Source organism: Janthinobacterium sp. BJB446 (assembly GCF_002735655.1).
Taxonomy (GTDB): Bacteria; Pseudomonadota; Gammaproteobacteria; order Burkholderiales; family Burkholderiaceae_D; genus Janthinobacterium; species Janthinobacterium lividum.
Genome location: NZ_PDZK01000001.1, coordinates 398967 through 455493, shown reverse-complemented (window position 1 = coordinate 455493; position 56527 = coordinate 398967). Strand labels below are relative to the sequence as shown.

The 56527-nt window shown below is 63.0% G+C and carries 52 protein-coding genes and 10 tRNA genes (2 of these 62 only partly in view); 24 read left to right on the top strand and 38 right to left on the bottom strand.

Annotation, left to right across the window (positions count from 1 at the left end; all coding sequences use genetic code 11):
• The 3 genes in view from CSQ92_RS02115 to CSQ92_RS02105 are tightly spaced (at most 54 nt apart) and all read left to right on the top strand, a layout consistent with a single transcriptional unit that may run on beyond the window.
• Positions 1–927, top strand: the 3' end of a protein-coding gene (locus tag CSQ92_RS02115; protein WP_257219103.1) for a PAS domain-containing protein. Its footprint begins 2094 nt before the window's first position; 927 of the gene's 3021 nt are visible here — the last part of the coding sequence; its start codon lies beyond the left edge, outside the window; its stop codon occupies positions 925–927.
• A 54-nt stretch (positions 928–981) separates the two neighbouring features.
• Entirely contained in the window at positions 982–2208 is a 1227-nt protein-coding gene (locus CSQ92_RS02110; RefSeq protein ID WP_099393104.1) for an exonuclease SbcCD subunit D C-terminal domain-containing protein, read from the top strand.
• 16 nt (positions 2209–2224) lie between these two features.
• Complete coding sequence (locus CSQ92_RS02105) at positions 2225–5983, top strand: AAA family ATPase (RefSeq protein ID WP_099393103.1); 3759 nt, start codon at positions 2225–2227, stop codon at positions 5981–5983.
• A gap of 4 nt (positions 5984–5987) precedes the next feature.
• Here CSQ92_RS02105 and CSQ92_RS28965 read toward each other — a convergent pair whose 3' ends face one another.
• A complete protein-coding gene (locus CSQ92_RS28965; RefSeq protein WP_162835746.1) occupies positions 5988–6155 on the bottom strand; it encodes a hypothetical protein in 168 nt (55 codons plus the stop codon).
• Between the two features lie 178 nt (positions 6156–6333).
• Between CSQ92_RS28965 and CSQ92_RS02100 the strand changes: the two genes are divergently transcribed.
• From CSQ92_RS02100 to CSQ92_RS02075, 6 genes are all read left to right on the top strand, one after another.
• Positions 6334–6543 (top strand): hypothetical protein, encoded by a 210-nt coding sequence (locus tag CSQ92_RS02100; protein ID WP_034755039.1) that lies wholly within the window; start codon positions 6334–6336, stop codon positions 6541–6543.
• A gap of 60 nt (positions 6544–6603) precedes the next feature.
• Positions 6604–7458: a hypothetical protein gene (locus CSQ92_RS02095; RefSeq protein ID WP_099393102.1), complete on the top strand. Its 855-nt coding sequence runs from the start codon at positions 6604–6606 to the stop codon at positions 7456–7458.
• Between the two features lie 58 nt (positions 7459–7516).
• A complete protein-coding gene (locus CSQ92_RS02090; RefSeq protein WP_143450262.1) occupies positions 7517–8695 on the top strand; it encodes a methyltransferase in 1179 nt (392 codons plus the stop codon).
• Between the two features lie 56 nt (positions 8696–8751).
• Positions 8752–8828 (top strand) — tRNA-Met (locus tag CSQ92_RS02085).
• An 89-nt stretch (positions 8829–8917) separates the two neighbouring features.
• Positions 8918–9271, top strand: coding sequence for a hypothetical protein (locus CSQ92_RS02080; protein WP_099393100.1), 354 nt, complete (start codon positions 8918–8920; stop codon positions 9269–9271).
• Positions 9272–9489: 218 nt separating this feature from the next.
• Positions 9490–9566, top strand: a tRNA-Met gene (locus CSQ92_RS02075).
• Positions 9567–9636: 70 nt separating this feature from the next.
• On the opposite strand, the gene CSQ92_RS02070 is transcribed toward CSQ92_RS02075, so the two are convergent.
• Entirely contained in the window at positions 9637–10203 is a 567-nt protein-coding gene (locus CSQ92_RS02070) for a hypothetical protein (RefSeq protein WP_070280460.1), read from the bottom strand.
• 325 nt (positions 10204–10528) lie between these two features.
• Here CSQ92_RS02070 and CSQ92_RS02065 point away from each other — a divergent pair, with 325 nt between their 5' ends.
• The 6 genes from CSQ92_RS02065 to dbpA all read left to right on the top strand — a co-directional run bounded on the left by CSQ92_RS02065 (position 10529) and on the right by dbpA (position 18438).
• The gene (locus CSQ92_RS02065) at positions 10529–11047 is read left to right on the top strand and encodes a sigma-70 family RNA polymerase sigma factor (RefSeq protein WP_099393099.1); all 519 of its coding nucleotides are present in this window, start codon (positions 10529–10531) and stop codon (positions 11045–11047) included.
• Position 11048: 1 nt separating this feature from the next.
• Complete coding sequence (locus CSQ92_RS02060) at positions 11049–12059, top strand: FecR domain-containing protein (protein ID WP_099393098.1); 1011 nt, start codon at positions 11049–11051, stop codon at positions 12057–12059.
• Between the two features lie 100 nt (positions 12060–12159).
• Positions 12160–14664, top strand: coding sequence for a TonB-dependent siderophore receptor (locus CSQ92_RS02055; protein ID WP_099393097.1), 2505 nt, complete (start codon positions 12160–12162; stop codon positions 14662–14664).
• A 116-nt stretch (positions 14665–14780) separates the two neighbouring features.
• Positions 14781–16445 carry an acid phosphatase gene (locus CSQ92_RS02050; RefSeq protein ID WP_092610182.1) on the top strand — a complete coding sequence of 555 codons (1665 nt, stop codon included), beginning with the start codon at positions 14781–14783 and terminating at the stop codon, positions 16443–16445.
• 217 nt (positions 16446–16662) lie between these two features.
• Positions 16663–16899, top strand: a complete 237-nt coding sequence (locus tag CSQ92_RS02045) for a hypothetical protein (RefSeq protein ID WP_034778081.1) — start codon at positions 16663–16665, stop codon at positions 16897–16899.
• Between the two features lie 111 nt (positions 16900–17010).
• Positions 17011–18438 carry an ATP-dependent RNA helicase DbpA gene (gene dbpA, locus CSQ92_RS02040; RefSeq protein WP_099393096.1) on the top strand — a complete coding sequence of 476 codons (1428 nt, stop codon included), beginning with the start codon at positions 17011–17013 and terminating at the stop codon, positions 18436–18438.
• Here dbpA and CSQ92_RS02035 read toward each other — a convergent pair.
• The 4 genes from CSQ92_RS02035 to CSQ92_RS02020 all read right to left on the bottom strand — a co-directional run bounded on the left by CSQ92_RS02035 (position 18425) and on the right by CSQ92_RS02020 (position 22440).
• The gene (locus CSQ92_RS02035) at positions 18425–18967 is read right to left on the bottom strand and encodes a hypothetical protein (protein WP_143450261.1); all 543 of its coding nucleotides are present in this window, start codon (positions 18965–18967) and stop codon (positions 18425–18427) included. The genes dbpA and CSQ92_RS02035 overlap by 14 nt on opposite strands.
• Positions 18960–19541 carry a hypothetical protein gene (locus CSQ92_RS02030; protein ID WP_143450260.1) on the bottom strand — a complete coding sequence of 194 codons (582 nt, stop codon included), beginning with the start codon at positions 19539–19541 and terminating at the stop codon, positions 18960–18962. Before CSQ92_RS02030 ends, CSQ92_RS02035 begins: the two co-directional genes overlap by 8 nt.
• A gap of 42 nt (positions 19542–19583) precedes the next feature.
• On the bottom strand, positions 19584–20960 hold the full coding sequence (gene cysS, locus CSQ92_RS02025) for a cysteine--tRNA ligase (protein WP_099393093.1): 1377 nt from the start codon (positions 20958–20960) through the stop codon (positions 19584–19586).
• A gap of 238 nt (positions 20961–21198) precedes the next feature.
• Positions 21199–22440, bottom strand: coding sequence for an MFS transporter (locus tag CSQ92_RS02020; protein WP_080753177.1), 1242 nt, complete (start codon positions 22438–22440; stop codon positions 21199–21201).
• Positions 22441–22578: 138 nt separating this feature from the next.
• On the opposite strand from CSQ92_RS02020, the gene CSQ92_RS02015 reads away from it, so the two are divergent.
• Positions 22579–23406: an AraC family transcriptional regulator gene (locus CSQ92_RS02015; protein ID WP_099393092.1), complete on the top strand. Its 828-nt coding sequence runs from the start codon at positions 22579–22581 to the stop codon at positions 23404–23406.
• An 85-nt stretch (positions 23407–23491) separates the two neighbouring features.
• Here CSQ92_RS02015 and aqpZ read toward each other — a convergent pair whose 3' ends face one another.
• The 18 genes from aqpZ to CSQ92_RS01925 form a co-directional block, all read right to left on the bottom strand.
• Positions 23492–24181: an aquaporin Z gene (aqpZ, locus tag CSQ92_RS02010; RefSeq protein WP_034778070.1), complete on the bottom strand. Its 690-nt coding sequence runs from the start codon at positions 24179–24181 to the stop codon at positions 23492–23494.
• Between the two features lie 224 nt (positions 24182–24405).
• Positions 24406–24816: a GNAT family N-acetyltransferase gene (locus tag CSQ92_RS02005; protein ID WP_070253439.1), complete on the bottom strand. Its 411-nt coding sequence runs from the start codon at positions 24814–24816 to the stop codon at positions 24406–24408.
• Positions 24816–25274, bottom strand: a complete 459-nt coding sequence (locus CSQ92_RS02000; protein WP_161789544.1) for an Ivy family c-type lysozyme inhibitor — start codon at positions 25272–25274, stop codon at positions 24816–24818. The genes CSQ92_RS02005 and CSQ92_RS02000 overlap by 1 nt, the downstream gene beginning before the upstream one ends.
• Before the next feature lie 64 nt (positions 25275–25338).
• Positions 25339–25749 carry a hypothetical protein gene (locus CSQ92_RS01995; RefSeq protein ID WP_034778064.1) on the bottom strand — a complete coding sequence of 137 codons (411 nt, stop codon included), beginning with the start codon at positions 25747–25749 and terminating at the stop codon, positions 25339–25341.
• A 29-nt stretch (positions 25750–25778) separates the two neighbouring features.
• Positions 25779–26927 (bottom strand): amidase family protein, encoded by a 1149-nt coding sequence (locus CSQ92_RS01990; protein ID WP_099393090.1) that lies wholly within the window; start codon positions 26925–26927, stop codon positions 25779–25781.
• 207 nt (positions 26928–27134) lie between these two features.
• Positions 27135–27710, bottom strand: coding sequence for an elongation factor P (locus tag CSQ92_RS01985; RefSeq protein WP_034758247.1), 576 nt, complete (start codon positions 27708–27710; stop codon positions 27135–27137).
• Positions 27711–27845: 135 nt separating this feature from the next.
• A complete protein-coding gene (gene earP, locus CSQ92_RS01980; RefSeq protein ID WP_099393089.1) occupies positions 27846–29015 on the bottom strand; it encodes an elongation factor P maturation arginine rhamnosyltransferase EarP in 1170 nt (389 codons plus the stop codon).
• A gap of 95 nt (positions 29016–29110) precedes the next feature.
• A tRNA-Glu gene (locus tag CSQ92_RS01975) sits at positions 29111–29186 on the bottom strand.
• 57 nt (positions 29187–29243) lie between these two features.
• A tRNA-Glu gene (locus tag CSQ92_RS01970) sits at positions 29244–29319 on the bottom strand.
• Between the two features lie 124 nt (positions 29320–29443).
• A tRNA-Glu gene (locus CSQ92_RS01965) sits at positions 29444–29519 on the bottom strand.
• Between the two features lie 242 nt (positions 29520–29761).
• Positions 29762–30838 carry a DUF5694 domain-containing protein gene (locus tag CSQ92_RS01960; RefSeq protein ID WP_099393088.1) on the bottom strand — a complete coding sequence of 359 codons (1077 nt, stop codon included), beginning with the start codon at positions 30836–30838 and terminating at the stop codon, positions 29762–29764.
• A 276-nt stretch (positions 30839–31114) separates the two neighbouring features.
• Positions 31115–31190 (bottom strand) — tRNA-Ala (locus tag CSQ92_RS01955).
• A gap of 50 nt (positions 31191–31240) precedes the next feature.
• A tRNA-Glu gene (locus CSQ92_RS01950) sits at positions 31241–31316 on the bottom strand.
• Positions 31317–31354: 38 nt separating this feature from the next.
• A tRNA-Ala gene (locus tag CSQ92_RS01945) sits at positions 31355–31430 on the bottom strand.
• Between the two features lie 134 nt (positions 31431–31564).
• Positions 31565–31640, bottom strand: a tRNA-Glu gene (locus CSQ92_RS01940).
• A gap of 67 nt (positions 31641–31707) precedes the next feature.
• Positions 31708–31783: transfer RNA gene (locus CSQ92_RS01935), tRNA-Ala, on the bottom strand.
• Positions 31784–31906: 123 nt separating this feature from the next.
• Positions 31907–33313, bottom strand: coding sequence for a glutamate--tRNA ligase (gltX, locus tag CSQ92_RS01930; RefSeq protein ID WP_099393087.1), 1407 nt, complete (start codon positions 33311–33313; stop codon positions 31907–31909).
• Between the two features lie 70 nt (positions 33314–33383).
• The gene (locus CSQ92_RS01925; protein WP_099394552.1) at positions 33384–34295 is read right to left on the bottom strand and encodes a LysR family transcriptional regulator; all 912 of its coding nucleotides are present in this window, start codon (positions 34293–34295) and stop codon (positions 33384–33386) included.
• A gap of 146 nt (positions 34296–34441) precedes the next feature.
• On the opposite strand from CSQ92_RS01925, the gene lysA reads away from it, so the two are divergent.
• Positions 34442–35680: a diaminopimelate decarboxylase gene (gene lysA, locus CSQ92_RS01920; RefSeq protein ID WP_099393086.1), complete on the top strand. Its 1239-nt coding sequence runs from the start codon at positions 34442–34444 to the stop codon at positions 35678–35680.
• Positions 35681–35742: 62 nt separating this feature from the next.
• Positions 35743–37308 carry a phospholipase D family protein gene (locus tag CSQ92_RS01915; RefSeq protein ID WP_099393085.1) on the top strand — a complete coding sequence of 522 codons (1566 nt, stop codon included), beginning with the start codon at positions 35743–35745 and terminating at the stop codon, positions 37306–37308.
• Positions 37309–37360: 52 nt separating this feature from the next.
• Here the strand turns inward: CSQ92_RS01915 and CSQ92_RS01910 are convergent, their stop codons facing one another.
• From CSQ92_RS01910 to apbC, 3 genes are all read right to left on the bottom strand, one after another.
• Entirely contained in the window at positions 37361–39037 is a 1677-nt protein-coding gene (locus tag CSQ92_RS01910; protein ID WP_099393084.1) for an alkaline phosphatase family protein, read from the bottom strand.
• Between the two features lie 139 nt (positions 39038–39176).
• Complete coding sequence (locus tag CSQ92_RS01905) at positions 39177–39584, bottom strand: DUF4399 domain-containing protein (protein ID WP_099393083.1); 408 nt, start codon at positions 39582–39584, stop codon at positions 39177–39179.
• A gap of 87 nt (positions 39585–39671) precedes the next feature.
• Positions 39672–40760 carry an iron-sulfur cluster carrier protein ApbC gene (gene apbC / locus CSQ92_RS01900; RefSeq protein WP_034758315.1) on the bottom strand — a complete coding sequence of 363 codons (1089 nt, stop codon included), beginning with the start codon at positions 40758–40760 and terminating at the stop codon, positions 39672–39674.
• Between the two features lie 160 nt (positions 40761–40920).
• Here apbC and metG point away from each other — a divergent pair, with 160 nt between their 5' ends.
• The 5 genes from metG to panC all read left to right on the top strand — a co-directional run bounded on the left by metG (position 40921) and on the right by panC (position 45733).
• Positions 40921–43080, top strand: a complete 2160-nt coding sequence (metG, locus tag CSQ92_RS01895) for a methionine--tRNA ligase (protein WP_099393082.1) — start codon at positions 40921–40923, stop codon at positions 43078–43080.
• Between the two features lie 19 nt (positions 43081–43099).
• Positions 43100–43579, top strand: coding sequence for a GNAT family N-acetyltransferase (locus CSQ92_RS01890; protein ID WP_034778216.1), 480 nt, complete (start codon positions 43100–43102; stop codon positions 43577–43579).
• Between the two features lie 108 nt (positions 43580–43687).
• Complete coding sequence (locus tag CSQ92_RS01885) at positions 43688–43897, top strand: DUF3460 family protein (RefSeq protein ID WP_034778041.1); 210 nt, start codon at positions 43688–43690, stop codon at positions 43895–43897.
• A gap of 17 nt (positions 43898–43914) precedes the next feature.
• Positions 43915–44838, top strand: coding sequence for a segregation and condensation protein A (locus tag CSQ92_RS01880; protein WP_070278820.1), 924 nt, complete (start codon positions 43915–43917; stop codon positions 44836–44838).
• Between the two features lie 55 nt (positions 44839–44893).
• Positions 44894–45733, top strand: a complete 840-nt coding sequence (panC, locus tag CSQ92_RS01875; RefSeq protein ID WP_099393081.1) for a pantoate--beta-alanine ligase — start codon at positions 44894–44896, stop codon at positions 45731–45733.
• Positions 45734–45786: 53 nt separating this feature from the next.
• On the opposite strand, the gene CSQ92_RS01870 is transcribed toward panC, so the two are convergent.
• Positions 45787–46239, bottom strand: a complete 453-nt coding sequence (locus CSQ92_RS01870) for a hypothetical protein (protein WP_143450259.1) — start codon at positions 46237–46239, stop codon at positions 45787–45789.
• A 294-nt stretch (positions 46240–46533) separates the two neighbouring features.
• Between CSQ92_RS01870 and CSQ92_RS01865 the strand changes: the two genes are divergently transcribed.
• On the top strand, positions 46534–47286 hold the full coding sequence (locus CSQ92_RS01865; protein ID WP_180276911.1) for an SDR family oxidoreductase: 753 nt from the start codon (positions 46534–46536) through the stop codon (positions 47284–47286).
• A gap of 72 nt (positions 47287–47358) precedes the next feature.
• Here the strand turns inward: CSQ92_RS01865 and cheY are convergent, their stop codons facing one another.
• The 10 genes from cheY to motB all read right to left on the bottom strand — a co-directional run.
• Complete coding sequence (gene cheY / locus CSQ92_RS01860; protein WP_010396677.1) at positions 47359–47757, bottom strand: chemotaxis response regulator CheY; 399 nt, start codon at positions 47755–47757, stop codon at positions 47359–47361.
• 147 nt (positions 47758–47904) lie between these two features.
• Entirely contained in the window at positions 47905–48975 is a 1071-nt protein-coding gene (locus tag CSQ92_RS01855; protein ID WP_034778028.1) for a protein-glutamate methylesterase/protein-glutamine glutaminase, read from the bottom strand.
• A 108-nt stretch (positions 48976–49083) separates the two neighbouring features.
• Entirely contained in the window at positions 49084–49692 is a 609-nt protein-coding gene (cheD, locus tag CSQ92_RS01850; RefSeq protein WP_034758343.1) for a chemoreceptor glutamine deamidase CheD, read from the bottom strand.
• 9 nt (positions 49693–49701) lie between these two features.
• Complete coding sequence (locus tag CSQ92_RS01845) at positions 49702–50574, bottom strand: CheR family methyltransferase (RefSeq protein WP_034778025.1); 873 nt, start codon at positions 50572–50574, stop codon at positions 49702–49704.
• A 71-nt stretch (positions 50575–50645) separates the two neighbouring features.
• Positions 50646–52367, bottom strand: coding sequence for a methyl-accepting chemotaxis protein (locus CSQ92_RS01840; RefSeq protein ID WP_099393079.1), 1722 nt, complete (start codon positions 52365–52367; stop codon positions 50646–50648).
• 188 nt (positions 52368–52555) lie between these two features.
• Positions 52556–53062 (bottom strand): chemotaxis protein CheW, encoded by a 507-nt coding sequence (locus CSQ92_RS01835; RefSeq protein ID WP_034758356.1) that lies wholly within the window; start codon positions 53060–53062, stop codon positions 52556–52558.
• Positions 53063–53092: 30 nt separating this feature from the next.
• Positions 53093–55294, bottom strand: coding sequence for a chemotaxis protein CheA (gene cheA / locus CSQ92_RS01830; protein WP_099393078.1), 2202 nt, complete (start codon positions 55292–55294; stop codon positions 53093–53095).
• Positions 55295–55337: 43 nt separating this feature from the next.
• Positions 55338–55703: a response regulator gene (locus CSQ92_RS01825; RefSeq protein ID WP_034758362.1), complete on the bottom strand. Its 366-nt coding sequence runs from the start codon at positions 55701–55703 to the stop codon at positions 55338–55340.
• An 83-nt stretch (positions 55704–55786) separates the two neighbouring features.
• Positions 55787–56335 (bottom strand): hypothetical protein, encoded by a 549-nt coding sequence (locus CSQ92_RS01820; protein ID WP_034758366.1) that lies wholly within the window; start codon positions 56333–56335, stop codon positions 55787–55789.
• A gap of 46 nt (positions 56336–56381) precedes the next feature.
• Positions 56382–56527: the 3' portion of a flagellar motor protein MotB gene (gene motB, locus CSQ92_RS01815; RefSeq protein ID WP_034778017.1), read on the bottom strand. 832 nt of this gene lie beyond the right edge of the window; the window shows 146 of its 978 coding nt (coding positions 833–978); the start codon falls outside the window, past its right edge; it ends in the stop codon at positions 56382–56384.

Below are 56527 nucleotides of genomic sequence, written 5' to 3'. Positions count from 1 at the left end.
CTGGACGACATCACCACCTTGCGCGAATCGGAAGTGGCGCTGCTGGAAAGCGAAGCGCGCCTGCGCACCATCGCCGACACCTTGCCGGCCATGATCGCGTACATCGACGCCGACCAGGTCTACCGCTTCCTGAATATCGCCTATGAACGCGAATTCGGCCTGACGGGCCGGCAGGCGCTGGGCAAAAGCGTGCGCGACACCGTGGGCGAGGCGCGCTACCGCACGGTGGCGCCGTATATCGAACGCGTGCTGGCGGGCGAAACCCTGAGCTTCGAGGAAGAAGACGACAAGGAAGGCATCGAGCGCTGCATGGAAGTGATCTACATCCCGCAGATCGGCGAAGACAAGCTGCAGGTGGTGGGTTTTCACGTAATGCGCCAGGATATCACCGTGCAAAAGCGCGAAAAGCAGCGGCTGCTGAAGCTGGCCCAGGTCGATGCGCTGACGGGCTTGTCGAACCGCGCCGGCTTCCAGCAAAAACTCAGCGACGCCATGCACGCGAGCCGCCAGCAGCAGCACCTGATGGCCGTCATGTACATGGATATCGACCGCTTCAAGCCCGTCAACGACACGCATGGCCACGGCACCGGCGACGCCCTGCTGCGCGCCTTCGCCCAGCGCCTGACGCAGACCATGCGCGCCACCGATATCATCGCCCGCCTGGGCGGCGACGAATTCACCATCATCATGGAGCAGATCACCCGGCCCGACGACGCGGCCGTGCTGGCGGAAAAAATCGTCGCCGCCATGCAGCAGCCGTTCGAACTCGATGGCATCAGCGTGCGCATTTCCGCCAGCATCGGCCTGGCCTTCTACCGCGACGAAGACATTTCCCCCGCCGTGCTGCTGCAGCGGGCCGACGTGCTGCTGTATCAGGCGAAACAGGATGGGCGCAATACTTATCGCGCAGGCGTGCTGACGGCGTGAGACAGGCGCCATTCCTGCTATATTGGCGCCTGTCCTCCCTACCCTTGCCCCACCATGCGCCTGCTGCACACTTCCGACTGGCATCTGGGCCAGACCCTGCACAATTATGAGCGGGGCTACGAACACCAGCGCTTCCTCGACTGGCTGCTCGACACGCTCGTGGCCGAACAGGTCGACGTGCTGCTGGTGGCGGGCGACGTGTTCGACAACGCCAACCCTTCCGCCGCCTCGCAAAAGCAGTTATATGTATTCCTGCAGCAGGCGCGCGCGCGCCTGCCAGCGCTGCAGCTGGTCGTCGTCGCCGGCAACCACGATTCGGCCGGCCGCCTGGAAGCGCCCGGCCCCCTGCTGGCCGCGCATGGCACGCACGTGATCGGCCATGTGCTGCGTGGCGACGATGGCCAGATCGACCTGGAACGCCTGCTGCTGCCGCTCACCGGCTCCGATGGGCAAGTGCAGGCGTGGTGCCTGGCCGTGCCCTTCCTGCGCCCCGGCGACGTGCCGAAGCTGCCGGCCGGCGATACCCAGGATGCCTACCTGGGCGGCATCGCCCTGCTGTACCGCCAGCTGGCGGACCTGGCGCTGGCGCGCCGCCAGCCCGGACAAGCCATCATCGCCATGGGCCACTGCCACATGGTGGGCGGCGAAATGTCGAACGATTCCGAACGCCGCATCGTCATCGGCGGCACGGAAATGCTGCCGTCGGGGATTTTTGACGCCGCCATCGCGTATGCGGCGCTGGGCCATTTGCACAAGGCGCAGGCCGTGGGCGGCCAGCAGCATATCCGCTACTGCGGCAGCCCGATTCCCCTGTCCTTCGCGGAAGTGAATTACCGCCATCAGGTACTGTGCCTCGATATCGACGGCGAGCAATTACGCGAGGTACGCGCCATCGAGGTGCCGCGCGCCGTGCCGCTGCTGCGCGTGCCCGCCACGCCGGCGCCGATTGCCGAAGTGCTGGAACAGCTGGCCGCCCTCGACGTGCCGGACGCGCCGGCCGAAGCACAGCCCTTCCTGGAAGTGCGCGTGCGCCTCGATGCGCCGGAGCCAGGCCTGCGCACGCGCATCGAAACGGCGCTCGACGGCAAGCACGTGCGCCTGGCGAAGATCGAAACATCGAGCGCCGCGCGCAGCAGCGCGCCCGAGAACATGACGCTCGACCAATTGGGCCAGCTGCAGCCCGACGACATCTTCCGCCGCCTGTACCAGCAAAAATACGGCCAGCCCGCGCCGCCCGAACAACTGTCGGCCCTGGCCGAACTGCTGCTGCCTGGCTCATGAGCACACCTGAAGAACCATGAAAATCCTGAAAATCAGCGGCAAGAACCTGGCTTCGCTGGCCGGCGAATTTGAAGTCGACTTCCAGCAGGAACCGCTCGCGTCTTCCGGCCTGTTCGCCATCAGCGGGCCCACGGGCGCAGGCAAGAGCACCCTGCTCGATGCCCTGTGCCTGGCCCTGTACGACGCCACGCCCCGTCTGCTGAAAGTGCTGGGCCGGGGCAGCGCCCTGCCCGACGTGGGCAAGGAAACCGTCAATGCCCAGGATACGCGCACCCTGCTGCGGCGCGGCACGCCGGACGGCTACGCGCAAGTGGACTTCGTCGGCAACGATGGCGCAAGCTACCGCGCGCGCTGGAGCGTGCGCCGTTCGCGCACCAAAGCCGAAGGCGCGCTGCAGGCGACCGCCATGAGCTTGCACCAGCTGCCAGCGCTGCAGCCCATCGGCGGCACCAAGACGGAAGTCAAGGAAGAGATCGAAAAGCGCATCGGCCTGTCGTTCGACCAGTTTACGCGCGCCGTGCTGCTGGCGCAAAACGAGTTTTCCACCTTCCTCAAGACGGAAGACAATGAACGGGGAGAGTTGCTGGAAACCCTGACGGGCAGCAGCATCTATACCGACATTTCCATGCGCGCCTTCGAGCGGGCAAAAAAGGAAAAGCAGGTCCTCGAACGCCTGGGCGAAAAACTGGCCGACCAGCGGCCCTTGTCGCCGGAAGAACGTACCGATACCGAGGTCCTGTGCAGCGCGGCCGAGACCACCCTGCAAACCATCGACTTGCGCAAGGCGGTGCTGGAACTGCAGCAGCGCTGGCACCAGGAAACGCACAAGCTGCAAAGCCAGGTAGCGGCGGCGCAAGAGGCGCTCGATGGCGCGGATGCCGAACGGGCCGCTGCCGAAGAGCGCCGCACGGCGCTGGCGCAGTGGGAATTGCTGCAGCCGGCGCGCCCCTTCGTCGATGACGTGGCGCGCCTGGCGAACGACATCGCCAGCAGCGGCGCCGCGCTGGAAGCGGCGCGCGCGCAGGCGGCGCAAGCCGTGGCCAGCGAAACGCAACTGGCTGCCGGCGTGCAGCAAGCGGCAGCGGCCTTGCAGGCCAGGGAAGCGGCGCAGCGCGACGCGGCACCGCAGCTCGATGCCGCCAAGGCGCTCGATGCCGGCATTGCCGCCCACTTGCCCGCGCACCGCCAGGCCAGGGAGGCGGCAATGACGGCAGACCACGCCAACGAGACGGCGCGCGCCACCTTGCACGATCTGCAGCAGGGCCAGCACGCCATGCAGGCGGAGCAGGAAACGGGCCGCCTGTGGCTGGCATCGCACCAGCATTGGCAAGCGCTGGCCACGTCGTGGCAATTGTCGGACCAGCTGTTCGCCCAGGCCGGCCAGGCTGCCGCGCAAGCCGATGCGGCCGACGCCAAGGCAGCCGAAGCGGCGCAGCTGGTGCGCGCGGCAACCAACGCGGGCCACGCGGCGCAAGCCGCATTGACGGCCGCCGCCGCCACGCTCGCCGAGCACGATGGGCAGCGGCGCGAAGCGCTGTCCGCCGTGCAAGCCATCGACGGACAGCTGCTGCAGGAACAGCGCGGACAGCTGGAAAACCATGCGCGCCAGTTGAATGCGGCGGAAAAGACGTGGACGGAGCTGGCGCGCCAGCAGCAGGCGCTGGCGCATGGACAAGCGAGGGCCGCCCAGCTGGAGCAGGCCGCGCAGACGGAAAACGCGGCGCTGGCCGCGGCGGCAGCACAAACAGCGCTGCTGGAAGCGAGCCTGGCGCAGGCGGAAAAGTCCTTGAAAGGCGCGGAAGCGGCATGCGCGGCCAGCGTCGAGCAGCTGCGCGCCACCTTGCAGGACGAGCAGCCCTGCCCCGTCTGCGGCGCGCTGGAACACCCGTACACCCACGCCGACGACGCCCTGCAGGCGATGCTGGCCAGCTTGCAGGATGAAGTACTGGCTTGCCGCGCACACGCGCGCGGCAATCTGGAGCAACTGGCCACGCACCGGGCGGCGCTGGCCGCGACTGCGCGCGAACAGGTGCAGACGGATGCAGAACTGGCGGCCCTGCCGCCCGCCATCGCCAGCCTGCACGCGCAATGGCAGCCGCATGCCGATACCCTGCATCTGCCGCCGGAAAACCAGCGCGCGCACTGGTTCGCGCAGCAGTTGACGGCCAATACGGCAGCCCTGCAGGCGCTGGCGCAGCAGGAGGCGGCGCTGCGCCAGGCCAGCGCGCGGCGCGAGCAGGCGCAGGCGGCGCACGAACTGGCCGGCGCGGAACACGCGCGCTGCACAAGCGCCGTCGCCGAAACGCAGACACGGCTGGCGCAGTTGCAGGCGCAGCAGGCGGCCAGCGTGGACAAGGCGGAGACGTCGCGCAGCGCGCTTGACAGCTTGCTGGCGCAGCTCGATACCGCGTTTGCCGACGTGGAAGGCGCCGAAGGCTGGAAGGACAACTGGCGCGCCGGCCCCGCCGCCTTCCGCGCGGCGCGCGAAACGGAAAGCCGGCAATGGCTGAAACAGCAGGCGGACCAGGACAATCGCGGTCACGCGCTGGCGACCCTGGCCGCGCAGCTGGAAGCGGCGTTGCTGGCCGCCGGCAAGGCACGGCACACGGCGCAGGAGACCCACGCCGCCTTTGCCGCCGCCGACAAACAGTGCACGGCACTGCAAGCGGAGCGTAACGCGCTATGGCAGGGCCAGAACGTGGCCGAGGTGGAACACAGCCTGGCTGGCGCCATCGTACAGGCCAAGGAGTTGCTGGAGCAGCAGCAAACGGCGGCGCAGTCGGCCAGCCAGCAGCGCACGCGCCTCGATGAAGCATGCGTGCAGTTGTCGCAGCGCCTGGCCGCCCTGCGCGAACAGGAACACGGCGCCACCGTCGCCCTGCACGACTGGCTGCAGCAGTTCCGGCAGCGGCACTCCGGCCACGCGCCCGCCACGCTCGACGAGCTGCGCGCGCGCCTGGCCATCGCGCCGGACGCCATGCGCGCCGAACGCGACGCCTTGCAGATGATCGCCGACCGCCATACGACGGCCGCTTCCGTGCTGGCCGAACGCCGTCAGCGGCATGCGGACCATCTGGAACGGCCACCGGAAGCGCTGGAAACGGACGAGGCCGCGCTGCAGGCGGCGCTCGACGCGCTTGGCGCCGAGCGTCAGGCGGCCAACCAGGAAGCGACGCGCCTGCGCCTGGCCATCGCGCAGGACGACGCGCGGCGCCACAGCGCGCAAACGATGCTGGCGCAGATCGAGGCGCAAGCCGTCATCGAGCGGCGCTGGGCCAGCCTGAATGAATTGATCGGCTCGGCCGACGGCAAGAAATTCCGCAACTATGCACAGCAATTCACGCTGGAAGTGCTGCTGGGCTATGCCAATGCACATCTGAACCACCTGGCGCGCCGCTACCAGCTCGAACGCATCGACAACCCGAACAATCCGTCGCTGGGCCTGATGGTGCGCGACCAGGACATGGGCGGCGAGCTGCGCTCCGTGCACTCGCTGTCGGGCGGCGAATCGTTCCTCGTCTCGCTGGCCCTGGCGCTGGGCCTGGCCTCGCTGTCCTCGAACCGGGTGCGCGTGGAATCGCTGTTCATCGACGAGGGCTTCGGCAGCCTGGATACGGAAACCCTGCGCGTGGCCATGGATGCGCTCGACGGCTTGCAAGCCATGGGCCGCAAGGTGGGCGTCATCTCGCACGTACAGGAAATGACGGAGCGCATCGCCACCCGCATCCTCGTGCAGCCTGGATCCGGCGGCAAGAGCGTGGTGACGGTGCGCTGAGTCACTAGCGGCTGGCCGGCTCCCGGCACAGTCTGAGCATATCCCAGCCCAGTTCGCGGCGAATCTGCTCGGGGTCGGGCGGGGGCCGGCGCTGTTCCAGCTCCGCTTTCAGCCACTTCCTGACCAGCTCCTTGGCGGGCTGTACAGGCTTTTCCTTGTCATGCTTGTCCATGGTGCTACCTCTTCAATGGCGGTCAGACGACCTCCTATATACGTTCAACGTCACGGCGCGGATTCAGTTGACGTGCACGTGGCGCAGATGCAACAACGTGTAACGATGGCCGGAGTACGTTAAAATCGCCGCCTTCGCGTAGACGAACTCTACGCCCCGCAACAGTTCAAGGAACCCCATGAAAGCCGCCCGCAGCCTCACCTTCAAGTGCGTAAAATGTCACAAATCCATGCAGGTTTACCTGCAAAAAGTCTCCGCCTGCTCGCATATCCAGCCGTACCAGGGCATTTGCGCATGCGGCGAACTCAAGCGCCACGCCACGGGCCAGGCCGATGCCGTCAAATCCTATCTGGAGTCGGCAGACGGTAGCTGGTCGCACCACCACTGATGGTTAAAGAATGGGGCGATATTGCCGTTAATTCGACTATCCTCCCCATTTGAACCGACCATGTCCCAGCTCTCCGCCCTTGCCAGCCGTCAACCCGCCTCGAATACGCTGGCTGGCCAGCAGCCGCCCCGCACGGGCAGCAGCGCCACGGGCCTGGCCGCTTCGCCCCTGATGCAGCGCACGGCGCAAGACGTGGTGGCGCTGTCAAAGAATGGCCTGGACCTGTCGGCCAAGGGACTGGAGCAGCGCACGGACACGCTGGGCAACGCCACCGTCGACGTGGCGCAGGATTTCCTCTCCACCATGACGCGCCAGCTGTTCGGCGACGGTGCCACGGTCGCCTTCGATTCCGTCGACCTGCAGGCCGGCTCCAGCTTCAGCAGTGGCAGCGCCAGCGTCTCGGGCGCCGGCGGCAGCAGCCGCGCGGCCGCCTTCAGCCTCGATGAAAACGCGCATTTCATCGGCAAGGGCAAGATCACGACGGCCGATGGCCAGACCTTCGACTTCGAAGTGGAAGTGCAATATCAATCGAGCATCAGCGCGGGCGTCCTTGAGCAAACACAAGAAGCATTTGAAGATGCAAGCTCCGCCGATGAGACGGGCCTGCCCGACAAGGAATTGCCCGACACGCACTTCGGCGGCAATCTGCAGGACCTGTTCAAGCTGCTGGGCCAGCAACTGCAAAGCAGCATCTTCAATAACAACGTCAACAGCAACGCCGATAGCGCCAGCGGCAAGGATGGCGACCTGGCGGGCAGCCTGAGCTTGCGCTTGCTCAAGCTGGTACAGCCGGACGCAACGGTGAAAGCCGAGAAGAAAGCCGCGGAAACCACGCCGGAAGAACAGGCGCGCGCCCGCGCGCTGGCACTCGCCTATGGCACGGACACCGCTGGCAGCACGGCCAGCAACGTATAATGGAAGACGGCCTGCGCAGGCGACCATGCCGCGCGCCACCTTCTATCGATTGAATCCCATGTCCGACACTTCTTCACCTACCGTTCATCCGCAGATCCACTGGAGCGAAAACGGCGCCGAGCATTCGGCCCGCTGGCGCTCGGAAAGCGGCATGCCGCCGCCCAAGCGCGTCGTCATCGCCGATGACCGCACGACGGCCGACCAGGCTTACCGCCTGGCCTGCGAAGGCACGGCCATGCTGTGGCGCGGCGACTTCCAGAACGCGCGCCAGCTGCTGCAGGCGCTGGCGCGGCGCGCCGACCACAAGAACGACAAACCGAGCAAGAAGGCCAAGGCCGCCAAGCTGACGAAACCCGAACCGTCCGCCACGGAAGCCTTCCACTTGCACCGCCAGGCCCAGTCGCAACGCGCCCGTACCCTGGCCATGCTGCTGCTGCCTTTTGAGGCCGACTACACGATCCCGCTGCGCCGCGCGCCGGACGTGAAACTGGCGTGCAATGAAGCGTATGGCCGCGGCGAAGAATCGTTTATCGCCTCGCTGCGTGAATTGCTGGGCCTGATCGGCGCGCACGAATGGCGCCGCACGGGCGTGGAACTGCCAGCCCTGGGCCAGCGCATCCACCCGCATTACGGCGTGTTCGCGCCCATCCGCGGCGAATACGTGGGCCTGGTGGCGGAAGCGCCGCTGCCCGCGCGCGCCAGCCTGGCCTTCGATATCGGCACCGGCACGGGCGTGCTGGCCGCCGTGCTGGCACAGCGCGGCATCGAACGCATCGTCGCCACCGACCAGGACCCGCGCGCCCTGTCCTGCGCGCGCGAAAACCTGGCCCGCCTCGATTTGCTTGACAAGGTCGACGTGCTGCAGGCCGACCTGTTCCCCGCCGGCCGCGCGCCGCTCATCGTGTGCAATCCTCCCTGGCTGCCGGCGCGCCCAAGCTCGCCGATCGAATACGCCGTCTACGATCCGGACAGCCGCATGCTGCGCGGTTTCCTCGCCGGCCTGGCCGGGCACCTGGAAGCAAACGGCGAAGGCTGGCTGATTTTATCGGACCTGGCCGAGCACCTGGGCCTGCGCCCGCGCGCACAATTGCTGGAGTGGATAGAACAGGCGGGCTTGAAAGTCATCGACCGCCTGGACGTGAAACCCACGCACCCGCGCGCGCAGGACGCCACCGACAGCCTGCACGCGGCCCGCTCGAAGGAAATCACCTCGCTGTGGCGCCTGGCGGCGGCGTAATCCAGGGTCTGAAACCCGGCCATTGCGCATTGCAGCAAACCCCGCTATAATTCGCCTGCGGGGTGGAGCAGTCTGGCAGCTCGTCGGGCTCATAACCCGAAGGTCACAGGTTCAAATCCTGTCCCCGCAACCAATATATGAAAGCCGCTGATTCTTGCAAAGGGATCAGCGGCTTTTTCATTCTCGCCCATTTTGTACAATCATGTTAAATTGAAACTTTAAATGTACAAGGGCCACGCCTTGAAAGCCTGCCGCACTGTCACCCTGCTTGCCGTCCTGTGCTTTTCCGCCACGGCACAAGCCCAATCCCAGGCACAGAGAGATACCGAATATCTGCAAGAGTTCGTCGTTCCTTTGGCCAAGCTACAACTTGAAAAGCAAGGCCATTTCCTCCCGCTCGGCGCGGCCCTGAAGCAGACCGACAAATTCGTCCTCATGCCCGCAAGCACAGCTGCGATGTCGCTACTGCCGGCCGACATCATCAAGCTGATACAGGAAGCCCTGGTGCAAGGCGCCGTCGACGGCGAATACAAGACAACCGCCCTCGTGTATGACGCCACCGTCCCCCTGCCCTAGTCCGGCAAACAATCAGATGCAATAGCCGTAGCGCTCGACCATCGCGATGGCTATTCAATCATCACCTTTCTGCCATACGAACTGCGCGGCAAGAAAGTCCATATGGGCACGCCGTTTACACGCCAGGGAACGGCCACGGTTTTCAAGCAACAGTAAGCGATGCGGCAGGCCTGACAAAGATCATTCCCGCAATGCAGCAAACTCGTATATAATTCGCCTGCGGGGTGGAGCAGTCTGGCAGCTCGTCGGGCTCATAACCCGAAGGTCACAGGTTCAAATCCTGTCCCCGCAACCAATACATAAAAACCGCTGACTCCCGCAAGGGATGCAGCGGTTTTTTCATTCATGCCTGCCCTGTCCCGCCTTTACGCGGTGACGCTGGCCCTGATCTGCCTGGCCGCCGCGTGCAGGCTGGCCGCCACTCGTTCCAGCTTGTCGGCTCCCGCCGTTTCGGCCAGGGCGGCAAACGCGCTGATATGAAACGTGGCCACCATCGCCGGCGACACTTCGAGCTCCAGCGCCGTCTTGCTCAGTTCCGTCGACGCCTCGAGGTAAGGCTCGCTGCCCGCCTCGAAAGCCTGCTTCGTTTCCAGCAACTCCTGCCCGCCCTCCGCCTTGGCCAGGCAAGCATCGACCTTTTGCTGGAAGGCCGGCAAGGTATCGCGCACGGGGCCAGCATCCGGCGCCGCTTCCGGTTCCGGCTCCGCGGGTGCAGGCGCAGCTGCGGCCGGCTTGTCCGCCGCCGGCATGTCGCGCAAAGTCAGCCAGCGCTCGACGGCGAGGAAATCGGCGAACGGCTCGGCCACCTTCGGATTCATCAGCCAGACCTCGCCCGTGCGCCAGTCGATCCTGGCTCCGCGCTCGTTTCTCGCCAACAAAATATCCTTGCCGCCATCGGCATTCGACACCCGGCCGATGTCGAGCCAGTTCATCAACTCCGCCTGGCGCGACATCGCGTTGACCCGATGAAAGTAGGCCAACCATAAGAATCTGGCGACCAAGAGAACCAGGGCACCGCCAACCATCCACATCATTTTTCGCTCCGCTCCGCACCACATCGACAGCCCGCATTTTCTCACATGAAAGCTTGCGCCAAGGAAACTTTTACATCTGCCGTGCGGCAGCGCAAATCCGGTGCCGCACGCGGTCCGGACACGCAGTCGCATTTCAGCAACGCCGCGTTTTGCTGATTGCCGGGTGCGCGCCGCTACGCTATTATGAGAACAATTCTCATTTAGATTAAACCAGACTGTACGCATGCTGTCCGCCCCTTCCCCGCCATCCGATTTCCAGGCCCTGTATGCCGAGCACCACTCCTGGCTGCTGCACTGGCTGAAACGCCGCCTGCACGATGCGGGGCTGGCGGGCGACCTGGCGCAGGATACCTTCATCAAGATCTTCGTTGCGCGCAGCAGTGCCGGGATCGCGCAGCCGCGCCCTTTCCTGGCCACCATCGCCAAGCGCCTGCTGGCCAATCACTGCCGGCGCGAAGAGCTCGAACGGGCCTACCTCGACGCACTGCTGCACCAGCCGCAAGCCTGCACGCCTTCGCCGGAAGCGATGTCCATCCTGCTCGAATCGCTGCAACGGATCGACCGCGCGCTGGACCAGCTCTCCGCCAAGGCCAAGGCCGCCTTCCTGCTGGCCCACCTGGACGGCATGACCTATGCCGAGATCGCCGCCGAACTGGGCACCACCACGCATTCCGTCAAAAAATACCTGAGCAAGGCCAATCTGCTGTGCTTTTTTGCCGTGCCCGATTTTGCCCCGGCCTGACATGCGCGGCGCCACCGTCTACGCACAGGGCCAGCCCATCGACCTGGCGATCGCCATGCAGGCGGCCGAATGGCTGGCCACCCTGATGAGCGGCGCAACCACGCCGGCGGAAAAAACGGCCTGGCAGCAGTGGCGCCAGGCGCATCCCGACCATGAGCGGGCGTGGAAACACATCGAAAGCGTCAGCGGCGGCTTGCGCGAACTCGATGCGCAGGCCAGCCGCAAGGCGCTGACACAGCGCTCCCGCCTCGCCTCGCCGATCTCGCGCCGCAACAGCCTGCAACTGCTGGCGTGGGTATCGGCCATCGGCCTTACGGGCTGGTTCGGCGCGCGCTCGGAATATGCACCCGACATGGCCCGCGCCGCGCTGGCCGACCTGTCCACGGGCGTAGGTGAGCGCCGCGAGCTGACCCTGCCCGACGGCAGCCGCTTGCACCTGAACAGCGGCAGCGCCGTGAATATCCGCTTTAGCGGCACGCAGCGCCTGCTGCAACTGGTGCAGGGCGAAGTCTTCATCGCCACCGCCCGCGAAACGGGCATGCCCTACCGCCCCTTCCTCGTCGAAACCGCGCATGGCCAGGCGCAGGCGCTGGGCACGCGCTACTCGGTGCGCCAGGCCGGCGGCAGCACTCTCGTGTCTGTCGAGGAAGGCGCCGTCCGGCTGATGCCGCGCCATGGCGATGGCAATCTGCTCATCCGTGCAGGCCAGGGCGGCGGCATGACGGCGCGGCAGCTCTTGCCCGCGCACGCCGTCTCGCCCGACATCTGGGCCTGGCGCCAGGGCTTGCTGCTGGCCGACGCCATGCCGCTGCGCGACTTCCTGCATGAACTGAGCCGCTACCGCCACGGCTTGCTGGGCTGCGACGATGCCGTCGCCGGCCTGCGCATTTCCGGCGTCTTCCCGCTGGCCGACCTGGACGCCGTGCTGCTGTCGCTGCCCGACTCCCTGCCCGTCGATATCCGCCTGCGCACGCGCTACTGGGTGCAGGTCGAGGCGCGCCAGAAGCGCTGAATATTTATTTTGACGCCAACGAAAAAAAAGTACCCGCTTTCGATTCTCGCGTGACCTGTGTAGGCAACGTTCTTTTTGACGACTACACCACAAGGTAACCATGTCTCCTGCCATTCATTCCAAGCCGCGCATCAAGCGCATGGCGTATGCCATCCAACTCGTCTTCATCGGTTCGGCCCTGCTGCTGAACGCCCAGGCGCCCGCCCTGGCGCAGGAAAGCGCGGCAGCGCCAGCGGCCAGCCAGAACATCCAGGATTTCCAGGTGCCGGCTGGCGACCTGGCGGCGGCGCTGCGCCAGGTCGCCAGCCAGTCCAGGGTCATCCTCAGTTTTACGCCGGAACAGACGCGCGGCAAGACGTCCGCAGGCTTGAGCGGCCGCCACGACGTGCTGGCCGCCCTGAACGGCGTGCTGCGCGGCACGGGCCTGAAGGCCGAGCGCAGCCCCAACGGCAGCTTTGTCCTGCGTCCGGCCGATGCCGCGGCGGGCGGCGAAGCGCTGTCGATGATGCCGGAAGTGTCCGTCAAGGCGCAGCAGGATGCCACCGAAGGCTCGGGCGCGTATGTCTCCACCCTATCGATCGCCACGGCCACGCCGCTGGGCCTGTCTATCCGGGAAACGCCGCAGTCGGTCAGCGTCATCACGCAGCAGCGCATGCAGGACCAGGGCCTGAACACCATCGCGCAAGTCATGGCGCAAACGCCGGGCATCACCCTGTTCTCGCTGGGCAGCGAACGCTCCGGCTTTACTTCGCGCGGCTATGCGATTACCAACTACCAGCTCGATGGCGTCAGCACGCATTCGGAAAACCTGGGCCTCAATGCGATACCGTCGCAAAGCCTGGCCGACATGGCGCTGTACGACCGCATCGAAGTACTGCGCGGCGCCTCGGGCCTGATGACGGGCGCGGGCGACGCCTCGGGCGCCATCAACATGGTGCGCAAGAAGCCCACGGCGCAGTTCCAGGCGTCCGTCGAGGGCGAGCTGGGTTCCTACGATGAACGGCGCGCCATGGCCGACATCGCGGGTCCGCTGAACGAGGCGCGCACCGTGCGCGGCCGCCTGGTGACGCTGTACGAGGAAGGCGACGGCATCATCGACGGCTACAGCCGCGACAAGAAAGTGGTATATGGCGTGATCGAAGCGGACCTGTCCGCCGACACGAAACTGACAGCCGGCATCACGCACCAGCGCAAGCGCTCGAACGGATCCTTGTCCTACCTGGGCTTCCCCCTGTTCTACAGCAATGGCGCGATGACCAAGCTGCCCCGCTCCTTCAGCCCGGCGGCCAAGTCGAATCGCTTCGGCACCAATTCGACCGACCTCTTCGCCACCCTGGAACACGCGCTGGCAAACGACTGGAAGCTGAAAATCTCGGCCAACCGCGTGCAGTCTTCTCAGGAAGAGCGCTCCGTGTTCATGAACGTGAGTACCGCCTTTGCCGACCAGGCCACGGGCGATGGCCTGCGCATGAGCGCCGACTACCGCGATTACCAGTTGCAGGTCAACAGCGTGGACGTCAATGTGCGCGGACCGTTCAACGCGTTCGGCCGCCAGCACGAACTGGTGCTGGGCCTGGACTACAACGAATTCCAAAGCACGACGGATGGCCGCCGCGACAAGGACATCCAGGGCGCTCCCGTCAACCTGTACCGCTGGAATCGCATGGCAACGCCCGTGTTTGGCGGTACCTTCGTCACCTACGACAGCACGCGCCGCCAGGCCAGCGCCTACGCGGCCAGCCGCCTCAACCTCTCCGAGCGCCTGAAACTGATCGCCGGCGCAAAAGTACTGCGCTACAACGAAAATTACATCTCGGACGCGCCTGAGGCGCAATTTTTCAGCGCATCCCCGGCATCGGACAGCAGCGTCTTCACGCCATACGGCGGCCTGGTATACGACATCGACGCCACGCACAGCGCCTACGCCAGCTACTCCACCATCTACCAGCCGCAAGCCTCGCAAGACCGCTACGGCAAGCTGCTGGCGCCGCGCGAAGGCAAGACCTATGAAGCGGGTGTCAAGAGCGGCTGGTTCGATGGCCGCCTGAACACGTCCGCCGCGCTGTATCTGATCCGCCAGAAAAACCTGGCTGAAACGGACCCGGGCCACACCCTGCCCGGCTCCAACGATCCGGCGTTCCGCACCATCAAGGGCGCAGATACCAAGGGCATCGACCTGGAAGCGACGGGCGCCCTCACGCCAAACTGGAATGTGGCGGCGTCCTGGTCGTACAGCCAGACGGAAAATGCGGAGGGCAAGGCGATCCAGACCACCTTCCCGCGCCACCTGGTGAAACTGTGGACCACGTACCGCCTGCCCGGCGAGCTGAATCGCCTGACCATCGGCGGCGGCATGAACTGGCAAAGCCGCGTGTATTCCGACATCGACGCGTGGCAGATCAACAGTACCCTGCACTGGGAACAGAAGGCGTACTCGGTGGCCAGCCTGATGGCGCGCTACGACGTCAGCGACAAGCTCTCTGCCACCGTGAACGTGGCCAACCTGTTCGACAAGCAGTACACGGCTTCCGTGTCTGACTGGTGGTACTCGGGCATGTATGGTCCGGCGCGCAAGGTGTCGCTGAAGGTGCGTTATCAGTTCTAAGAGCGGCTGAATAGTTCACAGGGGCGCGGGGCCGGTGATACAATTTTCCCGCTTCACGGGCGTTGCCGGCGATTGCCGCCAACGCCCGTGCCCATAGAGACACCCAAGGAGAATGTGTGAAGGACCTCGCCCCCGCCCTGCCAGCCGATCCGGCCGACCAACCCGCCAATCCCTCGCGCCGGCGCATTTTCCAGGCTGCTTCCGCAGTCGGCCTGGCCGCCAGCCTGCCGGCATTGGCCGACGCCGCGCCAGCCAGGAAGACCATCGCCAAAGGTTCGCTCGACGCGAAACTCAAGGCGCACGTCAAGAACGTGGTCGTGATCTACCTGGAAAACCGCAGCTTCAACAACCTGTTCGCCAACTTCCCCGGCACCAGCGCCCCCCTGTCCGCCGTCACGTCCGAACAGGCGCAGCAGTTGGACCGCGACGGCAAGCCGCTGGCTACCCTGCCGAAAATCTGGGGCGGCCTGGTGCCGAACCAGCAAAATATCGGCGGCATCGATTACCTGATCAAGGAAGACCAGATTTCCGGCCTGCCGAACGCACCCTACAAATTGAGCGACGCGGCCGGCAAGCCCCTGCCCGAGAGCATCATCACGCGCGACCTCGTACACCGCTTCTATAACAACCAGATGCAGATCAACGGCGGCAAGAACGACGGCTTTGCCGCGTGGGCCGACAGCGGCGGCCTGGTGATGGGCCATTACGGCGAAACGTCGAAAAACCTGAACCTGTGGCAGATCGCCGAACAGTACACACTGTGCGACAACTTCTTCATGGCGGCCTTCGGCGGCTCCTACATGAACCACCAGTTCCTCGTCACGGGCCGGGCCAACGAATACTTCAACGCGGCCGAGACGGCGGCAAAGAAAAAGATCGCCGTGCTGTCCGACGGCCCGCAAGGCGTGCGCCTGGCGATCTCGCCCGACTGCCCCGCCTCCGCGCTCGATGGCAAGCCGAAATACGTCAACGACGGCGCCCTCACGCCGGACGGCTATGCCGTCAACACCATGGCGCCGCCATACCAGCCAAGCTATATCCGCCCCGCCTTCGACGGCGACCCGCTGCACGCCGATCCAGCCGACGCGAATACCCTGCCGCCGCAAACCTACGACACCATCGGCGACCTGCTGTCGCGCAAAGGCGTCAGCTGGGCCTGGTATGGCGGCGGCTGGCAAGCGGCGCTCGACCACAAGGGCGGCGGCAGCAAGCCGAATTTCCAGTTCCACCACCAGCCGCTGAACTACTTCAAGCAGTTCGCACCCGGCACCGCTGCGCGCGCCGAGCACCTGCGCGACGGCGGCACGGGCGACAGCCCGATCTCGAACAAATTCCTCGCCGCCGCCGTGGCGGGCAAGCTGCCGGCCGTGACCTTCTACAAGCCGCAGGGCAACCTGAACCTGCACGCGGGCTATTCGGACATCGAGTCGGGCGACCAGCACGTGGCCAACGTCATCCAGCATCTGAAGGAGTCGCCGCAGTGGAAAGACATGATCGTGGTGATCACGTTCGATGAAAACGGCGGCTGGTGGGACCACGTGGCGCCGCCGAAAGGCGACCGCTGGGGTCCTGGCACGCGCATTCCCGCCATCGTCGTCTCGCCATACGCGAAGAAAGGCGCCGTCGACCACAGTTTCTACGACACCACGTCGATCCTGCGCCTGATCACGCGCCTGCACGACTTGCCGCTGCTCGAAGGCCTGAAAGTGCGCAATGACGCCTTTGCGTCACGCGGCGCGCTGCCACCGGGCGACCTGACGGGCGCCCTGAGCTTCCGCTGACAGGACAACAGCGCATCCCACAATGCGGCACGCCTGTGATACACTGCGTGCCGCACTTTAATCCGCAGGTCTGCTTTTCCTGCCGATGACATTCACAATGAGCCCGACTCCTGTAGCCGGGCTTTTGTTTTGTGGATGAAGTTAAAGCGTATGGACATAGGCGGACAGCATGCTGCCCGCCCCTTGGCCTTCGCAGGCCAGGGACAGAGGTTATCAAATGAGAGATAAAAAAGACAACGCCACCATCGACTTGCCCGGTTTCGGCCCGCCGCCAGCGCACGATGCGCCAGAGCCGGCGCCGGAGCCACAGCGCCGCGCGCGCCCGCGCAAGGTGGCGCTGAAGCAAGTGCAGCTCGAATTGCTGGAGCCGACCGACGCCACGGGCCTGCCCGTGTGGACGCGCGACGCCGGCCTGGATCTCACCGGCTTGCCCATCTGGGCGCCCGACAATTAATACCACACGCGGGCGGCCGTTTGCCGCCAGCTTCCACACCACCATCCGCACAAGGGCGTAGAACGCCTGTAGACTGTGCCCATCCACCCGCTTTTTACCGGCTCCGCCCCTATGAACACCACCACTGACACCACCACTTCCTTTGCCAGCCTGCCGCTGACGCCCGCCTTCCTGGCCAACCTGGACTCGCTCGGCTACCACGAGATGACCACCATCCAGGCGCAAAGCCTGCCGGCGGTGCTCGACGGCCGCGACCTGATCGCCCAGGCCAAGACGGGCAGCGGCAAGACCGCCGCCTTCGGCATCGGCATCCTGCACAAGCTCAATCCGGCCTGGTTTGCCGTGCAGGGACTGGTGCTGTGCCCCACGCGCGAACTGGCCGACCAGGTGGCCAATGAGCTGCGCCGCCTGGCCCGCGCGGCTGGCAACATCAAGATCCTGACCCTGACGGGCGGCGCGCCGATGCGCCCGCAGATCGCCTCGCTGGAACACGGCGCCCACATCGTCGTCGGCACGCCGGGTCGCCTGCGCGACCACCTGGGCCGCGGCACCATCAACCTGAATCACGTGCAGACGCTGGTACTCGATGAAGCGGACCGCATGACGGACATGGGCTTTTACGAGGAAATCGCCGGCATCGTCAGCGCCTGCCCGGTGCGCCGCCAGACCCTGCTGTTCTCGGCCACGTATCCGGAAGACATCCGCCGCGCCACGGCCTCGTTCCTCGTCAATCCGCTGGAAGTGACGGTCGAGGCGCAGCACGACAACGACAAGATCGAGCAGCGCTTCTATGAAATCGGCTTCGACGAGCGCAACAGCGCCGTCGGCAAGCTGTTGAAACACTTCAAGCCGGAATCGACCCTGGCCTTCTGCAATACCAAGGTGCATTGCCGCGAACTGGCCGAGGAACTGCGCCAGCAAGGCTTTTCCGCGCTGGCCCTGTACGGCGAGCTGGAACAGCGCGAGCGCGATGAAATCCTGGTGCTGTTCGCCAACCGCAGCTGCTCCGTGCTGGTCGCCACCGACGTGGCTGCGCGCGGCCTCGATATTTCCGACCTGGGCGCCGTAATCAACGTCGACGTGTCGAAGGACACGGAAGTGCACATCCACCGCATCGGCCGCACTGGCCGCGGCAGCAAGAAGGGCCTGGCCCTGTCGCTGTGCGCGCCGAACGAGAAAAAATGGGTCAAGCTGATCGAGCAGTACCAGAACAGCGCCGCCGAATGGCACGACCTGAAGGAACTGGCCGAGGATGACGGGATGGAGGCGCTGCCGGCGCCGATGGTCACCCTGTGCATCATGGGCGGCAAGAAGGACAAGCTGCGCCCGGGCGACTTGCTGGGCGCGCTGACGGGCGACGCTGGCCTCACCAAGGAACAGGTGGGCAAGATCAACGTGTTCGAGTTCATGACCTACGTGGCGCTGGACCGCAAGGTGGCCGAAGCGGCCTTCAAGCGCCTGAACGCGGGCAATACCCTGGGCCGCGACTTCGGCAACATCAAGGGCCGCAGCTTCAAGATGCGCTTTATCGAGGCGTAAGCTGCTGCAATGCACGCAGGGCCGCCATGGCCCTGCGTCCCGGATAGTCTTTCCACACGGGGTAGCGCCTGCGGTAGTAGCAGTTCCAGTAGCTGACGGCGCGCCGCTGCAGCGTATCCACATACGCGGGGTTCTCCCGCAGGTAGCGCGCCAGCGCCTGCGCATTCCAGGCCGGCAGCAGCGCGCCAATTGCCTCGACGATCTCCAGCACGTATTCGCCGCACAGGTGCACGACGAACGGCACCGTCCACGCCCGCTCCTGCAGCAACAGCTGTTTTAAACACGCTTCGCGCAGATGGCCATCGTGGTGGCGCGTGCCCAGGCACAGGGCGATCACGCCCGCGTCGCCGGGCAGCTGCGTACAGGCCAGCAATCGCTGGCTCTCGTAATACGTGCGCGTCGGGATCAGCAAGGCCTCGCCATCCTGGCATACTGCAAATGGCGGGTGTGTCCGGCTACTCCCCAGCACGGGCAATAGCCGCGCCACAGTGCCGGCCAGCGCCGCCGGAAAGGCATCCGCTTCAGCCATCGCTCCCCTCCCGGCATACCTTGCGCACGCCCAGCGCCGGCTTGTCCATCTTTTCAAAGATCACATTCGAATACCATGCGGCAGGATCGCCTTCGGTGGGCTTGCCCAGCGAGATATAAAAACCGTCATGTGTGAACAGGGCCGTGGTTTCCTTGCCTGGCCTTGCGGTCTTCAAAAAGGCCGGCCAGGCCGCCTTGTCGACAGGCGCAAACCGCGCGGCCAGCAGCGCCAGCAAGCGCGCATGCGTGGCCGGCGCATACGGGAGCAGATACAGGTACTCGACCAGCTCACCGCCATCGCCCAGGCGCGTGACGGCGGCCGTCGCGGCATCGACCGCCTCCTCGCCCGCGCCAAAGCGGCACAAGGTGCCGCCGCTGTAGGCGAAATCGATGACGGTCGCCGGCGCACACGCCTGCCGTTCGCGGTCGACAGCGGCGGGCGGCAGCGCGCGCACCTGCGCCAGCAGCGCCTCGCCGGAGGTGGCCAGCGCGGGAAAGCCGGGGCAGGCGCCGGCCGCCTGGACGGAGTTCGACAAGGCAAGGCAACAACTCAATAGCAGCAAACGACGCTTCACGGCATCTCCAGTTTCATCAGGCGGCCATTATGCAGGACATCTTCACAAAGGCCGCGCCTGTTGCCCCTGCGGCGTATCGTCGATGTCATAACCGGCCGCACGCGCCAGGTCGCGCAAGCGGTCCGCCTCGGCCCACTGGCGCTGCGCGCGGGCGATGGCCCGTTCCGCCATCCACGCCTGCACCTGCTGCGGCACTGCCACCTGCGCCGGCTGCCAGGCCAGCAGATCGAGCCCCAGGGCCGCATCGAAGCGGGCCATGGTGGCTTTTTTGATGGCGTCCGGCAGCCCGCTTTTCAGCAGCTCCCAGGCCACGGCCAGCGCGCGCGGGTAGTTCAGGTCATCGTTGACGCAGCTCATGAAACGCTCATGCCATTCAGGATCGGCCTCGCCTTCCGCAGCACCCAGGCCATGCACGGCCACGCGCAGGCGCGCCAGGCCGCTGGCGGCACCACGCAAGGCGTCGTCCGTGAAATTGAGGCTGCTGCGGTAGTGAGCGCCCAGGCACAGGTAGCGGTAGGCCAGCGGATCGACGCCCTGCTCCACCAGGCTTTGCAAACGCAAGAAGTCGCCCGAGGATTTCGACATCTTCGCATCCTGGGTCTTGAGGAACGCGCCATGCAGCCAGAAATTGGCCAGGCGCGTGCCGTGGCGCGCTTCCGTTTGCGCGATCTCGTTGCTGTGGTGGACGGCCACGTGGTCTTCCCCGCCGCAATGGATGTCGAAATACGCGCCCAGGTGTTTTTCCGCCATGGCCGAGCACTCGATATGCCAGCCGGGGAAACCCAGGCCCCAGGGGCTGTCCCACTCCATTTGCCGCTGGCCCGGCACGCCGCTGAACTTCCACAGCGCGAAATCGCAGATGTCGCGCTTCTCGCCCAGGTCCACCCTCTTCCCCGCCTGCAGGCCGTCGCGGTTAAGGCGCGCCAGTTTTCCATAGCTGTCCTGGCGCGTCGTGTCGAAATAGATGCCGTCGTCCGTGCGGTAGGTATAGCCCTTCGCTTCCAGGTCGAGGATGAATGCGATCTGCTCCGCGATGTGGTCCGTGGCGCGGCACCAGACGGTGGGCGGCAGGATATTCAGCGCGCGCTGATCGCCCTCGAACGCGCGCGTGAATTCGGCGGCGATATCCCAGGCCGACTTGCCGCTGCGGGCACTGCGCGCCTCGATCTTGTCGTCGCCGCTGTCCGCATCCGACGTCAGATGGCCCACGTCAGTGATATTCATCACGTGGCGCACCTGCAAGCCGTTGAATTCAAGCGCGCGGCGCAAGCCGTCGACGAACAGATAGGTGCGCAGGTTGCCGATGTGCGCGTAATCGTAGACGGTGGGGCCGCAGGCGTACAGGCCGGCATGGCCAGGGGCGATGGTCTCGAAGGGCCGCAGGCTGCGGCTATACGTGTCGTACAAATGAAGTGTCATGCAGGACTTTCATGCGCGTTGCGGAAAAAGAAAATGGCCACAGGTTTTTCAACACTGTGGCCATCGGAATGAGGAGTAAAAAGTTTAACGGCGCCGGGCCGCATCCTCGCGAAGCCAGGTACACGGACACAACGCAGCGGCGGCGCGGTATGCAAGGACTGGGTGGAGGATGGAAGAGTTCATGAAGAGAATATCGCATGCGCGCGGGCGGACCGTCAAGCCCTCCCGCGACGCTGGCCTACTTTTTCGCCTGCTCGATATGCGGCAGCAGCACCGTCAATATGCCCAGCAGCGGCAGGTAGGAGCAGATTTTATACACATAGGCGATGCCCGACACGTCGGCCAGGTGGCCCATCGCCGCAGCCGCGATGCCGGATACGCCAAACATCAGGCCAAAGAAGATCCCCGCGATCATGCCCACCTTGCCCGGCACCAGTTCCTGCGCGAAGACGACGATGGCGGAAAACGCGGATGAAATCACGAAACCGATGATCACCGTCAATACAGCCGTCCAGAACAGGTCGACATATGGCAGCAGCAGGGTAAATGGCGCGGCGCCCAGAATGGAAATCCAGATCACGCGCTTGCGGCCGATGCGGTCGCCGATGGGGCCGCCCATGAAGGTGCCGGCCGCCACGGCGGCGAGGAACAGGAACAGGTACAGCTGGGCATCGCCGAGCGACAGGTGGAACTTGTCGATCAGGTAAAAGGTGTAGTAGCTCGACAGGCTGGCCATGTAGATGTATTTGGAAAACACCAGCAGGGCCAGCACGCCCAGCGCACCCATCACCTTGTTGCGCGACAAGTTAGGTCCATGGCCGCCCGCCTTCGGCTTGAAGCTGGCCAGGTGGCCGCTATACCAGTGGCTGACCTTGTACAGCACGCCGATGGCCAGCACGGCGAGCAGGCTGAACCAGGCGACATTACCGTGGCCACGGTTCACGATGACGGCCGCCGCCAGCAGCGGGCCCAGGGCGGAGCCAACGTTGCCGCCCACCTGGAACAGCGACTGGGCAAAGCCGTAGCGTCCGCCCGACGCCATGCGGGCCACGCGCGACGCTTCCGGGTGGAAGGTCGACGAGCCGACGCCGATCAGGCCCGAGGCGATCAGCAGGGTCGGGAAAGTCGAGACGATGGACAGCATCAGCACGCCCGCCAGGGTAAAGCACATGCCAACGGGCAACAAGAATGGCAGCGGACGGCGGTCCGTGTACAAGCCGATCCAGGGTTGCAGCAACGATGCCGTGCACTGGAACGTCAGGGTTATAAGGCCGACCTGGGTAAAACTGAGTGAAAACTCGGCTTTCAGCATCGGATAAATCGACGGCAATAATGCCTGGATCAAGTCATTGAGCAAATGCACGAAGGCGACGGCGCCCAGGATGTGCATGGCCAGACCGGATTGTTGTTGGGAACTGTGAAGCGAGGGAGCCGCCGGCACGGGCTTGGCCAGTGCTGGGGCAGGTGTGGTTGTGTGCATGTGTCATCCGCAATAATCGGGCACGGCGGGCGGCCCGGCAAAGAAGCCAGTATAGTATGGTCACTGAACTGACAACTTCCAATAATCGTCGCCCAAGTGACAACTAAGTGACAATCAGGTGACAATCCAACGACCCACATGTACACCCACCACCCCGCCCAGACCCACCCCGATGGCGTGCCGTTCAGCCGCAGCACCAGCTCGCACGATTACCAGCACGTGCCGCGCCCCGTGACAGCCATGTCCAGGCAATACGTGGCGGGCGACTACACGGCGCCGCACAGCCATGTGCGGGCGCAACTGCTGTATGCGACGGAAGGCGTGATGCGCGTCTCCACCGGACACGGCGTGTGGATCCTGCCGCCGCGGCGCGCCCTGCTGATCCCCGTGGGCGTGGTGCATGAAGTTCACATCTTGAGCGAACTGAGCATGCGTACCGTGTACATCGATGCGCAGGTAGCGGCCCAATATGGCGCCGATTGCAAGGTACTGGAAGTGAGCCGGCTGTTGCGCGAGCTGATCCTGGCCTTGCTGGCCGAACCGATCGAATATGCGCTGGCGGGACGCGGTGACTGGCTGGCGCACTTGATCCTGTCGGAATTGGCGGGGGCCGATACCGTCCCCCTTGCCATCCCCTGGCCGCGCGACCGCCGCCTGGTGGCCGTCTGCTCGGCCATCATGAGCGCGCCCGGCAGCCGGCGCAGCATCGAGGACTGGGCGCAGGACGCGGGCGCCAGCGCGCGCACCCTGATCCGTTTATTCCCCAAGGAAACGGGCTTGCACTACCGCCAATGGCTGCAGCAAGTCCACCTGGCCGAGGCCTTCTGCCGCCTGGACCGGGGTGAAGGCGTGGCGGCCATCGCCTATGCGCTGGGCTACGCCAGCCCCAGCGCCTTCAGCGCCATGTTCCGCCGCATCCTGGGCCGCACGCCGCAGCATTACCTGAGCGAGTGGCGCGGCGCGTAGGTCGGCTTAGCGTGGCAAGGCCGCGCGCAAGCCGACAAGCTGCGCTGCCGGCATTGTCGGCTTACGCCCTGCGGGCTAAGCCGACCTACTCTTTTTCGCCTGCAATCAAGCGGTAGGCCAGCGCGCCCAGCAAGGCGCCGATAATCGGTGCCAGCCAGAACAGCCACAGCTGGCTCGTCGCCCAGTCGCCCACGTACAGGGCCACGCCCGTGCTGCGGGCCGGATTGACGGAGGTATTGGTGACGGGAATGCTGATCAGGTGGATCAGGGTCAGCGCCAGGCCGATCGGCAGCGGGGCGAAGCCGGCCGGTGCGCGCTTGTCGGTGGCGCCCAGGATGACGATCAGGAAGAACATCGTCAGCACAATTTCAATGACCAGCGCCGACAGCATCGAATAGCCGCCCGGCGAATGGGCGCCGAAGCCGTTCGAGGCAAAGCCCTTGCTGACATCGAAACCGGCCTGGCCGCTGGCGATCACGTACAGCACGCCGCCGGCCACGATGGCGCCCAGCACTTGCGCAATGATGTATGGCAACAGTTGATTGGCGGGGAAGCGGCCGCCGGCCCACAGGCCGATCGAGACGGCAGGATTCAGGTGACAGCCCGAGATGTGGCCGATGGCGTAAGCCATGGTCAGCACCGTCAGGCCAAAGGCCAGTGCTACGCCGGCAAAGCCGATGCCGAGGCCGGGAAAGGCAGCGGCCAGCACGGCGCTGCCGCAACCGCCCAGGACCAGCCAGAACGTGCCGAGAAATTCGGCGCCATATTGTTTCATGATGTATTCCTTTAAAGTGACGAGAAAACGTGCCAGGGACGACCAATCGGACCGCTCACCACCTTTGCCCCGCCAGGTAGCGACGGCAAAGCACAGCACCAGCAACGCACCGCTGCGTAAGCTGCAGAGCGCGCATAATGACATGATGTCATTATCAATGCAACATTATTGCGTACAATAATGTTAATAGTTCTCTTGATACCTAAAGGTTGTTTTGATAATTCTCACGCTGCAGGACGACGCATATACTTGTGTGGCGCCTCCAGTGGCGCAAAACCAAAGCTGGCATACAGGCCGTGCGCGTCATCGGTCCCCAGCATCCAGACGACATCGCGCACACGCGCATCGCCGAGCGCGGCGGCCACGATCTGCTTGCCATAGCCGCGCCCCTGGTATGGCGGCAGCACAAACACGTCGCGCAGGTAGGCAAAATCCGTGTAATCGGTGATGACCCTGGCGAACGCCACTTGCTGCCCATCCACATAGCCGCCGAAACACAGCGCGTTGGCGATCCCCTTGCGCACCGTTTCGATCGCCACGCCGCGCTTCCAGTACGATTGCTCGCTCAGGTAGCGGTGGATCATGGCCACGTCCAGCTCGCCGCGTTCGCTGGAGATGCGCAGTGGCGCGTGCATCAGTTCTTGAACAACAGGTCGGCTTCGGCGATGCTGGGTTCGCCGAAGTAGACGGTGCGCAAGCCGCCCTTGCCATCGCTGCCCATATACACGCCCGTCATGCTGCGCTCGGCCGGGTCGTACAGGATGGAGTAGCGGTGGCCGCAATTGTGCGGCTCGCAGATACTGCTCAGCAGGCGCGCCTTGCCGTCGATCTCGACGGGCTTGAGCGGGCTGGCCACGCCATCCGGCACCCAGCGCTGCCGCTTCAGGCCAGCTTTTTTCAAGCCCACATTGAAGGCCTTGCGAAACGCGTAGTCCGCCTTGTAGACGTCGGGGAAATACGGGCAGGTGTGGCCGCCGTCGCAGCTTTGCGCCTGCTCGATCAGCGACAGCCTCGGCGTACGCGCGTGCGCCGGCAGCGCAGCCAGCGCCACGGCGGCACCGAGGAACAGGGGGAACAGCAAACGTGCGGACATGCAATCTCCTAAAAGCATCATGTAATGCCGGCAGCAGAGCAGAATGGCATGCTTGCGCACCGTCTCATGGAGAACAGCGGATACCGACGACCCCGTTGACCTTGCCTTCCGGCCAGCCCGTCTCGCGCCAGCGGTACACGCCGGGCGCGACGATGATCAATTGCCATTCCACCAGCTTGCCAGCGGCATTGAGGCGGGTTTCATTATCATAGCGTAACGTCAGGCTGTGCTCCGTTTCCGCCACCACCGTCGCGGCAAAGCGGTTGGTTTCACCCAGCTTGCTTTTCCACGTCCGGTCGTTGAAGATCGCCAGGCGCTGATGATCGTCAGACAGCTGCATGCGCGTAAAGTGCCGCGCCTCTTCGCAAACACTGTTCGTATTGACGCTGTCGGACCAGCTGCCAGACAATTGCGCGGCGTCAAAAGGAGTCGGGGTGGCGGTCACGGCCGCACTCAGCAGCAAGGTTGCAAGCATAGTTTATCGAAAGAAAACGAAAAGAAAATTCATGGCTGGCGCAGCGCCAGGGTGATGCTCGACGGCAGCGCGGGCGTGCGCCGATGCAAAGTCGCCTGCTCATAGGCATAGGCCATCGCAATGAGCTGCATGTCGCCGTGGGCCGGACCGATGAAGGACAAGCCGACCGGCGAGCCCCCGGCCACGCCGGCCGGCACCGTGATATGCGGCAAGGCCGCCGGCGCCTGCGATACGCCATGACAGGTAGGCCCCACCAGCGCATCGAGCCCATGCGAACCCAGCAATGCTTCGATGCCGCCAGGCCCGGGCGCGGGCGGCATCTCGATCAGTTCCGCGCCCTGGTCGCGCAGTACCAGCAGCGCCTGCCCGATCACGGCATCGGTCCCCGCGCACAGGCCGAACAGGCTGCGCGCCACGCCGATGCGGCGCCCATGCAAGCCGGCGGCATCAAGCACCACGCCATCGGCCAGGCGCTCGCCCGTCAGGGCGGCGAGCAGCCAGGCCGCCTCGCGCACGCTTGGAGCCATCGGCCCGGCCATGGCTAGCTCGCCGCCCTGCCCGCCAGCGGCCCTGCCCGTGGGCTTGATGGCGACCAGGCCGCAGTCTGAAGCAGGCGCGACGATGGAACCGTCCGCGGCGCTGTCGACGGCCAGGATGGTCAGCCCGGCCCAGCTGGCAGTGGCATGCGGCACGCTGACGGCAGCCCACTGGCGTAAATTGCTTTTGCCGATGATGACGGCGCCGGCCGCGCGCAAGCGCGCCGCCACAAAGGAATCGCAGCTGGCCTGCGTGGCCTGGGGGGCTTGCGTGCGCGTCTTCATGCGGTCGCCCGTGGCGATATTGTCGCGCAAGACGACGGGAATACCATGCAAGGGGCCGCGCACCTTGTGCACCTGCCGCTCGCGGTCCATTTCCAGGGCAATTTTCAACGCATCGGGATTGATTTCAATGCCGGGATAGGTCCGCGCGCCGATGCTGCACAGGGAGCGGATGCGCCCCAGGTACTGCGACGTCAGGGCATGGGAGCTGAGTTTGCCTGCCTGCATCATTTGCTGTTGCGGCAAGACGCCGGCATCGAGCAGATGGGCCATGGGGCTGGCGGGCGCCGAGGCACGGGCCAGCACGGGACGCGCCACGCCCCGGGACGCGCCACTGCGTAACATCTGACTGCGCTGCATGCTATCTCCAGGAAACTTCAATGTTTCTACCGCAATAATGTTCTAGCCATAGCATAGCAGTCCCTGCAACACAATTGTTGTTGAAGGGAATTATTTTTTAAGCAAAAAAAAACGCTGCCCGAAGGCAGCGTTTCTTGATCATCCAGCACTGGAGCAAGCCAGGCCGGCATATGCCGGGCCATGCGAGCGGCGCAGTGCAACGATCTATCAGTTGCGTACGACACGCTTGTATTCGTTGGTACGGGTGTCGATTTCGATAACGTCGTCCTGTGCCACGAACAGCGGCACTTGCACGGTGTGGCGGTGCGCGTCGATGGCGTTTTCGATCTTGGCTTCTTTCAGGACGTTGCCCGACGTGTTGCCCTTGACCGCTGGCTCCGAGTACACCACTTGACGGGCGATGGTCGTCGGCAGTTCAACGGAGATCGCTTTGCCGTCGTAGAAAATGGCTTCGCATTCCATGCCATCTTTCAGGTAGTTCAGCGCTTCGCCCAGGTTTTCTTCTTCGATTTCGTACTGGTTGTACTCGGTGTCCATGAAAACGAACAGCGGGTCGGCGAAGTACGAATACGTCACTGGCTTTTTATCCAGAACAACAACGTCGAACTTGTCGTCGCCGCGGAACACGTTTTCCATCGGGGTGTTCGTCAGAAGATTTTTCATCTTCCATTTGTAGGTGAAGCCCGTGCGGCTCGAACCGTTGACATCAGAACGCAACACGATCATTGGCTTGCTGTCGACCATGATGATATTGCCAACACGAATTTCTTTTGCGGGTTTCATAGGAATGTACGTAAAAAGTGGGTTGCATGAAGACCATCTGCCGCCTGTGCGCCATCAGCGCCGCAAGCTTGCGTTTGATCGGTTAAAAATACGTTAGAAATAACCGGGCATTTTACCTTAATTTTGAGCAAGCGCCTATCTCGTCGCGCCAGCGAACGCCAGCAGCTTACTTGCCAGATCGCCATTAGCCTGCATCTGCCGCTGCCAGTCCTGCGCGCGCGCCCTGATGCGTGGCAGATCGGCCTGCAATGCGGGCCACAGCTGCGACCACGGCAAGGCGTCCGCGCTGGCGCCATTCCAGGCCAGCGCCGCCTGCACCAGGCTGTCGATGGCGCCGCCCGCATCGGCCGCATAGCGCTGCAGGAAGGCGCGCAATTTCACGTGATGCAAGTTTTCATCCTGCAGATAGATATGCCAGAGAAACGGCTGGCCGGCCCATTGCGCGCGCACGAAGGAATCCTCGCCGCGCACGAAATTGACGTCGCAAGCCCACAGCAGGCGGTCGTAATCGTCTTGCGGCACGAAAGGCAGCACGCGCACGGTGAGCGCGCCGCGCGTGCGCGCCGCACCAGATACCGCCACATCGTCGCCGATAAACGCCTGAACGGCATCGATCGCGACGCCTTCTGGCACCAGGCATGTCATGGGTTCGCTCCCTGCCTGCCAGGCCGCAAACAGCTCGGCGACCGGCGCGGACGGGTAGCAGAACAGCGATACCTTCAAGGCGGACATTTCCGCCGCCGTCACGCCGAATTGACTCAGGAATGCCGCCATGGCGGGTGCATCGGCCTGGAACGCCAGCCTTTTCTCATCCAGCGCCGCTTCGCGCAGCAAGCCGCCCGTCTTGTTCGTGAAGCCGGGAAAGAAGAAATGCTTGATCATGCCGTGGCGCGGCGACGTCAGCGCGTGGCAGCCCTCGACCCACTCTTCCGCCGTCAAGCCTTCCAGGTTCAGCCACACGGGATGCGGCGCGCACTGCGCCATGGCGCTGATATAGCCGGGCGGAATGTCGCAGGCAAAGAATTCGATGACGATGTCGGCCACGTCGCCGGGCACGAACGCGCCATCCTGGCCGCGCCAGTGGCGCACCGTGACGCCGGAGACGTGCTGCGCTTCAGCCGCCACGTCGATTTCCGGGCAGATGCGCCGGAAACTCGGCAAATCATCGACCCACAGGGTGACGGCCACGGCATACTCGCCGCTCAACTGCCGCGCCAGGCGCCAGCAAATGCCGATATCGCCGTAGTTGTCGACGACTTTGCAGAAGATGGCCAGGGATGGTGCGCGATCGGTAGGAAGTGGCATATTGAACGGAAAGAGAAAAACGTGGGCATGGCGACCCATAACAAAAAAGCCGCGCTGTTACCAGGCGGCTTTTTTGTTGGCTGATTCAGCCGGTCTGGCGTCCCCAAGGGGATTCGAACCCCTGTACTCACCGTGAAAGGGTGATGTCCTAGGCCTCTAGACGATGGGGACAGAAAATCTGTCCTGGATGCGCTGCTTTGCATCCCGACCTGTTACTACTTGCGAATCTGGCGTCCCCAAGGGGATTCGAACCCCTGTACTCACCGTGAAAGGGTGATGTCCTAGGCCTCTAGACGATGGGGACAGAAATCTGTCCTGAATGCAATACTTTGCATCCTGACCCGGTACTGCAGCAATATGGCAGAAACAAAAAAAGCCTGACTTGTCAGGCCCATTCAGCACTGCACTCTTACTTTACAACTAAATCCTGGCGTCCCCAAGGGGATTCGAACCCCTGTACTCACCGTGAAAGGGTGATGTCCTAGGCCTCTAGACGATGGGGACCTGTGCTGGCTTTACTCTCAGCGGACTCTTCGTTGAAGGCTTTGCTTAGCCCCTCAAAAAAGCGTGCGCGAAGTTTAACACGAAGCGATTCACGAAATCAACTGCTGGCCTTCTTATTTTCCACCTTTTTGCATCCCCCTTCCCTATGGAAACAAGATGATGGCAGGAAGATATGCAAAGCAACAGCACGCCAGGCATGCAGGAAAAACCGCGCCAACCTCCCGGCGCGGCAAAAGCACTCCTTAGCGCAAGATATCGTCCGTACTGGTGATGCGCACATCATGCATCTGGTTCAGATACGCCTCCAGATAGCCCTTGTGGGATGCGCCGACGATGACCAGCACGCGCATGCCCGGGCGCGCCGCCATGATTTCGCGGATATTCGACGCCATGCGCAAGTTGCGCACCTCCCAGGAGGCGACGTAGTTGCGGCCATACCGCTGCGGCGAAGGCTCTTCGAGCGCCGCGCCAAAATCGCCACGGAAGGCCAGATCCGCCTCGGCGCGTCCGTTATAGGCGCGATAGATCGCCAGCACACCGGCAGGCGTCGTCAATTGTTCCTCAAACCCGGCATGGATGCGCTTGCGCTCGGCCGAAAAGGAGTTATTCCAGGCCGCCCTGATCGCCTTGGCATACGCCTTTTCATCGTCAACAGGCATATCGGACGTATGGTCATCCATGCCATGCACCCGCTCGTGCCCGCTCTTCGCCGCCAGCACGGCAGCGATCTGATAGCTCTCGTTGCGCTGCATCAGCAGGGAATTGAGGTTTGCGGCCAAGGGCTCGCTCACGCCGTCACCGGCGCGCCGCTCATCTGCGGGCAGACGCAGCCACTGCACCAGCGCCGATGCGCGCTCGCCACCAGCCAGGAACAGGGAGGCCAATGTACGCCGCTGCGCGGCAGACGGCGCCGCCGGCCAGGCGGCCAGCAAACCCTCCGCCTGCGCCGTGGCCGCGACCACATCGAGCCCCGTGGCGGCCCGCGCGACGGAAGTGTCATAGCAATACGCCTTCACCGTATCGCCATAGCGCTGCGGATAGGCGCGCAGGTAAGCACACTGCAAACCGGAAAGCGCCTCGATCGCGATCGCATCCGGCCGCCAGTCCGCCAGGCGCTCGTTGAGCAAGCTCAATTGAGACGGATCAAACGATTTTGGCAATTGCGCCAAATGGGGCGAACCGAGCACCAGCACGTCATTGAACGGGCCCTTTTGCAACTTCAGCGCACCGGGATCAAATTTCGCCGCAGGCGGCGCCTCCGCATGCGCGGGAACGTGCATAACGGCGGCAAGAAAAAAACTGGCAAATACGCGGTGCATCCTGTCTCCTCAATGTGATGGTCCATTTTTTATCAGCAGGCTTGATGCAATCAAGCCGCCAGCTAAATGTAACCACTCCGCAAATCACTGTCAGTTATATCCATGCAACCAATAGGCACAAAAAAAGCCGCCCAGGGCGACTTTGAATATCTTGTGACTTAATGCTATTGGCGGAGGTTGACGGCAGCTAACCACGACCACTTGCAAAGAAATCGACAGCACAAATAAAAAAAGCCGCTCGAGGCGACTTTGATTATCATGTGATTTCTGCGCTGTTGGTGGAGGTAAGCGGGATCGAACCGCTGACCTCTTGCATGCCATGCAAGCGCTCTCCCAGCTGAGCTATACCCCCCGGGCGCAGAAACACTGCTACTTCTTTACAACCATAACACCAGACTGAACTGGCGTCCCCAAGGGGATTCGAACCCCTGTACTCACCGTGAAAGGGTGATGTCCTAGGCCTCTAGACGATGGGGACCTCGGCACTACAGTTTTACCACCTTACTTCTGCGCTGTTGGTGGAGGTAAGCGGGATCGAACCGCTGACCTCTTGCATGCCATGCAAGCGCTCTCCCAGCTGAGCTATACCCCCCGGGCGCAGAAATAATAAAAGCCGCACTTGGCGACTTTGTTCCACTACTTGCTTTCCATCCAGATTCCGCTTTTTACGGGCCTGAACTTACAACAATCAGTACAAACAACTGCCACTACTATACCACAACTACCTGGCGTCCCCAAGGGGATTCGAACCCCTGTACTCACCGTGAAAGGGTGATGTCCTAGGCCTCTAGACGATGGGGACCGCGGAACTTCCAAACAACAACTGCACCACTTCAACGACTAACAAAACCTGACTGCGATTTTGCTGCTGGTGGAGGTAAGCGGGATCGAACCGCTGACCTCTTGCATGCCATGCAAGCGCTCTCCCAGCTGAGCTATACCCCCGTTGGTGCAGAAACAAGAGTATAGCAAAGAAGTTTCACTCTGCAAATACCCTTTTTCGTCTATGAGCAACTTTTCATAGGGGCGGTTTCCGCACTCTCTTTTACGGCGATTTAATCGCGATGCTTACAACCACTTTGCCAGGCGCGCCAGCACGGTGTCGCGGCCGAAGATCACCACCACCTGGTCGATGGCAGGCGTCTGCAACTGGCCCGTCAGGATCAAACGCAAAGGCATGGCCAGCAGCGGCATCTTGATGGTGTTCGCGGCCAGCACTTCCTTGATCATGGCGGCGACGGCTTCCTTGCTCCACTCCACCGTGGCGATGCGCTCGGCAAACTGCGCCAGCACGGGCTTGATGGTATCCGTGATGTGCTGCGCGACCAGTTCCGCTTCCGGCTGTGGCTCGCGGAAGAACAGCATCGAGGCGGCAGCCAGTTCATTGACCGTGTTGGCGCGCTCCTTCATCATGCCCAGCACTTGCGCCAGGTCCGGAGCGCCTTCGAAGACGGCGCCGGCAGCGGCCATTTGCGGACGCGCCAGGTCGGCCAGACGCGTGTTGTCGGCCTGCTTGATATAGTGGTTGTTCAGCCAGGCCAGTTTTTCATTGTTGAACTGGGCCGCCGATTTCGACAGATGGTTCAGGTTGAACCACTCGCAGAACTGCTCGGTCGAGAACACTTCATCATCGCCATGGCTCCAGCCCAGGCGCGCCAGGTAGTTCAGCATCGCTTCTGGCAGGAAGCCTTGCGCCGGGTAATCCATCACGCTGACGGCGCCATGGCGCTTCGACAGCTTTTCGCCGTCCGCACCGAGGATCATCGGCAGGTGGCCGTACAGGGGCAGCGGTGCGCCGATGGCGCGCAGGATGTTGATCTGGCGCGGGGTGTTGTTGACATGGTCGTCGCCGCGGATCACGTGCGTGATCTGCATGTCCCAGTCGTCGACGGCCACGCAGAAGTTGTACGTCGGCGTGCCGTCCGGGCGGGCGATCACCAGGTCGTCCAGCTCGCGGTTGGAAATCGTGATCGTGCCCTTGACCACGTCGTCCCACGTCACGTCGCCGTCGAGCGGGTTCTTGAAACGCACGACGGGCTTGCGGTCGGCCGGCACGGCCGGCAGGGTCTTGCCCGGCTCCGGGCGCCAGGTGCCGTCGTAGCGCGGCTTTTCGCCGGCGGCGCGCATGCGCTCGCGCATCGCTTCAACTTCTTCCGGCGACGAGTAGCAGTGATATGCAGTGCCTTCGGCCAGCATCTGCGCCACTACCTCGCGGTAGCGGTCCATGCGCTGCATCTGGTAGAACGGGCCCTCGTCGTGGTCCAGGCCCAGCCACTTCATGCCTTCGATGATAGCTTGCACGGCTTCCGGCGTGGAACGCTCCACGTCCGTGTCTTCGATGCGCAGCACGAAGGTGCCGCCGAAGTGGCGGGCATACGCCCAGCTGTATAAAGCGGTGCGGGCGCCGCCCAGGTGCAGATAGCCGGTCGGGCTGGGAGCGAAACGGGTACGGACGGGAGTAGCGGTTGTGGTCATCGAAGTAATCAGGCTTGAATAAGTAAAACGCCATTTTACTCTGTTGACCGCCGCCGCTCCACAAGCGCCGTCACAGCTGCAGCAGCCGCCTTTTCACTTCGTCCGCCTGCGCATGCAGCGCCTGCTCGAACAGGGCGACAAGTTGCGACAGGGGCCGGTGCAAAGGTTTCACGAGATTCACCGTGAACGGCAGGGACACGGCGAAGCGGCGGATCTGCAAGCCCTGCCCCGCATAGTCGAGGGCCGTGAGCGGATTGACGATGGCCAGGCCCACGCCTTCGCGCACCATCGCGCACACGGAGGCGGCGCTGTGCGTGTCGAGCGCCATGCGCCGCTCCACGCCCGCCTGCGCGAAGATGGCGTCGATCTGCTGGCGGTAGGGGTCGACGGCGGCCAGGCTGATGAAAGGCTGGCCCGCGAAATCGGCCGGCTGCAGCACGGCCTTGCTGGCGAGCGCATGGCCGTCGGGCAGCACGCACACTTCATCGACGGACATCAGGGTGTCGAGCGCGGTGCCCGGCGGCGCATTGCCCACTTCCGTCAGGCCGATATCGTGCCGCTGCGCCGACAGCCACTCTTCCAGCAGCGGCGACTCCTGCGGCGTGATGCTGATGCTCACCTTGGGAAAATCGGCGACGAAGCGCTTGCACGCCTGCGGCAGCAGCGACTGGGAAAACACGGGCAGGCAGGCGATCGACAACTGTCCCTGGTCGAACTGGCGCAGGGCCGCCGCCGTGCTGACGATGCGCTCGAGGCCAAAATACGCGCGCTGCACTTCCTCGAACAGCTGCAGCGCCTGGGCCGTCGGACGCAGCCGCCCCCGCTCGCGCTCGAACAGGATCAAGCCCGTCAAATGCTCGAGGCGCGCCAGTTCGCGGCTGACGGTGGGCTGCGACGTATGCAGCATGGCGGCGGCGGCCGTCACGCTGCCCGTCGTCATGATGGCGCGGAAGACTTCAATATGGCGCAGGGAGATAGTCATGGCCATATCATAAATGAATAAGGTAGGCCTAAATAGATATTTTATGTTTACAAAGAAAACCCGCATCATGGCCAGCATCGTAGGTCGGATTAGCGGGCAAAGCCCGCGTAATCCGACGCCACCCATCATATGACAAAGACCACACCATGAAACCAGTGCCAGACGCCACCCTCGCCCAACTCGCCCAGGAACACGGCACCCCCCTGTGGGTGTATGACGCGGCCACCATCCGCGCGCGCATCGCGCAGCTGGCGCAGTTCGACACCGTGCGCTTCGCGCAAAAGGCCAACTCGAACATCCATCTGCTGACCTTGATGCGCGAAGCGGGCGTGCACGTGGACGCCGTGTCGCTGGGCGAGATCGAGCGCGCGCTGCAGGCAGGCTTTACGCCGGCGCAAACGAATGGCGCCGCCGGCGTGGTGTTCACCTGCGACCTGTTTGACCGCGCCACCCTGGCGCGCGTGGCGGCGGCGAAGATCGAAGTCAATTGCGGCTCCGTCGACATGCTGCGCCAGCTGGGTCCCGTGTCGCCCGGCCACCGCGTCTGGCTGCGCATCAATCCAGGCTATGGTCATGGCCACAGCAACAAGACCAATACGGGCGGCGAAAACAGCAAGCACGGCATCTGGCATGAAGAGCTGCCGGAGGCGCTGGCCGTCATCCGCGCACATGGCCTGCACCTGGTGGGCCTGCACATGCACATCGGCTCGGGCGTCGACTACAGCCACCTGGAAACCGTCTGCGGCACCATGGTCGAGCTGGTCAAAAACATGGGCCACGATATCGAAGCCATTTCCACGGGCGGCGGCCTGTCCGTGCCCTACCGCGAAGGCGAGCAGCCCGTCGACACGGACCACTACTTCCAGCTGTGGGATGCGGCGCGCAAGCAGATCGAGGCGCACCTGGGCCATCGCGTGCACCTGGAAATCGAACCGGGCCGCTTCCTCGTGGCCGACGCAGGCTTGCTGGTGGCCGAAGTACGCGCCACCAAGCAAATGGGCGGCAACCATTTCACCTTGCTCGATACGGGTTTCAATGAACTGATGCGCCCGGCCATGTATGGCAGCTACCATGAAATGTCGGTGATCGCGCATGACGGCCGCGCACTGGACACGCAACACGCCACCGTCGTCGGCGGCCCCCTGTGCGAATCGGGCGACGTGTTTACCCAGCGCGATGGCGGCGTGGTGGAAACCCGGCAGCTGCCGGCAGCACAGGTAGGCGACTACGTGGTGTTCGAAGGCGCGGGCGCGTATGGCGCGTCGATGTCGTCGAACTACAACAGCCGCCCCCATGCGGCGGAATACCTGGTCGACGGAGAACAATCCCGCTTGATCCGCCGCCGCCAGACGGTGGCCGAACTGATCGCGCTGGAACAACTCTAAAACCGCGCCGCGTGCGGGCATGCGCATCTGCTAACATCGGGGCAACTCGATGAAAGCCCGCCATGCCCGCCCAAGCACTTCCCTTCCGCAGCGCCACCCGGCTGCTGCTGCCCCTGCTGCTGTCCGCCGTCCTCGCCGGCTGCGCGTCACTGCCTTCGCTGGAGAGCCGCACTCCCTCCAGCGTCATCACCGATACGGCACATACCCAGCTGGCCACGGCCATTGCGCCCATGGCGGCGCAGCATCCGGGCGTGTCCGGCATTTATCCGCTGGTCGATGGGCGCGACGCCTTTGCCGCGCGCGCCCTGCTGGCCGCCGCCGCCCAGCGCAGCCTGGACGTGCAGTACTACATCTGGCACAAGGACATCACGGGCACACTGCTGTTCGACGCCCTGCGCCAGGCAGCGGAGCGGGGCGTGCGCGTGCGCCTGCTGCTCGACGATAACAACACGGCGGGCCTGGACCAGACCTTGAGCATGCTGGGCAAGCAGCAGAATCTGGAGATCCGCCTGTTCAACCCATTCATTCCCCGCGCGCCGCGCGCACTGGCCTTTGCCGCGGATTTTTCCCGCCTCAACCGGCGCATGCACAACAAATCGTTCACGGCCGATAACCAGGCCACCATCGTCGGCGGACGCAATGTGGGCGATGAATATTTTGGCGCGGCCGGCGATGTGCTGTTTGCCGACCTTGACGTGCTGGCCATCGGCCCCGTCGTCGACGACGTGTCGCAGGATTTCGACCGCTACTGGAACAGCGCCTCTGCCTACCCGGCCAGACTGCTGCTGACCAGCCCTGTCGAGGGCGACGCGGCCACCATCGCCGCCGAAGCGGACCGCATCGACGATACCAAGGCGGCCGAGGAATACGTGCAGGCACTGCGCACCTCGCCCTTCGTCAAGCAGATGATGGAACGCACCCTGCCCTTCGAATGGGCCAAGACGCGCATGGTCAGCGACGACCCGGCCAAGGTGCTGGACAAGGCCCGGCCAGGCACGGGCGTGGCGGAAAACCTGCAAAACCTGCTGGGTGTGCCGGAAAAGGAAGTGGACCTGGTGTCGCCGTATTTCGTGCCCGGCAAATCGGGCACGCAAGCCTTTGCCGACCTGGCAAGAAAAGGCGTGGGCGTGCGCATCCTGACGAATGCGCTGGAAGCGACCGACGTGGCGGCCGTGCATGCCGGCTATGCGAAGTGGAGAAAGCCGCTGCTGGAAGCGGGCGTGCTGCTGTACGAGTCGCGCCGTTCGTGGGAACGGGGCGATGCGCGCGAACAGCCGGGCCGCTTCGGCAGCTCCGCATCGAGCCTGCACGCGAAGACCTTTGCCGTCGATGATAGGCGCATCTTTGTCGGCTCGTTCAACTTCGATCCGCGCTCGATCGAATTGAACACGGAAATGGGCCTCGTCATCGACAGCCCCGCGCTGGCCAGCCAGCTGGGGCAAGCCATGCGCACCACGATCCCGCAGCGCGCCTACCAAGTGCTGCTTGGCGACGATGGCGCGCTGTACTGGCTCGCGCGCGACGCCAGCGGCGCCACCACGCGCTACGACACGGAACCGGGCACCAGCGTGTGGAAACGCATGGGGGTGGCGATTCTGTCGGTGCTGCCGATCGACTGGCTGCTGTAAGCGGCTTGACCAACGATGTTGTCGGATTACGCGGCTTCGCCGCTAATCCGACCTACCGCACCGCTTCCGTCAAAACCCGCCCTTCCGACGCCGATGGCTGGCGTATGCGCAGCAGATGGGCCAGGGTTGGCGCGATGTCGACCACTTCCGCGTACTCGCCATACGCGCCCGGTTTGATCCAGCGCGGGCCGAAGACCATCAGCGGCACGTTGGTGTCATAGGTATACGGCGTGCCGTGCGAGGTGCCGCCGCTGCCCTTGCCGAAGTACCAGGCCGGCTTTGTGACGACCATCAGGTCGCCCGACAGCTGGCGGTTCCAGGCGCGGCGCATCAAGGTGTCCATGCGCGTGGCGACGGCTCCCGCTTCCATCTGCGTGCGCGTGTAGACTTGCGCCAAGCCGTCCTGCTGCAGCAGGAAGCGGGCCGCCGCGTCTTCCAGGGCGGCGCGATTGACGCCGCTCTTTTCCGCCAGCGCGTAATCGAGGTAGATATTCGGCAGCGACGACGCCGTCACCAGCTTATCGATGCCCAGGTTTGTCGCCAGGTGCCGGTTCAAGCCATCGACCAGTTTGGTGCCATCGATGCGCTTGGCCGAGAAGCCGCGCGTTTCGGCAAATTCCGGCACGTTGGCAAAGCCATGGTCGGCCGTCAGCACCACCAGCACATTATCCATGCCGACTTTTTTATCGAGGTCGGCAAAGAAGCCGGCCAGCATGCGGTCCAGGCGCTGCAGGTGGTCGTGCGACATCTTGCTTTCCGGGCCGTAGGCGTGATTCACATAATCGTGCGCGGACAGGCTCACACCGAGGATATCGGGCACGCCGGCCGGATTGCGGCCCAGGTTCTCGCCATCGATGGCGGCACGCGCGAATTCCAGGGTCAGTTCATCGAGGAAGGGGCCGGACTTCAAGCGGCTGTAGTACTCGCCATCGAGCTTGCCGCTGTCGCTGTAATAGGCGAACGGGAAGGTGTTGCGCGTGCCCGGCTTGGCCGCCACAAGATCATCACGGGCGTCCCGCGCATAGGCCGAATCGGCCAGCAGCGGCGTCCAGCTCTTGCCATAGTAGCGGTCCTGCGGTTTGGCGGCCTGGTAGCGCTGCACCCATTGCGGATGCTGCTGCATGTAATAGGTGCTGCTGGCGAAATTGCCCGTCTTTTCCATGTACATATAGGCCGTGCCCGTTTTCCCGGCCAGCAGGATGGCGCCCCGGTCCTTGCCCGACACGGTGACGACCTTGGCCTGGTCGCCCGTGGAATAGCGCAGCTCGTCGCCCAGGGTGCTCACGCGCAGTTTCGTCGGCGCCGTGCCATCATCGGGCTGCGTGTCTTCGCCGATGTAATGGAAATTGCCATCTTCGGTGCAATACACGGATTTTTTCGTGACGGGATCGATCCAGTTATTGCCGATCACGCCATGCTGGTACGGATAGGCGCCCGACAGCACGGCCGAGTGGCCGATGGCGGTGACCGTGATGCCATGCGCCTGGTGGGCATCGCTGAACCACGCGCCCTGCTCCAGCAGACGGCGGAAACCGCCCTGGCCGAACTGGTCGCGGTAGCGCGTCACCTGCTCCTGCGGCAAGCCGTCCACCACCAGCACCACCACCAGCTTCGGCTGCGCCGCGGTATTGGGAACCGCCTTGGCCGCATGCGCCTGGCACGCCGCCACGCCGGCTACCAGCAGCAGCGCCTGCGCCAGTTGCCGGGAAAGGGAGAAATGTTTCGTCATATCCGCTCATCAAAAGTTAGGCCACCGGGCAGCATACGCCGACTATATGACGCAATGATGACAAAAAGCAATACCATAAAAAAGGCCGGGCTCCATCGCTGGAACCCGGCCTTTGCCGAAACAGATGAAAATGCCGGACTTACTTGACCGTCACCTTGATGCTTTTGCTCAACTCCGGCCCATACGACTGGTGCGCGCCATTGGCGAACTGCATGGTCAGGGTGTACTGGCCCGGCGGCAAGGTGACGTCCGTTTCCGTTTGTCCTTTGCCGAAATGCAAATGCTTGTCATCCATGGGTATCATCTCGCCCGCCTTCATCGGCCCCATATTGATGAGCAGATGATGGTGGCCCGTCTTCGCCGTCATGTCGCCGGCCGGCTTGACGTCCATGCCGCTGACGGCGAACTTGACCTTGAACGGGCTGGTCACTGTCGCGCCATCGACTGGCTCGACTAACGAAACGGATTGCGCAAACGCGCTGGCGGCCAGCAGGCTGCCGGCGATTAGGGCTGCGGCTTGGCGCAGGAATACGGTGGTCAATTGCATGATGTCTCCTCTTGTTTAATAACAACACGGACTGCATGAAACCATATTCCTGCTGACACTGGCGCATGGGAGCGCCACATCCGACGTTTAATCGTTCTTGATGACGATCGACGGGAATTTACTTGTCATATCCTTCGCCTTTTCCGCCACCTTGATGGCGATGGTGCGGGCGATCTGCTTGTAGATCACGGCGACGGGACCTTCCGGCTCGGCCACGACGGTGGGCGTGCCCGAATCCGTCTGCTGGCGAATCGCCATGGTCAACGGCAAGGCGCCGAGGAATTCCACGCCGAAGTCCGCGCACATCTTCGCGCCGCCGCCGGCGCCGAAGATTTCTTCCGCATGGCCGCAGTTCGAGCAGATGTGCGTGCTCATGTTTTCCACCACGCCGAGGATAGGAATGCCGACTTTCTCGAACATTTTCAAGCCCTTGCGCGCGTCCAGCAGCGCGATGTCCTGCGGCGTCGTGACGATGACGGCGCCCGTGACGGGCACTTTCTGCGACAGGGTCAGCTGAATGTCGCCCGTGCCCGGCGGCATGTCGACGATCAGGTAATCGAGGTCGCGCCAGTTGGTCTGGTCCAGCAATTGCTGCAAGGCTTGCGTGACCATCGGGCCGCGCCACACCATCGGTTCGTCCGGATCGATCATGAAGCCGATCGACGACACTTGCAGGCCGTGGTTTTCCATCGGCTCCATGCTCTTGCCATCGAGGGTCTTCGGCTGGCCGCTGATGCCCAGCATCATCGGTTGCGACGGGCCATAGATATCGGCGTCCAGCATGCCGACGGTGGCGCCTTCGGCTGCCAGGGCCAGGGCCAGGTTGACGGCCGTGGTCGATTTGCCAACACCACCCTTACCGGAAGCGACGGCGATGATATTTTTCACGTTGCTCATCGGCTTCAAGCCGCGCTGCACCGTGTGCGAAATGATTTTCGACGACACGCCCACGCTGACATTGCCCACGCCCGGCAGCACGCGCAGGGCGGCCAGCACGGATTTGCGGATCAGGTCGATCTGGCTTTTGGCGGGGTAGCCCAGCTCGATGTCGAGGGAAATGTCATCGCCATCGACTTTCAGATTCTTGACTGTTTTACTGGAAACGAAATCTTTATGTGTATTTGGATCAATAACCTGGGCCAGCGCGGCCTTGACGTCTTCTACTGTGATGCTCATGTAAATCTCCGTGTGTACTACATATGTGCAATACGCGCAGTCTAGCGCAAATTTGCAGGGCGCGATGGCGGCAAAAGCAGCACTTGCCGGCGCCACATCTGCTCATATTGCCTTTCCGCTGTTAAAATGTCCTATTATCCATCCCAAAAGTGCATCAATCATGACTCGCAAGCTGTTCGTCACCACTGCCCTGCCTTACGCAAACGCCGCTTTTCACATTGGCCACATCATGGAATACATCCAGGCTGATATCTGGGTCCGGTTCCAGCGAATGCAACGCGATGGCGCAGCCGGCCGTGAAGTGCACTTTGTGGGCGCGGACGATACGCATGGCACGCCCATCATGATCGCCGCCGAAAAGGAAGGCATCACCCCGCAGCAATTCGTCGCCAATATCGCCGCCGGCCGCGCCCAGTACCTCGATGGCTTCCATATCGCCTTCGACAACTGGTACTCGACCGATTCGCCGGAAAACGTCGACCTGTCGCAATCGATCTACCGCAAGCTGCGCGATACGGGCCTGATCGTCACGAAAACCGTTGACCGCTTCTTCGATCCGGTCAAGGGCATGTTCCTGGCCGACCGCAACATCAAGGGCGAATGCCCGAAATGCGGCGCCAAGAACCAGTACGGCGACAATTGCGAAGTGTGCGGCGCGGCCTACCAGCCGACCGACCTGGTCAATCCGTTCTCCGTGTTTACCAATGCGACACCCGTGATGAAGCCGTCGGAACAGTATTTCTTCAAGCTGTCCGACCCGCGCTGCTTCGAATTCCTCAAGGATTGGCTCAACACGCCAGGCCGCTTGCAGCCTGAAATGGTCAACAAGGTCAGCGAATGGCTGGGAGAAGCGGGCGAAAAGCTGGCCGACTGGGATATCTCGCGCGATGCGCCTTACTTCGGCATCCCGATTCCCGATGCGCCAGGCAAGTTCTTCTATGTGTGGATGGACGCGCCCGTCGGCTACCTGGCCAGCCTGAAAAACTATTGCGACAAGAAAGGCCTCGATTTTGACGCCCTCTTGAACGACCCGGCCACGGAACAGATCCACTTCATCGGCAAGGACATCGTTTCCTTCCATTTGCTGTTCTGGCCCGCCATGCTGAAATTTGCCGGCCACCCGGTGATCGACAAACTGAAAGTCAATGTGCACGGCTTCCTGACGGTCAACAACGAAAAGATGTCGAAGTCGCGCGGCACGGGCATTTCGCCGCTGCGCTACCTGGACCTGGGCATGAACCCGGAATGGCTGCGCTACTACATCGCCTTCAAGCTGAACTCGAAAGTGGAAGACCTGGACTTCAACGGCGACGACTTCGTGGCCCGCGTGAACAGCGACCTGATCGGCAAATACGTGAACATCGCCAGCCGCTGCGCCGGCTTCATCGCCAAGCGTTTCGACGGCAAGCTGGCATCCACGCTGTCGGAAGGCGCGCAAAGCTGGATCAACCGCGCGCTGACGGTGGACGTCAACGGCGTCATCGTCGAGCGCCAGGCCAGCATCGCCGCGCACTTCGAGAACCGCGAATTCGGCAAGGCCTTGCGCGAGATCATGGAAATCGCCGACATCACCAACCAGTATGTCGATGAAAACAAACCGTGGATCCTGGCCAAGGACGCGGACAAGACGGCCGAACTGCACGACGTGTGCACCACGGCCCTGATCCTGTTCCGCCAGCTGACGATCCTGCTGTCGCCTGTCCTGCCGGGCGTGGCGAAGAACGTGGCCTCGTTCCTCAACGACGCCGAATTCACCTGGGCCGATACGCAAGTGTTCGGCGACGCCGTCTCGAACAGCATGCTGGGCCGTACCATCGGCGCCTACAGCCACTTGATGACGCGCATGGATGCGAAGATGATCGAAGCGCTGTTTGACGCGCCGCAAGCGGCCGCTGCCATTGCAGCACCGGCTGGCGACGCCGCGAACGACGCCGCAGCGGTCGCTGAAACGCCGGCCTCCGCCATCGAGGATCTTGCGCCCGAAATCAAGATCGACGACTTCCTCAAGGTCGACTTGCGCATCGCCAAGATCGTCAACTGCGAGCTGGTGGACGGCTCCGACAAGCTGCTGCGCCTGACCCTGGATGCGGGCGAAGGCCGCTTGCGCAATGTGTTTTCGGGCATCCGCTCGGCTTACCAGCCGGAAGAGCTGGTCGGCAAGCTGACGGTGCTGGTGGCCAATCTGGCGCCGCGCAAGATGAAGTTCGGCATTTCGGAAGGCATGGTCATGGCCGCCTCCGCCGCCGACGAAAAGGCGAATCCGGGCATCTACATCCTGAACCCGTGGCCAGGCGCCGAACCTGGCATGCGCATCCGTTAAGCCACCACAAGGACCGATGATGAATATCGTGGTGCGCGAAGCAACGAATGCCGATGCACAGCTGATGGCCGAGCTGACCCGCGCCGCGTGGGCCGGCAAGGTGGCCGCCTCGTCCAGTGGACACCACGAGACGGCCCAGCAGGTGGAAGAGCAATTGCGCCACGGCGGCGGTTTTCTGTTGCTGATCGACGACATTCCCGCCGGTTCGCTGCGCTGGATGCCGCTCGACAGCGATCCCGCCATCTGGAAGATTTCACGCATGGGCGTGCTGCCCGCCTACCGGGGCAGCCACGTTTCGCAGCACTTGCTGGAAGCCATCATTCATCACGGCCTGTCGTGCCAGGCCGAGGAATTGCGCCTGGCCGTGCGGCGCGACCAGCGCAAGCTGATCGATTTTTATGCGGCCTTCGAATTCGACCTGGCCGAAGAACTGGAATATTCGCACGCCAACCCCGCCGAACCGGCGCCGATGGTGATGCGGCGTTTGTTGCGTTATTGATTTTTAGCAATTTCGCCCCCGGACTTGCCGATACAACAACCCGCCAAGCGGCACGGCGCGGTAAAATACGGCCGGCTGACCTTACCGATAAGACACTCAGAAGAGAATATGAAACTGCCTGCAAAACACAACAACTACGTATCCGACCACACCTTGTTCATCGCTGAGCTGAAGGCCAAGAATCCTGGCATGGAAGCGGGCCAGCAAGCGGGCCGCGCCCTGCTGTGGGACAAGCCGGCCGTCAGCATCGATGAGCAGGAACGCCAGCTGGCGTCGGCCGTCAAGCAACAGGCTTACGTTTACCAGAACAAGAACTAAGATCTGGAACCGGCACGATGTTGCCTGAAGAGTCTGCAGTCACGCCGGAAGCCGATGCTCCCGGCGCCGGCGCAGTCATCGAGTCGCCCGAACCTGTCGCTGAAGGCGACGGCAGCGGCGACCCTGCAACAAAGGTAACGGACGCGGCGCCCGCCGCCGACCCGCTGGGCATCGCCCGCCTGTATGGCGAGCCGATGATGCGCATGCCGACGGATCTGTACATTCCGCCGGACGCGCTGGAAATCTTCCTCGAAGCCTTCGAAGGCCCGCTCGACTTGCTGCTCTACCTGATCCGCAAGCAAAACTTCAACATTCTCGATATTCCGATGGCGCAGGTAACCCTGCAATATCTGAAATATGTCGACCAGATCCGCGTGCGCAACCTGGAACTGGCCGCAGAATACCTGTTGATGGCGGCCATGCTTATCGAGATCAAGTCGCGCATGCTCTTGCCTTCGCGCAAGAGCGACGTCGAGGAAGATGGCGGCGACCCCCGTGCCGAACTGGTGCGCCGCCTGCTCGAGTACGAGCAGATCAAGCTGGCCGCCTACGACCTGAATGCCATCCCGCAGTTCGAGCGCGATTTCGTGCGCACGCAGATTTTCATCGAGCAAAGCCTGACGCCCACCTGGCCCGACGTGGAACCGGTGGACTTGCAGCAGGCGTGGCTCGACGTGCTGAAACGCGCCAAGCTGACCCAGCATCACCGCATCAGCCGCCAGGAACTGTCCGTGCGCGAGCACATGTCGAGCATCCTGCGCCACTTGCAGTCGTCGCGCTTCGTCGAATTCAGCGAGCTGTTCGACATTGCCGGCGGCGTGCCCGTGGTGGTGGTCAACTTCGTGGCCCTGCTGGAACTGGCCAAGGAAACCCTGATCGAAATCACGCAGGCAGAACCGTTTGCCCCCATCTACGTCCGGCTGGCGTATTCGCCCGCCTGATATCCTTCCCTTTGTCACTGACCACCGTACAACGGGGTTTTAGCGAAAGCAATCCATGAAAATTATTTCCGACATCGAAGAATTGCGCGACCAGCTCAGCGGACAGCTGCGCACGGCGTTCGTCCCCACCATGGGCAACCTGCACGAAGGCCATCTGTCATTGATGCGTCTGGCGCGCAAGCATGGCGACCCCGTCGTCGCCTCGATCTTCGTGAACCGCCTGCAATTCGGCCCGAACGAAGACTTCGAGAAATATCCGCGCACCATGGCGGCCGACATCGCCAAGCTGGAAAAGGAAGGTGTGTACGTGCTGTTCGCCCCGACGGAAAAGGAACTGTACCCGGAACCGCAGGAATACCGCGTGCGTCCGCCCGATGACCTGGGCAATACCCTGGAAGGCGAATTCCGTCCCGGCTTCTTCGAAGGCGTGTGCACGGTCGTCACCAAGCTGTTCTCGTGCGTGGGTCCGCGCGTAGCCGTGTTCGGCAAGAAGGATTACCAGCAGTTGATGATCATCCGCAACATGGCGCGCCAGTTCGCGCTGCCGACGGAAATCATCGCTGCCGAAACCTACCGCGCAGACGATGGCCTGGCTTTATCGTCGCGCAATATGTATCTGTCGGAAAGCGAGCGAGCGGAAGCGCCGGAACTGTTCAAGGGCCTTAATTTCGTCGCCGAGGAAGTGCGCAAGGGCAACCTGGCCGTGGCTGAGCTGGAACAGGCGGCCATGCAGTTGCTGGACGGCCGCGGCTGGAAATCGGACTACATCGCCGTGCGCAAGCGCGCCAACCTGCAGGCGCCAAACGCCGCCGAACTGGCCGCCGGCGAACCGCTGGTGGTGCTGGCTGCCGCCAAGCTGGGCCAGACTCGCCTGATCGACAACCTGGAAATTTAAGCGCCATCGTCAAGCGTCACCTCGACGGGGCCATTCGGCCCCGTTGCTTTTTCTTACTTCTCCATCCCCACCAGCTTGAGTTCCGCAAACAGCGGCTTGCTGCTGCCGCGTGCCGCTTGCAACATGTCGTAGCTGGCCGCATCGAGCACGATTTCCTCTCCCGCCCACAGCTTGCGCTGGTGCGCAGGCAGCCTCAGGCTGCGCAGGATGGCCCGGACCTGGGCCGGATCGGCCGCCAGCAGGCGGATGGCGCGCGCATGGCGCTGCGTGCCCGTGAGTATCGGCAAGCCGCCCTCCGGGCCATTCTGGCTCAGGCTGACATAATCATGGCCGCCCACGCGGTGCAGATATGCGTGCCGGCCATCGGCTTCGACAGGCAAGGGCGCGGCCGGTTCCTGCATTTCGACAGACGCGACAGGCGCAACGGCGGTTTGTTCAAGGCTCACGCCACAGGCCGCCAACAGGGCCGTGCTCAGGGCAAAAAATAATACGGGTGCTCGGCGCATCGTGCGCTCCTTCTTGTCGGGGTCGGGGACAGAGGTGGAATACTGCAGCGATCATGGGCCAAATTATTTGACGTGTAAAGTTAACTTTAGGAAATATTTCATTCCTTTGCGCAATGACTTATGCTCGGCGGGATCTTGCCTTCCCAAACCCGGCAAGCCCAGAACAATTGTTAATGAAATTTGCACACTAAAACCATCAACACCATCTTTATTCATGAATCAATAAAGATCACAATGGCTGCACTGGCTCGCAGCGACAGCATGCGGGCTTCCCATCACGACAGGAGAGCAGCCATGAACACCACATCCACCCCCGCCAAGGTCGCCATCGTCACAGGTGCCTCGCGCGGCATCGGCGCGGCCATCGCCCGCCGCCTGGCACGCGACGGCATGCAGGTCGTCGTCAATTACGCCAGCGGCAAGGATGCGGCGGATGAGCTGGTGGCGGCCATCGTGGCCGGCGGCGGCGCCGCCATCGCCGTCCAGGCCAACGTGGCTGATGCGGGCGAGGTGCAAGCGCTGTTCGATGCAGCAGAAGCAGCTTTTGGCGGCGTCGACGTACTGGTCAACAATGCCGGCATCATGCCGCCCATGCTGCCGGCCCTGGCCAACACGGACGACGCCACCTTCGACAGCCTGTTCGCCATCAACGTCAAGGGCAGCTTCAACACCATGCGCCAGGCGGCGACGCGCTTGCGCCACGGCGGTAGCGTGGTCAACTTCTCCACCAGCGTGATTGGCCTGGCCCTGCCCGGCTATGCCGTCTACGGCGCCACCAAGGCGGCCATCGAAACGATGACAAATATCTTTGCCAAGGAATTACGCGGCAAGAACATCACCGTCAATGCCATCGCCCCCGGCCCCACGGCCACTGCCCTGTTCTTGAACGGCAAGACGGAAGAAACGATACAGCGCATGGGCAAGATGGCGCCATTGGAACGGCTGGGCACGCCGGACGATATCGCCGCCGCCGTGGCTTTCCTGGCAGGACCGGATGGCCGCTGGGTGAATGGCCAAACGTTACGCGCGAATGGCGGCCTGGTCTGAGTTTTTTGCGGACAAAAAAAACGCTGCCAATTCGCACTGGCAGCGTTTTTTTTGATAACGATCAAACCTGGATTAAGCGCCGGCTTTTTCCAGCTTCTCGAAAATCTTGTTCAGCTTTTCATCGAGGGTCGCGGCCGTGAACGGCTTGACGACATAACCGCTGGCGCCAGCTTGCGCGGCGGCGATGATGTTTTCTTTTTTCGCTTCGGCGGTCACCATCAGCACGGGCAGCTTGGCCAGTGCCGGATCGGCGCGGATATGCTGCAGCATCGTCAGGCCATCCATGTTTGGCATGTTCCAGTCCGAAACGACGAAATCGTACGATTCCGCGCGCAGCTTGGCCAGGCCCATCACGCCGTCTTCCGCCTCATCGACGTTGGCATAACCCAGTTCCTTCAACAGATTCCGGACAATGCGGCGCATCGTCGAAAAATCGTCAACGACTAAAAATTTCATCTTTGGATCAGCCATGAATAACTCCGTTGTTTCTGTAGCGGTTTGTTAATAATATCGACATGAATGCCGACATTATGGTCGACACTACGGCAGCAAGTTGTAGGATAGCATTTTCGTTGCTTTTAGGCGAACAAACTTGCCTCAGATCATATAAAACGTGGCTTACACGCGCAAAGCACGCATGCCATGCGCAGCCAGGTGTCCCAGCACCATGCCAGGCAACGCCGTCAAAGCGCCGACCTCATGCGTAGCACCGACAGCGATCGCCTCGCGCGGCATGCCGAACACCACGCAACTGGCTTCATCCTGCGCAAAATTATACGCTCCTGCGGCCTTCATCTCCAACATGCCTTGCGCGCCATCCTTGCCCATGCCGGTGAGGATCACGCCAACGGCATTTTTACCGGCCGATTGCGCGGCCGAACGGAACAGCACATCGACCGACGGGCGGTGGCGGTTCACCGGCTCGCCCTGGTCGATCTTGGTCATGTAATTGGCGCCGCTGCGCGTCAGAGTCAGGTGCGAATGGCCGGGCGCGATATAGGCGTGGCCCGGCAGTACCCGTTCGCCGCCTGCCGCTTCCTGCACCGAGATCTTGCACAGCGAATCGAGGCGGCGCGCAAACGAGCGTGTAAAGCCTTCCGGCATGTGCTGCGTGATCAGGATGCCGGGGCAATCGGAAGGCATCTGCATGAGAAATTCGCGGATCGCTTCCGTGCCGCCTGTGGACGCGCCCACGATGATCAGCTTTTCGCTCGACGTCAATGGGCTGCGCAGCGCAGGCAGCGGTGCAGCCACCTTGTCGCTGGCCGACGGCAGGGTGCGCGCGCGGATACGCGCCTTCGAGGCGGCGCGGATCTTGTCGGCGATCATGTCCGTGTACTCGCGCATGCCGCTCTGGATGGAAATCTTCGGCTTGGTGACGAAATCGACGGCGCCCAGTTCCAGCGCGCGCATGGTGATCTCAGAGCCGCGTTCGGTCAGCGACGACACCATCAATACCGGCATCGGACGCAAACGCATCAGCTTCTCCAGGAAATCGAGGCCATCCATCTTCGGCATCTCGACGTCGAGGGTCAGCACGTCGGGGTTGGTCTGCTTGATCATCTCGCGCGCCACCAGCGGATCGGGCGCCGCGCCCACCACTTCCATGTCGGGCTGGCTGTTCACGATTTCCGTCATCACGCTGCGGATCAGCGCCGAATCATCCACGATCAATACTTTGATCTTCATAGTTATCCTTCCAGGCCTTGCGGCCCTTCTTCTTTATTAAATTAGTACACCGGACAAAACCATCGCAGGCCGCAAAGCACGACGCGCAGCAGGTTTGCTCTGGCGTTATCAGAACAGTTCGACCTCGCCGCCCACCGGCGCAACTTTCAAACGGCTGGCGTAATCGAGTTCGCGGCGTACCAGCGTATCGTTATGCGTCTGCATCAGCTTTTTCACCAGCACCTTGCCGCTGCGGGGGAAAAAATACACCTTGCGCGGGTGGATGTCGTTCAGGTCTTCCGCCACCACGCGCATCTTTTCCGCCTTCAGGTAATTGATGACGAAGGCCGCATTGCGCTCACCCACGTTGATCGCCGTGAAGCCGCGCAGCACGGCGCCGCCGCCGAACACTTTCGCTTCCATGTTCTCGCGCCGCGCACCGGCCTTCAGCAAATCGTTGATCAGGATTTCCATGGCGTAGGTGCCATAGCGCATCGACGCGGAAATCGGGCTATTCGGATCGCTGCCGCCATCGGGCAGCATGAAGTGGTTCATGCCGCCCAGGCCCGTGACGCGGTCGCGGATGCAGGCCGAGACGCAGGAGCCGAGCACGGTGACGATCAGCATGTCCTTGTTGGTAAAGTAATACTCACCAGGCAAGATCTTGGCGGCGTCACAATTGAACGTCCTGTCGTAATAGACGTTAGTGGCAAATTGCTCTTTGGATTCCAGGCTCATATTTCACTCTCATGTACGATGCGACGATGCCTTGGGCGCGGCGCCCCGAGGCTGATCGAGCTCATAGACTGTTTTACCGCGCAGCTTCAATGAATCCGACACGTACAGGAAATTCTCCGAATGGCCCGCGAACAGCAGGGCATCCGGCTTCATCAATGGCACAAAGCGCGACAGGATCTTGCGCTGCGTCGCCTTGTCAAAATAAATCATCACGTTGCGGCAAAAGATGACGTCGAACTGGCCTGTCAATGGCCAGCTGTCGGCCAGCAGGTTGAGCGGCTTGAAAGTGATCATCTGGCGCAGTTCCGGGCGCACCCGCACCTGTCCCTCCCGATCGCCCTTGCCGCGCAAGAAAAAGCGCCGCGCACGGTCGGCCGGCATCTTGTCGAGCCGGTCCAGGTTGTAGACGCCATTGGCGGCCGTGGCCAGCACGTTCGTGTCGATGTCCGTGGCGATGATGGTGACCGGCGGCGTGAGCGTATTGAACGCCTCGCACACCGTCATGGCGATCGAATACGGCTCCTCGCCGGTGGAACTGGCCGAACACCAGATGGTGATCGGCCCGCTCAGTTTTTTCACATGCTCGGCCAGCAGCGGGAAGTGATGCGCCTCGCGGAAGAACGACGTCAGGTTGGTCGTCAGCGCATTCGTGAACGCTTCCCACTCGTCGCCCATGCGGCCAGCTTCCAGGTCGTCCAGGTAACGGACGAACGAGGAAATGCCGGTCGCGCGCAGGCGCCGCGCCAGGCGGCTATAGACCATCTCCTGCTTGCTGTCGGCCAGCGCGATGCCGGCCCGCTTGTAAATCATGGCGCGGACCCGTTCGAAGTCCTTGCCAGTGAAATCAAATTCCTTGACCGAATCCGTTTTAGTTTGCGGCATTTTGTTTTTACCTCTCTATGACTACTCTGACCAATGCCTTTGCAAGTATAACTAGCGGGACCGGGTTGGCGTCAGAACTCTTCCCAATCGTCGCCGCCGGCCGCCGCCAGCTTTTTCGCGGGCGGTGGCGTACCGGCTTGCGCCGTCGTCGCCAACCGCCGTGTCGTTGCCGCCACGCTCGGCGCCGGCCGCGCCGCCGCCTTGACTACTGGCGCGGATACGGGCACGGCTGCCTGCGCCGCGCTCTCCCCATCGAGCTTGAAGATGCTGACGGCGTCGGCCAGTTTCTGCGCCTGGTCCTGCATGCTTTCAGCCGCCGCCGCCGCTTCCTCGACCAGCGCCGCGTTTTGCTGCGTCATCTGGTCCATCTGCGCGATGGCCTGGTTGACCTCTTCGATGCCGTGGCTCTGTTCCTGCGTTGCCGCCGTGATCTCGCCCATGATGTCGGCTACCTGCCGGATCGACGTGACGATCAGGCCCATGGTCTGCCCCGCCTCGTCCACCAGGCGGCTGCCGGCATCGACCTTGTCGACCGAGTCGCCGATCAGGCCCTTGATCTCTTTCGCCGCGCCAGCCGAGCGTTGCGCCAGATTGCGCACTTCCGACGCCACCACCGCAAAGCCGCGTCCCTGCTCGCCTGCCCGCGCCGCTTCGACGGCCGCATTCAATGCCAGGATATTCGTCTGGAACGCGATGCCGTCTATGACGCCGATAATGTCGACGATCTTGCGTGAACTGTCCTTGATGGAACCCATGGTATCGACCACTTGCGCCACCACCTTGCCGCCCTGCTCCGCCACCGACGATGCCGACACGGCCAGCTGATTGGCCTGGCGCGCGTTGTCCGCGTTCTGCTTCACGGTCGACGTCAGCTCTTCCATTGACGATGCCGTCTCTTCGAGCGAACTGGCCTGCGTTTCCGTGCGCGCCGACAGGTCCGCATTGCCGCTGGCGATCTCGCGCGACGCCACGGTGATGGTGTCCGTCCCATTGCGCACATCGCTGACCGTCTGCACCAGGCTTTCGTTCATGTCCTTGAGCGCCTGCTGCAGCGCGCTCGTTTCATCCTTGCCTTCGACCACCACGCGCGACGTCAGCTCGCCGGCAGCGACCTTCTGCGCCACGGCCAGTGCGCCAGACAGCGGCACCGTGATCGAGCGCGTGATGAAGATGGCGCACCAGGCGCCGATCGCCACCGCCGCGCCGCCCAGGATAAGCAGTACCGTCATCAGGCGCGCATCGGCCGCCAGCGAGTCGTCCATGAAGCTTTGCTGCGCCACGTGCTGCAGGTCGAGCAGCTTGTTGATATCGGCCAGCGTCGTCTTGTTCAAGGGGTCGATGCGGGTGGCAATCACCTTCGCCGCGCCCTCGCTGTTAAACGCCAGCACCTGTCCCATCGCTTCCTTGAAGGCCGCATCGACATCGCCGTCGACCTTGGCGATATTGGCCAGCAGCGCCTTCTCGCCCTCGGACAGGCCCAGGCTGGACAGCTTGCCGCGCGCGCCGTCGTACAGCTTGCGCTGCTCGCGCACCTTGCCCTCTTCCGCCTGCATCAGCCCCACATCGCCCTGCAGGCCGATATTGCGCATGGCGATACCGGTTTCCAGCATCGCGCTTTTCATCAGCGATGCCTGCGTGTTCTTTTCGCTTGCCAGCTCCAGGCCCGTGAGCAACTGGGCCTTGTTCCGGTAATTCAGTGCATTCGCCGAAACGATCACTACCACCAGGATGGCGAGGATGCTGCCAAAACCTATCCCCAGCCGGGTGCCTATCTTGAAATCGCGCAAACTCATTACAGTCTCCAATATTTATGTGAACGGCGCCCGTTCAACCGGACGGCGCCGTGTTGTGGCCTGGTCTCTGACGGACCTTGCAGCCTGCCGGCGCGCCTCTGCTCGCGCCGGTACATGCATATCTGTAGTGATTCTTTGCGTGCCAAAACGGCGGCGCACCGAGCGCCGCCTTGCTGCCATGCGGCCGTTTACGCCGCCAGCTTGTCGATCAGGCCCATCTCGCTGCTCGACATCAGCTTGTCGATGTCGACCAGGATCAGCATGCGCTCGTCGATGGTGCCCAGGCCGATCATGTAGTCGGTCGAGAAGGCGGTACCCATTTCCGGCGCCGGTTTCACCTGCTCCGGCGTCAGGGTGGTGACGTCGGAAACGCTGTCGACCACCATGCCGACGATGCGGCCGCCGATGTTCAGGATGATCACGACCGTGAACTGGTCGTACACGGGCGTGCCCAGGTTGAACTTAATGCGCATGTCGACCACGGGGATGATGATGCCGCGCAGGTTGATCACGCCCTTGATGAATTCAGGCGCGTTGGCGATGCGGGTGACCGCTTCGTAACCACGGATTTCCTGGACCTTCAGGATATCGATGCCGTACTCTTCGGAGCCCAGCGTGAAGGCCAGGAATTCACGGCCGGCGATGTCCTTGCCGTCGCCCGCATTGCTTCCGGATGTTTGTTGAGTATCTGACATGGTGCGTTTTCCTATCTTTATCTATCGGTATTACGAAAAAATGGACTCGTCGGCCAGCTGGCGAGAGGAACGGATCAGGGCGGCGACATCGAGAATCAGCGACACGCCGCCATCGCCCAGGATGGTGGCGCCGGAAATGCCCACCACCTTGCGGTAATTCGATTCGAGGTTTTTCACCACGACCTGCTGCTGTCCCACCAGGTCGTCGACGAACAGGGCCGCCTTGCGCCCTTCCGTCTCGAGGATCACGCAGATGCCTTCCGAGGGACTGGTAAAGCGCGGCGCGATGTCGAACATCTGGTACAGCGGAATCAAAGGCAGGTATTCGCCGCGCACCTTCACCACCTGGCCTTTACCGCTGATGTCCTTGATATCCTCAACGGCCGGCTGCAGGGATTCGATGACAAAGCCCAGCGGCAAAATATACACTTCGTCGCCGACTCTGATCGACATGCCGTCCAGGATGGCCAGGGTCAGCGGCAGCGAGATGGAAATCGTCGTGCCGAAGCCCTTCGCCGAACGGATGTCGACGACGCCGCCCATGGCGCTGATATTGCGCTTGACGACATCCATGCCCACGCCGCGGCCCGACACGTCGGTGACCGCTTCGGCGGTGGAAAAGCCGGGCGCGAAGATCAGCTGCCACACGTCGGCATCGCTCATCGTCTCGGATACGTCCAGGCCCTGCTGCGCGGCCTTGGCCAGGATGCGCTCGCGGTTCAATCCCGCGCCGTCATCGGACACTTCGATAATGATGTTGCCGCCCTGGTGGCTGGCCGAGAGGAACAAACGGCCCGCCTCGGTCTTGCCGGCGGCCACGCGGGCGGCTGGCATTTCCACGCCATGGTCGATACTGTTGCGCACCAGGTGCGTGAGCGGGTCGACGATGCGCTCGATGAGGCCCTTGTCCAGTTCCGTGGCGGCGCCGTTCGTGATGAAATCGACCTTCTTGCCCAGTTTCGTCGCCAGGTCGCGCACCATGCGCGGGAAGCGCGAAAAGACGAAGTCCATCGGCATCATGCGGATCGACATCACCGCTTCCTGCAAGTCTCGCGTATTGCGCGTCAGGTGGCTGACGCTGTCGAGCAGTTTTTCATGCAGCATCGGGTCGAGCGCGCTGGCGCGCTGCTCGATCATCGCCTGCGTGATCACCAGTTCGCCCACCAGGTTGATCAGCTGGTCGACCTTTTCGATCGAGACGCGGATCGACGACGATTCGGCGCCAGCCTTGTCGCCCTCTTTCTTGGCTGGTTTCTTTTCCTGCTCCGCTTCGGCCACGGCGCTGGCCACGACCGGCGCGGCGGCGGCGCTGGCGTTGCCCGCCTTGGCCGCGTCGGCGCGAATCTGTTCCAGGGGCTGGAAAAAACCATAGCCCTGTTCGGCGTCGCTCTGCACGCCGGCGGCGGCGCGGATATCTTCGAGCGGCTGGAAGAAGCCATAGCCAGGATCGGCTTGACCCTGCGCACCAGGCGCGCCTGGCAGCGGGTCGAAGAAGCCGTAGCCCTGGGCTTTTTCCTGCGCCGCGCGGACCGCATCGGCTTCGCCTGGCGCCAGTGGCGGCGCCTGCGTGATCACCATGTCGTCCGGGTTGAGCACGAACGAGCAGATGGCCAGGATATCGTCCAGGCTTTCATGCGTCGTCACTTCCAGCACCTTGCGCGCGTCGGGCAAGGCGGACACGGCGACGTCGCCCAGCAAGCCCAGTTCGGCCGCCAGCGCATCGACTTCGCGCGGCTCCATTGCCGGCAGTTCCAGGCGGATGCGATGGCCGCCGGCATGGCTGACGGCGGCCTTTTCCGCCGTATGGAAGGCCGGCGCGACGGGCGTGAGCGCGGCCACGGGCACGTCCTGCGAAAACGACTGCAGCATCATGCGCACATTGGCCACGGCATCCTGGTCGACGGCGCTGCCCAGGCGATGGCCGTCGAGCTGCATCTTGAGGATATCCTTGGCCGCCAAAAAGGCGTCGACGTGTTCCGCCGTCAGAGCCATCTGGCCCTGGCGGATACGGTCGAGCAGCGACTCGAGGATGTGCGTCACCTCGCTCATGTCGGAGAGGCCGAACGTCGATGCGCCGCCCTTGATCGAATGGGCGGTGCGGAAAATGGCATTCAGGTCTTCGGCGTCGGGCGCCGCAATATCAACGGCCAGCAGCAGCCGTTCTTTTTCAGCCAGCAGTTCTTCGGCCTCATCGAAAAAGACCTGAAAAAACTGGCTAATATCGATGGTCATAGGGTGACTCCGTCAATTGCATCGTTGTGCTGCGCGGCTGGCATCAGCCGATCACCTTCTTGACCACTTCGATCAGGCGTTGCGGATCGAAAGGCTTGACCAGCCAGCCATTGGCGCCGGCGGCACGTCCCTTCGACTTCATCTCGTCCGACGACTCCGTCGTCAGCATCAGGATGGGTACCTTCTGGTAGGTCGGCAGTTCGCGCAGCAGCTTGATCAGCTCCAGGCCATCCATGCGCGGCATGTTCTGGTCCGTCAATACCAGGTCCACGGTTTGCAGCTTGGCTTTTTCCAGTCCATCCTGGCCGTCGACGGCCTCCACCACCTGGTAACCGGCGGCTTTCAGGCTGAACGCCACCATCTGGCGCAATGAGCTGGAATCGTCCACTGCAAGTATCGTTTTGGCCATCTTTGCTCCCACTTATTCCGGGCATCCTGCCCGAGTATTTGATTAATCAATCCATGCAACCACAAGCGTTCCGCACTGGCATGCTAGAACAGCTCGATGTCGCCACTTTCCAAATGCTGTTGACTGACAGCCTTGCGCAGCACGCTGCGCAACTCCAGGCTTTGAATCGCCAGCGCCATGCTGACCCGCCCCAGCAAGGCGACAATTTCTTCATTGTCGCTCTCCGGCAACATCTCCGCGCCATGCTCGCCCAGGGTTCCGAGGAACTCCCGCAAGCCCGTCACGCGCTTCAAGGTGCGCTCGATCAGCTGGCTGGTCATGTCCTGGAACTGCAGGCTGGTGATGGCGGCATTCACATAGCCCCCCACCTCATCCTGCAATGCCAGCAATTTTTCCCGCTGCTGCTCGGCTGGAATACCGCCGTCGAGCAACAGGGCGATGGTGTCTTGCTGCGCAGCAACGGCTGCGTGTATCGCCATGAAATTGAAGGACAGCTTCTCGATCGCCTCTTCCAGCAAGATGCCGGTCTGCACCAGGTCGGTTTCCACCTCCGTCAAGTGCTTGCGGCCATGGTCCGACACGCCAGACAGCAGGCGCTTTACATGCGAGCCAAGTATTTTCTTTCTTGTCATAAAGGTCTCATTGTTTCAATACACCACGCGTCGACAGCCTTGCGTGTTATTTTTTCGCCGCTACCGGGCTGGGGGCTGGTGCCGCCGCGGGGGGCGCACCGGCCGCCAGCCCGGAAGCGACAGCGGCGGAAGCGGCATCGGTCACCGGCAGCTCGATCGCCGAGCCATCGCGCAGGACATTTTCTTCCGTGC

Bases quoted from the DNA above. Each gene is read 5' to 3' on its own strand.
- CSQ92_RS01925 (WP_099394552.1), bottom strand. From the start codon at position 34,295: ATGACTATCTCCCTGCGCCATATTGAAGTCTTCCGCGCCATCATGACG.
- CSQ92_RS02070 (WP_070280460.1), bottom strand. From the start codon at position 10,203: ATGAACTGGCTCGACATCGGCCGGGTGTCGAATGCCGATGGCGGCAAG.
- CSQ92_RS02045 (WP_034778081.1), top strand. From the start codon at position 16,663: ATGAGAGATAAAAAAGACAACGCCACCATCGACTTGCCCGGTTTCGGC.
- CSQ92_RS02015 (WP_099393092.1), top strand. From the start codon at position 22,579: ATGTACACCCACCACCCCGCCCAGACCCACCCCGATGGCGTGCCGTTC.
- dbpA (WP_099393096.1), top strand. From the start codon at position 17,011: ATGAACACCACCACTGACACCACCACTTCCTTTGCCAGCCTGCCGCTG.
- CSQ92_RS01910 (WP_099393084.1), bottom strand. From the start codon at position 39,037: ATGACGAAACATTTCTCCCTTTCCCGGCAACTGGCGCAGGCGCTGCTG.
- CSQ92_RS02080 (WP_099393100.1), top strand. From the start codon at position 8,918: ATGTACAAGGGCCACGCCTTGAAAGCCTGCCGCACTGTCACCCTGCTT.
- CSQ92_RS01845 (WP_034778025.1), bottom strand. From the start codon at position 50,574: ATGCCGCAAACTAAAACGGATTCGGTCAAGGAATTTGATTTCACTGGC.
- CSQ92_RS02100 (WP_034755039.1), top strand. From the start codon at position 6,334: ATGAAAGCCGCCCGCAGCCTCACCTTCAAGTGCGTAAAATGTCACAAA.
- CSQ92_RS01960 (WP_099393088.1), bottom strand. From the start codon at position 30,838: ATGCACCGCGTATTTGCCAGTTTTTTTCTTGCCGCCGTTATGCACGTT.
- metG (WP_099393082.1), top strand. From the start codon at position 40,921: ATGACTCGCAAGCTGTTCGTCACCACTGCCCTGCCTTACGCAAACGCC.
- CSQ92_RS01865 (WP_180276911.1), top strand. From the start codon at position 46,534: ATGAACACCACATCCACCCCCGCCAAGGTCGCCATCGTCACAGGTGCC.
- CSQ92_RS01880 (WP_070278820.1), top strand. From the start codon at position 43,915: ATGTTGCCTGAAGAGTCTGCAGTCACGCCGGAAGCCGATGCTCCCGGC.
- cheD (WP_034758343.1), bottom strand. From the start codon at position 49,692: ATGAGCCTGGAATCCAAAGAGCAATTTGCCACTAACGTCTATTACGAC.
- CSQ92_RS28965 (WP_162835746.1), bottom strand. From the start codon at position 6,155: ATGGACAAGCATGACAAGGAAAAGCCTGTACAGCCCGCCAAGGAGCTG.
- gltX (WP_099393087.1), bottom strand. From the start codon at position 33,313: ATGACCACAACCGCTACTCCCGTCCGTACCCGTTTCGCTCCCAGCCCG.
- CSQ92_RS01870 (WP_143450259.1), bottom strand. From the start codon at position 46,239: ATGCGCCGAGCACCCGTATTATTTTTTGCCCTGAGCACGGCCCTGTTG.
- cheY (WP_010396677.1), bottom strand. From the start codon at position 47,757: ATGGCTGATCCAAAGATGAAATTTTTAGTCGTTGACGATTTTTCGACG.
- CSQ92_RS02020 (WP_080753177.1), bottom strand. From the start codon at position 22,440: ATGCACACAACCACACCTGCCCCAGCACTGGCCAAGCCCGTGCCGGCG.
- CSQ92_RS02005 (WP_070253439.1), bottom strand. From the start codon at position 24,816: ATGCACGCGCCACTGCGCATCTCCAGCGAACGCGGCGAGCTGGACGTG.
- CSQ92_RS02060 (WP_099393098.1), top strand. From the start codon at position 11,049: ATGCGCGGCGCCACCGTCTACGCACAGGGCCAGCCCATCGACCTGGCG.
- cheA (WP_099393078.1), bottom strand. From the start codon at position 55,294: ATGACCATCGATATTAGCCAGTTTTTTCAGGTCTTTTTCGATGAGGCC.
- CSQ92_RS01840 (WP_099393079.1), bottom strand. From the start codon at position 52,367: ATGAGTTTGCGCGATTTCAAGATAGGCACCCGGCTGGGGATAGGTTTT.
- CSQ92_RS02035 (WP_143450261.1), bottom strand. From the start codon at position 18,967: ATGGCTGAAGCGGATGCCTTTCCGGCGGCGCTGGCCGGCACTGTGGCG.
- cysS (WP_099393093.1), bottom strand. From the start codon at position 20,960: ATGACACTTCATTTGTACGACACGTATAGCCGCAGCCTGCGGCCCTTC.
- earP (WP_099393089.1), bottom strand. From the start codon at position 29,015: ATGCCACTTCCTACCGATCGCGCACCATCCCTGGCCATCTTCTGCAAA.
- CSQ92_RS02105 (WP_099393103.1), top strand. From the start codon at position 2,225: ATGAAAATCCTGAAAATCAGCGGCAAGAACCTGGCTTCGCTGGCCGGC.
- CSQ92_RS02055 (WP_099393097.1), top strand. From the start codon at position 12,160: ATGTCTCCTGCCATTCATTCCAAGCCGCGCATCAAGCGCATGGCGTAT.
- CSQ92_RS01915 (WP_099393085.1), top strand. From the start codon at position 35,743: ATGCCCGCCCAAGCACTTCCCTTCCGCAGCGCCACCCGGCTGCTGCTG.
- CSQ92_RS01835 (WP_034758356.1), bottom strand. From the start codon at position 53,062: ATGTCAGATACTCAACAAACATCCGGAAGCAATGCGGGCGACGGCAAG.
- CSQ92_RS02095 (WP_099393102.1), top strand. From the start codon at position 6,604: ATGTCCCAGCTCTCCGCCCTTGCCAGCCGTCAACCCGCCTCGAATACG.
- CSQ92_RS01905 (WP_099393083.1), bottom strand. From the start codon at position 39,584: ATGCAATTGACCACCGTATTCCTGCGCCAAGCCGCAGCCCTAATCGCC.
- CSQ92_RS02000 (WP_161789544.1), bottom strand. From the start codon at position 25,274: ATGTCCGCACGTTTGCTGTTCCCCCTGTTCCTCGGTGCCGCCGTGGCG.
- CSQ92_RS01825 (WP_034758362.1), bottom strand. From the start codon at position 55,703: ATGGCCAAAACGATACTTGCAGTGGACGATTCCAGCTCATTGCGCCAG.
- lysA (WP_099393086.1), top strand. From the start codon at position 34,442: ATGAAACCAGTGCCAGACGCCACCCTCGCCCAACTCGCCCAGGAACAC.
- CSQ92_RS01885 (WP_034778041.1), top strand. From the start codon at position 43,688: ATGAAACTGCCTGCAAAACACAACAACTACGTATCCGACCACACCTTG.
- panC (WP_099393081.1), top strand. From the start codon at position 44,894: ATGAAAATTATTTCCGACATCGAAGAATTGCGCGACCAGCTCAGCGGA.
- CSQ92_RS02090 (WP_143450262.1), top strand. From the start codon at position 7,517: ATGTCCGACACTTCTTCACCTACCGTTCATCCGCAGATCCACTGGAGC.
- CSQ92_RS01890 (WP_034778216.1), top strand. From the start codon at position 43,100: ATGAATATCGTGGTGCGCGAAGCAACGAATGCCGATGCACAGCTGATG.
- CSQ92_RS01990 (WP_099393090.1), bottom strand. From the start codon at position 26,927: ATGCAGCGCAGTCAGATGTTACGCAGTGGCGCGTCCCGGGGCGTGGCG.
- CSQ92_RS01985 (WP_034758247.1), bottom strand. From the start codon at position 27,710: ATGAAACCCGCAAAAGAAATTCGTGTTGGCAATATCATCATGGTCGAC.
- aqpZ (WP_034778070.1), bottom strand. From the start codon at position 24,181: ATGAAACAATATGGCGCCGAATTTCTCGGCACGTTCTGGCTGGTCCTG.
- CSQ92_RS01820 (WP_034758366.1), bottom strand. From the start codon at position 56,335: ATGACAAGAAAGAAAATACTTGGCTCGCATGTAAAGCGCCTGCTGTCT.
- CSQ92_RS01995 (WP_034778064.1), bottom strand. From the start codon at position 25,749: ATGCTTGCAACCTTGCTGCTGAGTGCGGCCGTGACCGCCACCCCGACT.
- CSQ92_RS02110 (WP_099393104.1), top strand. From the start codon at position 982: ATGCGCCTGCTGCACACTTCCGACTGGCATCTGGGCCAGACCCTGCAC.
- CSQ92_RS01855 (WP_034778028.1), bottom strand. From the start codon at position 48,975: ATGAAGATCAAAGTATTGATCGTGGATGATTCGGCGCTGATCCGCAGC.
- apbC (WP_034758315.1), bottom strand. From the start codon at position 40,760: ATGAGCATCACAGTAGAAGACGTCAAGGCCGCGCTGGCCCAGGTTATT.
- CSQ92_RS02065 (WP_099393099.1), top strand. From the start codon at position 10,529: ATGCTGTCCGCCCCTTCCCCGCCATCCGATTTCCAGGCCCTGTATGCC.